This is a genomic window from Micromonospora foliorum (assembly GCF_022229015.1).
In the GTDB taxonomy this organism is placed as follows: Bacteria; Actinomycetota; Actinomycetes; order Mycobacteriales; family Micromonosporaceae; genus Micromonospora; species Micromonospora foliorum.
In genome coordinates this window covers 1-57,139 of record NZ_JAKKFF010000243.1, presented here as the reverse complement: position 1 = coordinate 57,139, position 57,139 = coordinate 1, and the positions used below count along the sequence as shown (strand labels likewise).

Sequence of the window (57,139 nt, the reverse complement as noted above, 5' to 3'; positions counted from 1 at the left end):
CGGCCACACCAGCACCACTGGCCCAATAGTGGACTTGGCAGACCATTTGTCGGCACCGGACGCGCTGCCGGCCGTCCGGCCGCGCTCGACTTCGGCGCACACGAGTTCGTCGACCTCGGCAGCGAGGCCCTGGAAGACGTCGGCGGGGTCGATCTGGTCTTCGACGTCATCGGCGGTGACATCGGGAAGCGGTCGGCAGGCCTGATTCGAGCCGGAGGAACACTGGTTTCCGTTGTGTCGGCCGTCCGAGGCGCGGCCCGCGGACGGCCTGGCGACAGATGTCGTCGTGATGCCTGATCGAACCAACTGGGTGAAATCGTCCAGCGGGTACGAGACGGGCGACTGCGGACGTCGCAGGCCTCGACCACGCCGTCGCCGCTCTCAACCCAGGCAGGCGGATCACCGGAAAGACGATCATCCGCGACCGCTCCTGGCGGTTCGGGGACAGCGACAGTCGTGGTCGGAGCCTCCACGGCACATGCTCTCCGTGGAGGCTCCGACCACTGTTAACGGATTGGTTGGCTAGGTCAGAGGCGCGGGTCCTGCTGGACCTCCAGGGCGTTGAGGATCGGGTCGCTCTCGCCCTTGTCGCGGCGGAGCTCGATCTTCAGATCGCCACCGGCGTGCTCGACGGTGACCGTGTTCAGGTCGGCGCTCAGCGCGCCCACCTTCGCCTGCACGTCGTGGTCGTAGAGCACGACCTTGCCGTCGGCCAGCACATCGAAGGCACGCTTGCCGGCCTTGACCTTCTCGATCTCGGCGAAGTCGAGGCCGATCCGGTACGTCCCGGCGGGGGCGTTCCTGAACACGTAGCTGAACGTCTCGCCGGTCCGCTGGGTGCGGAACAGCGCGTCGTCCTCGGTGCCGGCGATGTCGGCCCTGGTGGCACGCGCGTTGCCGCCGACGTAACCCCACGGCCGCGAGCCGAGCCCCTGGTCGGGTGACCAGAAGAAACCGTTGGCACCGACGTACCCGGAGCCGCCGACGTCGACGCCCTTCCAGTAGGCCGAGGTCGCCAGACGGACCGGCTTGAGCTGGGCTTCGCCCTTGCCGGCGTTCGACGCCACCAGCACGTCCCCGACGAGCACGCCGGGCTCGACGCCGGCGTTGTCGGCCGTCGCCGTGACCGTGGTGGACTCGCCGGCCGCGAGCGTGACCGTGCCGGTTGCGGCGGCGCCCGTGAGGGTCAGCCACGCGAGGTCGGCGGCCTCGTGCCCGCCGTCGCTGGTGCGCTTCTGCTCGCCGATCCGCACCTCGAGCGGGGCGGAGCCGGTGTTGGTCACGGTCACGTCGGCCGTCGCCTTCTGGTCCTTGTCGAGGAGCCAGTCGAGGTCACCTCCGGTGACGGTGGCGACGCCCGTGGTCAACGCCGTGTCGACCACCTCGGCCTGATCCTTCCTGGCGATGGTCACCGGCTGGCTGGCGGTGACGTAGTTCGGCGCCTCGACCTGCACGGTGTTCTCGCCGACCAGCGCCTGGGCCTTCCACCGGCCCTTCGCGTCGGTCGTGATGACCCGCTCACCGGCCGGCCCCTTGAGCGTGACGATCGCGCCCTCGATCGGCTTGCGGTCGTTCGCGTCGGTGACCGTGCCCTCGATCGTGCCCGAGGCCGGGAGGGTGTACTCCAGCCCCAGACCGGCCTTCAGGATGGGCTGGTTGAAGGAGTACTGACTCGCCGGGTTGCCCGTCAGGCTCTCCACGCCGACCGTCGCCGACGACCCGCGGGTGAGCGGGTTGTCGCCGCCGACGCCGTCGCCGTACCCGATCTGGATCCGTCCGTCCGCGATCAGGGTGACCGAAAAGCTCACCCGCGCCGTCTGGTCACTGTAGAAGGCGACGTTGCGCCACTCGACGACCTGCGCCGCCAGCCCGTCCACCTCGGTTGTGCCGAAGTAGATGCCCGCCTCGTCGTCGACGATGAGGTCGTCCCAGAGCGGATAGATCGCGTCGATCGGGTACGGCGACGGCAGTGCCGTGTTGTTCCCCAGCGTGCTGGCCCGGTCGAAGGTCAGCGTGCCGTTCGTCGTCACGCACACGCCGTCCCAGGCCGTGTCGTAGAACGGGGCCAGGAAGCTGGAGTCGAACCACAGCGGGCCGCAGAGGTCGTCGCCGTGCCACCCGGACTCCTGCGTGCCCTGGCGGTAGAGCCCGTCGGTCACCTTCATCGAGTACGAGCGACCGGCGGGGGCCACCGGCACGGGACCGGGCTCCGGCTGCTCGGGCTGGGGCTCCGGCTCCACCACGTCCGCGCGCGGGTCGAGCGTCACCCGCAGCGCGGCGATGGTCGGGGCCTTCAAGCCCTTCGAGCCCCGCAGCTCCACGGTCAGCGGACCACCCTCGTGCTTCACGACGGCGGTGCGCCAGTCGGCGGCGTTCGGCCCCACGGCCCCAGCCGGGTCGTAGGCGTAGTCGGTCAGCGTCCCGTCCACGAGGACGTCGAACACCCGCTTGCCCGTGGCCACCTTCTCGATCTCGGCGAACCCGAGGTCGATCGCGTAGGTGCCCTTGGGCGCGTCCGGAAAGCGGTAGAACAACTGCTTGTCCGCCGTGGTGCGCTGCGACTGGAACAGGGCGTCGTCCGTCGTGCCGGCGATCCCGGCGTTCGTGGCGGCGACCTTCGTCTTGCCCTCGTAGCCCCACGCCTTCTTGCCGGCGGGCTGGTCGGCCGACCAGGCGTAGCCGGAGCCGTCGGTGAACTTCGAGCCGCCGGCGTTGACGCCGACCTGGTACTTCGTGGTCGTGAGCGTCACCGGGACGTAGGTCTTGGACTGGCGTCCGGAGTCGGACCGCACCACGATGTTCGCGCCGAGGACTCCGGGCTTGGTGTCCTTCCCGGAGATCGAGACCGTGACGGTCGTCGACTGACCGGGGGCGAGGGTGCCGCCGGTCGAGGAGAGCGACAGCCACGGCAGGTCGGTGAGCAGGTCGTCCTCGACGTCGACCAGCACGACGTCGTCGGCGACCTGGTCCGCCGCCCACAGCGCACCGGTCGAGTCGGTTTCGAGGCCGCCGCCCTGGCCCGCCTTCTGGCCGGGGAACCACCACGCGTTCACCAGCGAGCAGTCGTCGGGGTCGACCTGCAGCAGGCGGGTGGGCCGGTTCGAGGTGAGGTCGGTGTACCAGATGGTGTCGGACGCCTGGTTGTAGGCCAGGCCCATCACCTCGGGCAGCGGCGGGGCGCAGAAGGACAGCAGCGCACCCGGGTTGTCGTGCGACGTCCCGGCGACGGTGCCGATCATGCCGTTCCTCCGGCCGCCGACGTAGAACACGTCCTCGGTCGGGTTGTAGGCGAGTCCGGTCAGCTGCAGCGTGGACCAGTCACCCTTGATCTGCCGGGTCTCCTTCCCGGTCTGCCGGTCGAAGCAGTGGATGTAGCTGGCCGGGCTGTCCTCCATCTGGCACATGTCACCGGTCTTGGTGTCGAGCGCCATGTCGAACGCCCGGTACGCCGGGTTCCACGCCGCGTCGAAGACCTTCCCGGTCGGCTTGCCCGTCACCGTCCAGGCGGTGTTGGTCCGCGCGTTGTAGTCGTGGACCCAGACGTCGCCGTCGTACCCGACGCCGGAGGGCTCCTTCTCCGCGATCGTGCCCGGAATGGCGATCCGGGTGATGACGTCACCACCGGAGGTCGCGCCGACCTTGCCGGCCGCCTGCGCTTCCGCGGCGGGTGCCGTGGCGGCCTTGCCGTCGACGTTCGACGGCTTCATGCCGCTCGCACCGGTCTTCCAGGCGGCGAGGTCGATGGTGCTGGCCGTACCCGTGCCGGTGCGCCCGGTGGTACCGGCGGCGTCGAGGTCGGGGTGGCGCGCGGCCTCACCCAGGTTGTACGTGAGTGGGGCGGAACCGTTGTTGGTCAGCGTCAGCGAGCCCACGCCGTTCTGGTCGGTCCCCAACAGCGCGTCGAGGCCGTCGGTCTTCAGGCCGGCGGCACCCGTGGTCAGACGCGCGTCGATCGTGGCATTCGCGTAGAGCTTGTCGAGGGAGAAGGGGTACGCCGCGGTCGTGTAGTTCGGCGCGTCGACAGTCATGGTGTAGTCGCCGACCGGGAGCTGGCGGTGCACGATGCCCGTCCCGTTGGTCGTGACGGCCTCGACGAGCCCAGACCTGTTGGTGAAGGAGACTTTGGCCCCGGCCACCGGCAGCCCGTCGTTCTGGTCGACGACTGTCGCGTCCAGGTACCCGAAGTCAGGCATGTCGTAGGTGACGATCATCCCGTCGCGCAGCACCGGGGCGCTGTCGGAGAACCGGATGCCGTCGACGCCGGCCCAGCCCTGGATGCCGGTGACGGCGTGCGCGCCGGCGGTCACCGGGTCGTCGCTCCCGATGCCGTCGCCGTACCCGAAGATCACCGTGCCCGAGCGGGTGAGCGTGGCCGAGTAGTTGACCGGCTCCGTGTACTCCGACCGGTCCGGATAGGCCCAGAGCTTGGCGTTGCGGAATTCGACGACGAACGCGTCCTCGCCGTTGACCTTGGTGGCTGCCGTGAAGACTCCTCCGCCGGGGGCGAACTCGACGGGGGTCTGGACCGAGAACGGGAAGATGCCCGCACCGCCGCTGCCGGGTCCGGTGCTGGTGTCCGGGGAGATCACGCCGCGCAGGCCGATGCCGAGGCTGTCGTGGCTGCCGTTGTAGAGCGCGATCGGGAACGGCAGCTTCACCGTCGCCCACACGCCATTGGTGAACGCGACCGGGTCGGTGCCGCGCAGGTACTCGCCGTCGGAGACGGCGCAGCTGTAGCCGCCCTCGTCGACGACGAGCCCGACGGTGTACTCACGCGACTCGTTCTGCGCGCCGACGGTCAGCGGGACGGTGGTGGGGGAGAAGCAGGCGTTGGGCTTGACTCCCAGTGTGTACCCGCCCTCGGGGACAGCGGTGATCGTGAACGCGCCGTTGGCGTCCGTGCGTACCGGCTTCAGCGGCGTGTCCCTGACGGAGACGTCGGCGTTCGGGACGGGCCGCTTCTTGTCGTCGACGACCCTGCCGCTGATGTCGTGCCGCACGGCGGCCGTGAGCGGCAGCTTGACCGAGGTGTCCTGGCCGAGGGTGACCGTGACGTTGGCGGTCGCGGTCAGGTAGCCGAAGACCTTGGTGCTGAGCTGGTAGTCGCCGACCGGGAGGTTCGTCGTGAACCGGCCGTCCTTGTCGGTTCCGATCGACCGGCTGAACGGCCCGCTGATCGTCACCTCGGCAGCGGGGACCGGGGCGCCGTTGGCGGTGACGACACCGGTGAGGGTGCCGCCCTGTCGGGGTGCGAGCTCGAGCAGGCGGACGAGGTCGAGCCGGCCCTCGCCGTACTTGTTGTTGACCTCGGCGGTGCCGCCGCACTCGGTGTCGTCGACGTCGACGGCCGACTCGGCGAGCAGGCGGCGGGTTGCCTCGACCTGCCCGATGAGGGTCGGGTCGTAGCTCCACAGGTCGGCGACGGCGCCGGCGACGTGGGGTGCCGCCATCGAGGTGCCGGCCATCTCGGTGTAGCTGTCGTTCGGGTAGGACGAACGGACGGCGACGCCCGGAGCGGAGATCTCGGGCTTGATCCGGCCGCCCTCACCCTCGCCCTTGCGGGAGAACAACGCGAGCGTGCCGTCCGAGTCGTACGCGCCGACGGAGTAGGCGCTCTCGGCGGAGCCGGGCGAGGAGACGGTGTCGCAGGCCGCGTACGGCGTGGTGTTGCCCGACGACCAGACGCTGAAGATACCCGCGGCGCTCCAGGCCTCGTCGATGGCCTGGAAGAAGTCGTCGAAGCTGTGCTCGACGGTCTGGCCCCACGAGTTGTTGATGACGTGGGGGCGCTTGGACGGGTCGGGGTTGTTTCCCTGGACGTCGGTCGGGGCGAGCAGCCACCAGCCGGACCGCAGCAGCGACTCGACGCCGGTGCTGTCGCAGCAGCCGTTCGTCGCGATCCACTGTGCGTCGGGGGCGACGCCGACGTGGTTGGTGCCGTCGTCGCCGACCATGGTGCCCATGGTGTGCGTGCCGTGGCCGTTGTCGTCGCACGGTGTGCCCGTGCAGGTGCCCCGGGTGGCCATCCAGTTGTAGTTGTGGTCGACGGTGCCGTCGGGCTTCGTGCCCCGGTACTGGTGCGCCAGGGCAGGGTGGTCGAACTGGACGCCGGAGTCGAGGTTGGACACGGTGATGCCCGCACCGGTGGCGCCCATGGCCCACGCCTGCGGGGCGTGGATGGCGTCCAGACCCCACGAGACGGTGCCTGCCTCGGCGGCGGCCTTCGGGGCGGTGGGGCGGGCAGCCTGGTCAGTGGGGATCTTCTCGTCCACGGGCTCGACCAGTGCGACCTGCGGTGTCGCGTGGATCTCGGCGACCTGCCTCTTCGAGGCCACGTTGAGGGCGAGCTTCTCGGTGCCTCCCTTGACGAGCACGGCGTTGGCGATCGGGTAGGAGGTGTACGTGACCCCTGCCCGGTCGAGGTCGGTGGAGACGGACGCCAGGGAGTCCTTCGTCGCCGCGGTCAGCGCGTCGTAGACGAACCGACCACGAGCGGTCCAATCGGTGAGCTTCTTCGCCGGCCCGAGGTCGGCTTTGGTCTCGAACGTGATCCAGAAGTCGGAAGCCGGAGACGTGCGGAAGCGGTCCTTCAGGTTCGAGGTGATCTTGTTGGCGGCGGCGCCGGGATCCGGCTCGGCGGCGGACGCCGGTGGTGCCTGGATCATGCTCAGGCCGACCGCTACGGCCAGCGAAGCCGCGAGGGCTGTGAGTTTCATGAGAGTCCTTCGACCTACAGGGGTTGGTAGGGGTCGTGGTTCTTGTGGTCGTCGGCACCGTCGCCGTCAACGTCACGGGCGTCGGGGGCGCTGACGCGCGGCTCCCGGGGCAGCTCGGGTGGTGGCAGGCGCTCGATGGCGGAGTCGTCACCCGCGACAGGTCGCTCAGGCATGCATTGCCCAACGGCTATGAATCATCCAGTCATGCTCGGCGGGACGAGTGGCCGTCGCTATCCAGCGGATACGTCAATTTTCACGACGCGTCGTCGAGGGAGTCCTCTTCTGCGAACACTCCGGCCTCCACTGCCTTGACCGCGAGCGCGGTCCGGGAGCTCACCTTCAACTTGCGCATCGCCGCACGCAGCTGCTGATCCACGGTGGCCGGTGACTTGGCGAGGATCCGGCTGATCTCCCGGTTCGTCTTGCCGGCAACGACCAGTTGGACCACGTCGAGCTCGCGTGGTGAGAGCTGGTCGCCGTACCCGCGCCGGCCGCCGCGCCACAGTCGCGGGACCTCGGCGCCGTGTTCGCGAAGCCGCTGTGCGACCCGGTCGGCATCGCCGCGGGCTCCGAGCCTGAACAGCTGCTCGTACTGTGCCGCCAGCAGCTCTCGGCCCTGCTCGATCTGGCCGTACGCGATGAGCGCCTCGGCTTGACGCTCCCGGGCGAGCATGGCGTCGTAGGGCCGCGGCAACGCGCTCCAGGCGCGCGCCGCGCGACCGTATGCCGCCGCCGCCCGGGCGTGGTCTCCGGCGGCGGCGAGCAGCAGGGCACGGCATACGGTGAGCGCGGCGCGCGGCGCAGGCGCCGTACGGCCACGCAGCCCTCTGGCGAACTGGCCGCCCAGACGTGTCGCGGCCTTCAGATCCCCTGCGGCGAGGTGCGCCTCGATCCGGGCGGGGACGAGGTCCGTCGCCCAGACCCAGATGCCCTTCCTCTGGACGGTGTCCATCGGCTCGTTCGTGATCTGCAACGCCCGGCTGCTGTTGCCGTCCGTGAGCCACAGTCTGGCCAGCGCGGCGGCAGCCTCCATCGTGTCGTCGGCCGCGCCGAGACGGGCGGACTCCTCGAGGACCAGCCGGAACTGCTCCTCCGCCGCGCGCCGCCGGCCGGCTGCGGCGGCCAGCCGGGCAGCGAGGCGAATGCTGCCGAGGTAGTGCGCCGGCCGGTCCCGGTCGGCGTCAGCGAGTGCCGCGCTCCGCTCCGCGAGACCCTCCCACCGACCGGTGAGCCACGCCAGGTTGGCCTGTTCGAGTCCGACGTTGTGGTGCAACCGGGACGCCTGCTCGGCCTCGGCGAGGCGCATGGCCACGACGAGGTGTTCCTCCGCGTCGGCGTACCGGCCCCAGAGCAGTGCGCCGGTCCCGACATTCGCGTGGATGCGCGCCACGTCGAGACGCTCTGCCGCGGTCGCGCCGTCGACGGGCAGGCCCGCGACGACGTCCCAGGCTTCCTCTTCGCCGAGCATGAGCAACGCCGCGGCTCGGTTGCCGGCCAGGTTCAGCCGCTCCGCCGGAAAATCGAACTCGGCGGTGAGTTCAGCGGCGCGATCCAGCCAACGCCGATGGGTCGACGCCGGCCACGGTCCCGCGTAGGCCCAGCCAAGGTAGGTCATTGCCCGAGCCGCCTCGACCGGGTCATGGTCGAGGTTGGCCACCGCCTGCTCCAGCTCGGTGAGTGCCGCCTGCGCCTCACCCCCGGTGATCAGGAGCCGACCCAGGGGGTTGCGGATCTCGGCCTGCTGGCGGGCGGAGAGACCGGGGGTCTCCAGCACCGAGCGCAGGGTACGGATCACGCGGTGGTAGACCTCGTCGACAGGTTCACGACGGCCCAGCGCGGCAACTCCGGCGACGCGCGCGACCCGTGCCCGATCCACCGGCGCCAGCACGGCCCACGTCAACAGATCGACCAGCAGGTCGACCGCCTTGGTGTGGTCACCCGAGGCCATGGCCAGCTCGGCGCTCTGCTCGGCGTACCGCGCCCAGGACTGCGTTTCGCCCGCCTCACGGAAGTGGTGGGCGAGGCGTGCCACCGGCGGCGGATGGATGTGCTCCAGGGCCCGTCCGGCCAGCAGGTGGAGGTGCCTGCGGTCGGTCAACGGGATCGCCTCGTAGACAGCCGTGGCGGCCAGCACATGCCGGAAGCGCCACCGGCCGCGGTCGTCTCCGTCCAGGACACCGGCGCCGGCCGCCTCCGTGACAGCGCCTCGGCACGCAGCTGGTGACAGACCGGCGGTCATCGCGATCGTGGCCACCGACGACCGCTCAGCCAACGTCGCCGCGGCTCGCAACACCTGCTGCGCCGTCGGCGACAGGCGGCCCACCCGCTCCCGGGTGGAGTCGCGCACCGTTGGCGGCACCTGTAGCTCGCGCAGCTTCAGCCGGACCCACTGTCCGTCGCGGAAGACGAGGTCGGCCCGGTCGCACATGAGGCGAACCGACTCCTCCACGGCCAGCGGAACGCCACCGGTCCGCTCGTGCATGAACGTCGTGAACTCCTGTGATATCGGATTGCCGTCCAGCATCGAGGACACCAGCGCCGCCGTGCCGTCGGGTCGCATGGGCGCCAGGGCGATCCTCAGCTGGGTCACGCCAGCAGGCAACCGGGACGTCAGCCGCAGCAGCAGCGAGCCGTCGTCCACCTCCTCCGGCCGATAGGAGATCACGAGGCTTGGCCCGTGCGACTGCTGTCGGGAGGTGACGAACAGCAGGAACTCCAACGTCACCTCGTCGGCCCAGTGCGCGTCCTCGAGCACGAGAACGTCGACACGCAGAGCCCGCAACAACTCGTCCAGGGCGCGGAACAGGCGATGCCGTGCCGCCTTCGCATCGTCCAGGGGCTGCAACGCGGGCGGCAGGTCCGCAGACCATTCCGGGAACAGGGGCCGTAACGCACCCGCGAGCTCGGTGAGCCGCAGTCGCGACACCGGGCCGCCGATCCCCCGGAACGCGTCGACGATCGGCCCCAACGTCAGCGACTCGCGAAGCGGTGGGCACACCGACACCAAGGCCGTGCGCTGGTCCGGCGCGGCCAGCCACTCTCGCAGCAGCCGGCTCTTCCCGATCCCCGCCTCGCCCTCCACCAGCACGATCGCCGGTGGCCGGGCCACGGCGCCCCGAAGCGCCGCCATCTCCCGATCACGACCCACGAAATGCGGCGTAGAAACGGTCGGTGCGGCGCCGTCCTCGGGCGAGGGGTCGAGCATGCGTGATGATCTCGCTTTTCCCGGCTCGGACACAAGTGCCATCGCGGCGACTCGGCGTTGCGGAATCCTCACCGCGAACGATCTTCTCAGCCGACGGACACCACTAACCCGGTTGCCGGTAGAGGCGGGACTGCCTAGCTTCCTCATCGTGGAGAACAAGGGTCGCAGCGCAGACAGGTGCGCCGGGTGAGCGGTCGTCTTCGCGAGATTGCCCGCCAGACGGTCGCGATCGCTGATTCGGGTCGCTATCGCAATGGCGCCGGTGACGAGGTCGACATCGGCGAGGCGGTACGTGCCGCAGTCGCCGGCACTCGTCTCCACCTGCCGCACGAGGTGCCCGCGGCCGGGAACGCGGAGCCCGGCGGAGGCAGAGCGGAGGTGACGAACGAGTCGACGTTGCAGGCGGCCCGTCGGCTGGCGCCCGGAGCGGCCTGTCTGGTGTTCGCCTCGGCGAAGAACCCGGGTGGTGGGTTCCTGGGCGGAGCGAAGGCGCAGGAGGAGAGCATCGCCCGATCCTCGGCGCTGTACCCGTGTCTCCTTGCCGCCCCGGAGTTCTACGCGTTCCACCGCGAACAGCGGGACCTGCGGTACAGCGACCGCGTCATCTTCTCCCCGGACGTGCCGGTGTTCCGGGACGACAAGGGCAATCTGCTCGACCAGCCGTACACGACGTCGTTCCTGACCGCTGCGGCGCCGAACCTGGGCGCGATCCTCCGCAACCAGCCCGAACACGCTGCGGACGTACCGGCGGTGCTGGCCCGGCGTGCTCGCCGGGTGCTGGAGGTCGCTGCCGCGCACGGACATCGGACGTTGGTGTTGGGCGGGTGGGGATGCGGGGTGTTCCGCAACGATCCCGCTACCGTCGCCGACGCTTTCGTCTCCGCGCTGCGGGAGGTCGATCGCTTCGACCACGTGGTGTTCGCCATCCTCGACAACCTGCCGGGAACACCGGTGTACCGCACGTTCGCGGAACGCTTTACGGGAAGGCCGCGATGAAGGCGACCGAGACCCGCGTTTACCCGGTAACACGTTGCGACGGCAGAGACGGATCGATCGACAGGACGTAGCGGGCGTTAAGGCAGGATGAGATCCATGCCCTCGTCGCGAGATGAAGCTGTGCGGGAGCAGCCGTTGACCACTGACGTGACGCTCGTCCGCATCAACGAAGGTGTCCAACTGCATCATGGTCAGGGCCGGCGTGAGGCTGCCCGTGACGTGTTCACGCAGATCTGGGACGAGATCGGCGGAGAACGAGGCGACCCTCTGCACGTTTGCGTTCTCGCGCACTCGATGGCTGACGTGCAGGACGACGTCGAGCAGGAGTTGATCTGGGATCAACGCGCGCTGGCGGCGGCCGACCTGCTCACCGATGCCCGGTTGGCGCAGGCCGGCCTGCCGATGTCAGTGGCAGCCCTGTATCCGTCGTTGCACCTCAGTCTGGCCGAGTGCTACCGCAAGCTCGGCGAACTCGACCATGCCCGCGAATACCTCCAGCGTGCACAGGCGGGGATCGGCGCGCTCGGCGATGACCAGTACGGGCAGCTGATCAAGGGCGGCCTGGATCGGCTGACCCAGCAACTGACCTCCGGATAGACGTGCGCCGCCGTTGGTCGGCCGGCGGCGTGTTCGCCGGCCGGCCTGCCACGCGACGGCGGAGACCAGTGGGGGCACCTGCTGGGCGGTGACCGAAGCGGGCGGCGCGGGCGAGGATGGGACGGTGGGGTGACATCCGGGATCTGTGGGGAGCGGTCGGCCAACGGTACGCGGACAATGGCGGGATGAAGCGAGAGGTACGCATGATGCGGTTGACCGGGACGCGCGCCAACGGCGCGGTGGCGACGGGCGCGGCGGCTACAGGCGCGCGGGCTGCGGGGGCGGCCTCGCTCGGCGCTCTCGCCGTGGGGGCGGTGGCCGTTGGGGCGGTGGCCGTCGGGGCGCTGGTCATCGGGCGGCTGGCGATCCGCCGGGCGGTCGTGCGGGAGCTGCGCGTCGGCCGGTTGGAGATCGACGAGCTGGTGGTGCACAGCCGGCCCACCACTGCGGGATAACGCACTCCGGCGGCGTCGAGTACGGCGGCCGGCTGGGTCACGGCTTCCGCAACTACGCCGGCATGCCGCCCTGCTTCGTCTACACCTAACGGATGGACATCGGGGAAGAGCCGGCCAAGTTCGTGGCCTCTGGACGAGTCTGCCGACGCGTGGCCTTCTGTCCTGCGCCAATGGCAATGCTGGGTTCGCATGGGTGACGTGTGGAACATCGGCACACCTGGACGGCGATACCCCCCGGGGGTATGTTGAGGGCGAGGAGGCGATGAGCATGTCGCAGGAGGACGAGCACCATCGGTTGCAGCCCCCGGGTGAGACGGTGGACCGACACGGCCATCACGGTGATCACGGAAGCCGCCGAGGGGACCCGGGCGGACAGCCCGTGCAGGCCGGCGCCCACGACGGCCACGCCGGGCATGACAAGCACGCCGGGCACGACCCGGAGATGTTCCGCCGCAAGTTCTGGCTGAGCCTGGCCTTGACGGTGCCGATCGTGCTGACCAGTCACATGGTGATGGGCTGGTTCGGCTATCGGCTGGAGTTTCCGGGTGTCGACTGGGTGGGCCCGGCGCTGGGCACGGTGGTGTTCGTCTACGGCGGGTGGCCGTTCCTGCAGGGCGCGGTGCGGGAGGTCCATGACCGGGCGCCGGGGATGATGCTGCTGATCGCGATGGCCATCACGGTCGCGTACGTGGCCTCGGCGGCGACCGCGTTGGGCGTGTTCGACCTGGACTTCTGGTGGGAGCTGGCGGCTCTGGTCACGATCATGCTGCTCGGGCACTGGCAGGAGATGAAGGCCATCGGTCAGGCCCAGGGCGCCCTGTCGGCCCTGGCCGCGCTGCTGCCCGACGACGCCGAACGCCTCGGCGGTGACGGACAGCCCGAACGGGTGCGGGTCAGCGACCTGCGCGTCGGCGACGTGGTCCTGGTGCGCCCAGGCGGGCGGGTGCCGGCCGACGGGCGTATCACCGACGGCCGCGCGGAGTTGGACGAGTCGATGATCACCGGGGAGTCCCGGCCGGTCGGCCGCGAACGCGGCGACCGGGTGGTGGCGGGCACGGTGGCCACCGACGCGGCCATCCGGGTGCGCGTCGAGGCCGTCGGCGAGGACACCGCCCTGGCCGGCATCCAACGCCTGGTCGCGCAGGCCCAGCAGTCCAGCGGCAGGGCGCAGGTCCTCGCTGACCGGTTCGCGGCCTGGTTGTTCTACATCGCCACCGTCACCGCCGCCGCGACGTTGCTGATCTGGACACTGATCGGCAACCTCGACGAGGCCGTCGTACGCACCGTCACGGTTCTGGTGATCGCCTGCCCGCACGCGCTGGGCCTGGCCATCCCGCTGGTGATCGCCCTGTCCACCGCCGTGGCCGCGAAGGGCGGCATCCTGGTCAAGGACCGCCTCGCCCTGGAGCGGATGCGCACCATCGACACGGTGCTGTTCGACAAGACCGGCACCCTGACCCGCGGCGAGCACGTCGTCGCCGCTGTCGCCGCCACCGACGGCGTCAGCGAGACCGACGTGCTGGCCGTCGCGGCGGCGGTGGAGGCGGACAGCGAACACCCCCTCGCCCGGGCCATCGTCACCGCCGCCGCCGAGCAGGGCGCCCGACGGGCCGCGACCGGTTTCCAGTCGCTGACCGGTCGCGGGGTGCGCGCCGATGTCGACGGCATCAGTTACGCGGTCGGCGGACCCGCTCTGTTGCGCGAACTCGACGCCACGGCACCCAGCGACCTCGACGAGCACCGGGCCGAGTGGTCCCGGCGAGGGGCGGCGGTACTGCACCTGCTGCGCTTCGGCGGCGAGCAGGCAAGCGTCATCGGCGCCCTCGCCCTGGAAGACCAGATCCGCCCCGAGGCGCGCCAAGCCATCGCCGACCTACGCCAACAGGGCATCCGCAAGATCGTGATGATTACCGGGGACGCGCGGCCGGTGGCCGAGGCGGTCGCCGCCGACCTGGGCTTCCGGCCCGGCGAGGACGAGGTGTTCGCCGAGGTGCTGCCCGCCGACAAGGACGAGGCGGTCGGTGAGCTGCAACGCCGAGGCCTGCGGGTGGCCATGGTCGGTGACGGCGTGAACGATGCTCCCGCGCTGGCCCGCGCCGACGTCGGCATCGCCATCGGCGCCGGCACCGACGTCGCGATCGAATCCGCGGGCGTCGTGCTCGCCTCCTCCGACCCGCGCGGGGTCACCGGAGTCATCCGGCTCTCGCGCGCCTCCTACCGCAAGATGATCCAGAATTTGGCCTGGGCCGCCGGCTACAACGTCGTGGCCCTGCCCTTGGCCGCTGGTGCTCTGGCCTGGGCCGGAGTGAGCCTGAGTCCCGCGGTCGCCGCGGTGCTGATGTCCGCCTCCACCATCGTGGTCGCGCTCAACGCCCAACTGCTGCGTCGCGTGCAGCTACGCAACCCGGATCTCAGATCTGGATCGCGGGTTCGCCCCGACGGGTCCGGCGCCGGCACTCCGGCGTGAAGCGCGTGGCACCGCTGCGGCGCAACGTGCCGAGGAGGAGCATCATGATCATGGGTGCGGTGGCGGCGAGGATCAGGCTGCCGGTCGCCACGGGCCTGCGGGCCAGCGGCCGTACGTCTATCAGTGGGCCGGCGGGTTGGGACGTGCGGGCCGCCATGCGGCGTTGCGGAGTAGGCGCAGGCCGTTGAGTCCGACGATGACGGTGGAGCCTTCGTGGCCGGCGACGCCGAGCGGCAGTGGGAGATGACTGAGAAGGTCCCAGCCGGCGAGGACGACGATGAACGTGGCAGCGATGATCAGGTTGGCGGTGACCAGGCGGCGGGCGCGCCGGGAGAGGTCGATCACCGCTGGGATGGCGGTCAGGTCGTCACGGACGATAACGGCGTCGGCGGTGGCGACGGTCAGGTCGGCGCCGGAGCGGCCCATGGCGATGCCGGTGTGGGCGGCGGCGAGCGCGGGCGCGTCGTTGACGCCGTCGCCGATCAGCAGCAGCCGGTGCCCGGCGGTGGTCTGCGCGCGGACGTGATCGACCTTCTGCTCCGGCAGCAGTCCGGCGTGGACTTCGCTGATGCCGGTGTCGGTGGCGATGCGGGCGGCTGCGGTGGCGTTGTCGCCAGTCAGCAGCATCGGTGGGGCTGTCGTGGAGGCGGTCAGCGCAGCGACGGTGGACCGCGCCTGCGGGCGCAGCCGGTCGGTGAGGCCGAGAACTCCGAGGGGTCTGTTATCGGTGAGAACCAGTACCACGGTTTCGCCGTCGTGCTCGAGCGCGGCAACGGCGTCGCGTGCGCGCTGCCAGGCCTGCCGGTCCGCGTTTGGCGGTTCGGTGTCGAGCAGACGGTGTGGGTTGCCGATCTGGACGGTTCGGCCGTCGATGTCGGCGGTGATGCCGAAGCCGGGCGCGGACGTGAACAAGAGGGCGGGTCGCAGTGTCAGGTGGCGGTCGCGTGCGGCGGCGACGATGGCGCGCGCGAGGGGGTGTTCGGACGGGTCTTCGGCAGAGGCCGCCAGAGCGAGGAGCTCCCGTTCGCCGATGCCTGTGTCGGGCAGGGGCCGGATGGTGCTCAGATGGGGCCGGCCTTCGGTGAGGGTGCCGGTCTTGTCGAAGGCGACGCGGGTGGTGGCACCGAGTTGCTCCATCACGACGGCCGACTTGACCAGCACTCCGTGGCGGCCGGCGTTGGCGATCGCCGACAGCAGCGGTGGCATGGTCGCCAGGACCACGGCGCAGGGTGACGCCACGATCATGAAGGTCATGGCGCGCAGCAGGGTCGCCTGCAACTCCGCACCGAACAGCAGCGGGATGACGAACAGCGCGATCGTCGCGGTGACCATGGCGATCGAGTAGCGCTGTTCGATCTTCTCGATGAACAGTTGGGTGCGGGCTTTCGTGGCGCTGGCGTGCTCGACCAGCGTGACGATGCGGGCGACGACGCTGTCGGCGGCGGGTCGGGCGACCCGGACGCGCAGGGCGCCGGTGCCGTTGACGGTGCCGGCGAACACCTCGTCGCCCGGTTGTTTGTCCGCCGGCAGCGGCTCGCCGGTGATGCTGGCCTGGTCGACCTCGCTGACGCCGTCCTGGACGTGGCCGTCGGCGCCGATCCGTTCACCGGGCCGGACCAGGATCACGTCCCCGACGTCCAGATCGGCGGTCGCGACGGTCTGCTCGCCGTCGGCGGTGAGCCGACTGGCGTGCTCGGGGGCGAGGTCGAGAAGCCGGCGCACGGAGTCCTCGGTGCGACGGGTCGCGACCGCCTCCAGTGCGCCAGAGGTGGCGAAGATGACGATCAGAAGCGCCCCGTCGAGGACCTGACCGATCGAGGCTGCCCCGACCGCCGCCACGACCATCAGCAGATCAACATCCAGGCGGCGCTCGCGCAGCGCTTGCAGCCCGGCCCAGCCGGGCTCCCAGCCGCCGCTGGCATAACAGGCGAGATAGAGCACCCACCACACCCAGGCCGGTGCGCCGAGCAGCTGCGCGAGCAGGCCAAGTGCGAACAGCCCTGTCGCTGCGCCAGCCCAGCGGACCTCCGGAACCGACCACCACCAGCCGGCTCGCGTTCGTGTCTGCAGCACCGACCGCGTTGCCGCCGCCCGAGTGCGTTCGTCGATCGTCACGGCCGAAAGCATACCTGCGCATTAACGAAGGTACGCAAGTACGTATTCAGTCGGGTGGTCAGATAGGGTGACAGCCATGCATGAGCAGTTGCCTGACTTCGACATGCCCGACGACGAGCAGGTGGACCTCGCGGCCGAAACGTTCCGGCTGCTCGCCGACCCGACACGGATCAAGATCCTGTGGGCGCTGCTGCAGGGTGAGTCGTCCGTTGCCTGCCTGGCTGACCTCGCCGGAACCTCTCCGACGGCGGTGAGTCAGCATCTGGCGAAGCTACGCATGTCACGGCTCGTGACGGCCCGCCGGCAGGGCACGTTCATGTACTACTCGGCCGCCAACGACCACGTCCGCAAGCTCCTCGCGCAGGCACTGCGTCACGTCGACCACATCGACCCGCAACGCTCCGACGCCGATGGCCAACCGGTCGTGGCTCAGACCGGGCGCCCGGCGTAGGGCGGGCCCGGGCCGCGAGGGGAGCCGGCCGCTCGGCTTGGGGACCGCGAGGCCACGATAGGGCCGGCCATGGGTGATGTCGCCCCGGCAGCATAATCTCCGGCATGTCTGCTGGAGCGAATCGTGTCGACGACGCCGCCGACGCGGGGCACGTGGCCCCCACCACCGGTCGAACCCCGGTGGCGGCGAACACTGGTCAGGCGTGGCGGGTGGTCGTCGGGTTCGGTGTGGTGAGCCTGGCCGCGGACATGGTGTACGAGGGCGCCCGCTCGATCTACGGGCCGCTGCTGGCCTCGTTGGGCGCGTCGGCTGTCGTCGTCGGCCTGATCACGGGCGCCGGGGAGGCCGCGGCGTTGCTGCTGCGTCTGGTGTCCGGCCCACTGGCGGACCGGACCCGCCGGTACTGGACCCTGACGATCGTGGGGTACGGGCTGACCGCGGTCTGCGTACCGCTTCTTGCGGTGACCCCGATTCTGGGCGGCGCCGGCCTGGCGGTGGCCGCGGTGCTGATCCTCGCCGAACGGCTCGGTAAGGCCATCCGCAGCCCGGCCAAGTCGGCACTGCTTGCTGATGCCGCGAGCCGGGTCGGGATGGGCCGCGGGCTGGGCGTGCACAAAGCCCTCGACCAGATCGGCGCGTTCGCCGGTCCGCTGCTGGTCGCCGCGGCCGTCGCGGCGACCGCCGGCGCGCTGTGGCCTGGGCTGGCGGCGCTGACCGTGCCGGCCGTGGTGGCGATGCTCCTGCTGGTCACACTTCGGGCGCGGGCCCGTACCTCTCCGGCAGAACCCGACACCAGCACAAGACCAGGAGCCGCGGCGAAGACTGGTCGGGAATCGCTGCCGGGCAGATTCCACTGGTTCGCAGCGGCGATGGCGGTGTGCACCGCGGGTCTGGTGACCTTCGGGCTGATCGGTTTCCATCTGGTGCGCGCGGGCGTGGTCGCGACCGCGGCGGTGCCGCTGATGTACGCAGCGGCGATGGCCGCCGGTGCGCTCGCCGCACTGCTGACCGGGGTGCTCTACGACAGGGTCGGCCCGTGGGTTCTGGTGGTGCTGCCCGCCATGATTGCCGTTGTGCCGCCGCTGGCGTTCGGCAGTGGCCTGCCGGCGGCGGTGTTCGGAGTCGTGGTCTGGGGCGCTGCTGTCGGGCTGCAGGACTCCACCGTCAAAGCCATGGTCGCCGATCTCGTGCCACGGGAGCGGCGGGCCACCGCGTACGGCATCTTCGCCGCTGTGCAGGGCGCCGGAGCCCTGGCCGGCGGTGCCGCGGCGGGGCTGCTCTACGACCGCTCGGTGCCAAGCCTGATCGTCGCCGTGGTGCTTGCCCAGGCCGTTGCCCTGATCATGCTTGTCGGCGTGCTGGCACGAACCCGCCAGCACCGACGCGACCCCACCTAAATCCCGGCTGCTGCTTCAGGTGCCGCTGGCGGAGGTGTGGGTCATGCGGGGGATGTCGATGTGTTTGGCCCTCTGGTAGTCCTCGTCGGTGACGGGTTCGAGCCAGGTGGTGGGGTCTCTGCCGTCCGGCTTGGCCTCGAGCATGGCCAGGTGGCTCACGAAGGTGTTGGCGGCAGCGCCGGTCGCTACCACCTGGTGACCGGCGGCGAGCGCGGCTTTGGCGATGTCGACACCCATACCGCGCACGGCGCCGGTGACGAACCATACGGCTCTCGTACTCATGTCTTCGGTGTCCTGTCCGCTTCTCGTGACGACGGGGGGTGATCCCGTCTCCGATGCTCTCCAGATCGCTACGATCCATCGAACCCGTGCCGGCGCCGCCGAGACAGTGACTGGCGAATCAGGTAATGACAGGACCTCGCGTCCGCAGGTTCCGCTCAGCGGTTGTCGGTGGTGCAGCACCCGTCGTCGCACCCGTTCGCGTCGGCGTCTGCGACGGGGGAGCGCAGGGCGGCGCCGGGGGCGCAGCAGGTGTCGCCGCGCCAGGCTTCGCGGCCTTCCTTCACCGCGACCGCGGCGATGATCAACGCGGCGGCGGGGTCGGCCCACCACCAGCCGAACAGCGAGTTGACCGCGAGCCCGACCAACAGCACCGCCGAGAGGTACGTGCACAGCAGGGTCTGCTTGGAGTCCGCGACGGCCGAGGCCGACCCGAGTTCGCGCCCGGCACGACGTTGCGCGGCCGACAGGACCGGCATCACCGCCAGGGACACCGCGGCCAGGATCAGACCGATCGTGGAGTGCTCCGCGCGGTCCGCGCCGACGAGCGCGCGCACCGACTCGACGGACACGTACGCGGCCAGAGCGAAGAACGACAGCGCGATGACCCGCAGCGCGGCACGCTCGCGGCGTTCGTGGTCCGGTCCGGAGAACTGCCAGGCCACGGCGGCGGCCGAGGCCACCTCGATGACGGAGTCGAGCCCGAACCCGATCAGCGCGGTCGAGGAGGCCATCCTCCCGGCGCTGATGGCGATGACCGCCTCGATCACGTTGTAGGTGATTGTCGCGGCGACGAACAGGCGCACCCGCCGGATCAGGATCGACCGGCGGGCCGGTGACGGGCCAACCGACACCAGCGGAAGTGGCGCGTTCATCAGCAGCACCCCTCGGATTCAGCGGCGGGGCAGGCGGCTGGATCGACGGCCAGGACCAGGCCGAGGAGGTCTCCGAGGGCGTGCGCGAGGCGGGCGTCAGCCAGTTCGTAGCGGCTACGCCGGCCCTCTGGCACGGCGACGACGAGCCCGCAGCCCCGCAGGCACGCCAGGTGGTTGGACAGGTTCTGCCGGCTCGTGCCCAGCAGGTCGGCGAGGTCCGCCGGGTATCCGGGCCCCTCGCGCAGCGCGAGCAGGAGCCGGGCGCGGACCGGGTCGGACAGGGCGTGACCGAAGCGGGCCAGGACCTGTCCGTGCGTCAGAGTCCCCACCACCTGACAGTACATCATCGGGTGAATAAACTGGATGCTGAACTATCGGTCATGAGCGTTGACGTGGCGCGAACCAATCGTCTTGGTATGCGCGAGCGAGCACGATTTCCGGTCTGATCGGCCAGCACGACGGTGCCGACGCGGCGAACACGGCGAGGGAGACCCCACTGATGAGCCACGACCATGGCCACAGCAACCAGGTGACGGCGACCGGGCAGCACCGCCGAGGCTTGGACCGCCAGAACATCTTGGCCGATTCAGGCTGGTTCTCGGCCAGGCTGCTACCGGGACCGGCGGCGTCGGTAGGCGATGATCACGAGAGTGGCCGCCGTGCTGGTGGCGGCGAGGACCGGTACGGGTTTCGCGCGGACGGAGCTGCCGATTCTGGTGGTCGCGGCGCGAGCGGAGGTGATGAGGGTCGACTCGGCTTTGCCAGTGGTTTGTGCGCCGGCTTGCGCTGAGTCGTGTATCGCGGTGGTGGCCCGTTGGGCTTGCTGCGTGACCGGCTTGGCGCGCTGGGAGGCTTTCTGGCTCATCGTGTGGGCCAGCTGGGTCGCTCTGGTTTTCGCCGACTGGCCGGCTTGGGTGACCCGTTGTCGGAGTCCGCCGGCGGCGGCGGTGGCTTTGGTGCGCGCACGGGTTTTGACGTCGGTCTTGGCAGCCAATGCGGCTACGGTTTCGCCGAGTTCGGCGCGGGTCTGCTGGATGTCACGTCGGGATCGGTCCGGGTCGCTGCTTGCGGGTGGTGTGCTCATGGCTGCCTCCGGCTTGCTGCCCCACGTATCGTCTCGGCGTCGGCTCGTAGGCTGTCTCTGGTAGCTGTGGGTGTGGCGGGCAGGGCCTCACTGACCTTGTTTTTTCCGCGTTGGGCTGCGATGGCGGCGGCGATGGCGAGGATCACCGTGACGATCAGGGTGGCCACGGCGTCGGGCATGATCGCGGCCAGGGTCAGCACGATCGTGGCGACGGCGGTCGCGCCGGCGAAGAGGCCGAGCATGGCGCCGCCGCCGAGCAGCCCGGCGCCGGTGCCTGCGCGTTTGCCCTTGGCGGTCATCTCCGCCCGTGCCATCGTGAGCTCGTCGCGCACCAGCCGGGTGATCTGGTCGGTGGCGCGCTGCACCAACTCGGCGACCGGCGTGTCAGCAGACGCGGCGCCGGGGCTGCCGCTAGGTCGTTCTGGCATCAGTCTCACATCTCTCTCGCCGGACGTGGTCCGAGACGCGCGCGGGGTCAGTTGCGCGGCGGCGCGGGCAGGCTGACGGGAGGTCCCTGCGGCGACGCGTCGATACGTCCGCCGAGCGGCGGAGTGAGGTCAGCGTCGAGCTGGCCAACGACATCTGTCGGGAAGGCGCCATCCTGACTGCGACGGCGGAGCGTGAGTGTGCCCGCCGCTCCGGTCAGCGCTCCGGCCGCGAAGGCAAGGATGAGCGCTCGCCGCGCGGTTGACTTCCTCTTTCGTGCCATGACTACCCCCTGAACCCATCGTGCCTGCATAGTCCTGATTGTCAGGCTCGGCTGACGAAGCCATGGGCCTAATCGGCGGACATGCATGGGCGGAGTCACTCACCCCGGGGTCGTGAGCTGGTTTCCCGGGTGGAGAAGGCGGCTCTGAGGAAGACTGCAGATCAGCGGCGGCGCGCTTGCTCGAGCTCCGCGGGACCACGCGTGAGTTTCGTACCCCGGTCATGGCTGACGGCGGAGTCAGGGAGCTGGTTGCCGTGGCTTACAAGGAGTGGCGACGGTGAGTGATACAGATCTTGACTCCCGCAGTGACCGTGGCAGTGCTTACGCCGACCTGTCCCGTCTGGTCCGCGGCGCGGGTCTCCTCGACCGGCAGCCCCGCCGTTACGCGGCGCGGGGGATGGTGTTGTTGGGTTGTCTCGCGCTGATGGGCGTGGTGTTCGTCCGGCTCGGATCGTCGTGGTGGCAGACGGCTACCGCAGCGGGCGTCGCAGTGCTGTTCGCGCAGCTCGCGTTTCTCGGTCATGACGCCGGGCATCGGCAGATTTTCCGGTCCCGCCGGGCGAACGACGTGGTCGGCTTGGTTTGCGGGAACCTGGTGACCGGGATCAGCTATGGGTGGTGGGTTGACAAGCACAACCGCCACCACGCCCACCCGAACACCGAGGGCCGCGACCCCGACCTCGCGGTGGCCCCGCTGTCCTTCACCCCGGGACAGGCCGCGACGCGGGGCGGCTTACGGGCGCTGTTCGTCCGGCACCAGGCGGCGCTGTTCTTTCCCCTGCTGATGATGGAGGGTCTGCATCTGCATGCCGCCAGCGTCCGGGCGGTCGTTTGCCGCGCCGGACTCAGGCGCCGACGGGCAGAGGCCGGACTGCTCGTCCTGCACTTCGCCGGCTACCTCGCGGCGGTGTTCCTGGTCCTGAGTGTTCCCCAGGCGATCGTGTTCATCCTGGTCAATCAGGCTCTCTTCGGGCTCTACCTGGGCAGCTCCTTCGCCCCGAACCACAAAGGGATGCCCATCCTGACCGAGGCCGACAACCTCGACTACCTACGCCGGCAGGTCCTCACCTCCCGCAATGTGCGCGGGGGCCCGTTCCTCGACGCACTACTCGGTGGCCTCAACTACCAGATCGAACATCACCTCTTTCCCAGCATGCCCCGGGCGAACCTGCGCCACGCCCGGCCACTGGTCCGCCAGTTCTGCATCGACCATGGCATCGCTTACCACGAAACCACCCTGATCCAGTCCTGGGCCCAAGGGCTGGCACACCTGCGGACAATCGGGGCCGGATCGGCCCGACCGGGCACCGATTGAGTCCGTGTCCGCGCGCGGTGCCTCTCCCGGCGGTGGTGCCTCTGGCGCGACTCGACGGCGACCCTCGCCGGGCCGTCGATCGCTCGGTCGGCCCGCAATGTGCCCACTCAGTGTGCGCGTCGTCCGCTCACTGACGGCTCTCCCTTATCTTCGGCACTAACGTGCCGTCCTCGCACCGCGCCCTGATCTCGCTCCTGTTGCCTGCGGACAGCAGCACCACCTGGATCTCCCTGACGGGCCCCGGGTCGTAGTCCCTGAGGCGGTAGCCGGGGGCAGGCTCGACGCTGACAACGCGAGCCTGATCGCCGGTGCAGAGCACAGTCACCACACCACCGAGTGCCCGAAGGGGTGTGCCGGGCTTCGGGGAGGTCGGCGCCGGTGCGGCACTGGACGGCCTCGGCGGTTCCCCGGCACTGGGTGACGTTGTGGGGCCAGGGCTGGTCGAGGGACCGGCTCCGGCGGTAGGCCCAGCCGCAGCGGCCAGCGTGCGGCTTGGTTGTGAGGATGGTGCGGGCTCCGCGGAAGTCTGCCGGGGAGCAGGTGGCTCAGTGGCAGAGGCATCGAAGGCGGCGCCGGGTGGGGTGGCACCGTCACGAGTGGCGACCCCTCCCGATCTGCCATCGGTAGCTGTGAACTGGGGGAGCAGGAGCGAAATGGTCCCTGCCGTCGCCAGCAGTACGGGGATCAACACGGCGTTTCGGCGACGCCGACTGGCAGAGGAAACGGCGGTAGCCGGGGCCGACTCGGGTACCGGCTGCGCTGCCTGCTCCGCCCGCCGCTCGGCGTCATCGGTCAGAGCGCGCAGGGCGGTCGCCACCTCCGCGGCGTCCGGCCGGTCCGCGGGATCCGTGGCGAGGCAACGGTCGAGGAGGCGGTGAACCTCCGGTGACACTCCCTCAATGTCGGGCAGCGGTGCCGGATCGACGTAGACGTGAGCAGTCAACATCTGCGTGGGGGTCTCTGCCGACCAGGGCAGCTCGTTGGTCAGCGTTCGGTACAGCAACAGTCCGAGCGCGTAGACGTCCGAGGCAGGCAGGACGGTGCCACCGGCGAGCCGTTCGGGCGCGAGGTAGGCCGCGGTGCCCAACAGTCGTCCGTCCGCCTCCAACTCCGGACGACCGACAGTGGTGGCGATACCGAAATCGACCACCTTCACACCGGCCGGCGTCAGCATCACGTTGGACGGCTTGATGTCCCGGTGCACCAGATTGCGTTCGTGCGCGGCGGCCAGCGCCTCGGCGACCTGCGCGCACGTCCGCATCGCGGCGGCCGGCGGCAGCGGACCGGTGGCAAGTCGCTGAGACAGGGTCTGGCCGGGCAGCAGTTCCATCACCACGTACGACACGTGACGGCCAGCATCGTCCGTGTGCTCGCCGTAGTCGTACACACTCGTGACGTGCGGATGCCAGAGGCCCGCTGCGGCCCTGGCCTCTGCCCGGATGCGTTGTCGTGCGCCTCGGGCGGAGGCTTGCGTGCCGGCCAGGACCTTGACGGCCACCGCGCGTTCGAGCACGCGGTCCCACGCCCGCCAGACCACCGACATGCCGCCAGCGCCGAGACGGCTCTCGACCTGATACCTGCCGTCCAAGAGATCACCGGCCATCACTGGGACAGCTTGCCAGAGTGGGCCCGCCGCGGCATGGCGACCCGATCCGACGCTGGTCAGAAGCCGTGACGATCAGAGGGCTCGCCGGACGCCCACGGAAGTGGAGGGAGTCGCGGGACGGCCGGCGGTGACAGCGCCGGTGCACTACCGCTGACCAGGTGTCGGCTCACGGCTGCGCGGTCGATGCGGCGCGGGCGACGAGGGCCGCGGCGACGTCTCGCAGTTTGCGGTTGGATTCCTGGGAAGTCTTCGCGAGGATGGCGAACGCCTCGTCGGCCGTGCAGCGCCGCTCACCCATGATGATGCCCTTGGCCTGTTCGATCACCGCGCGGCTTCTCATCGCGGCCTGCATGTGCTGTGCCAGAGTCACCTGGGTGTCGTACAGGTGGGCGTTGGTCATGGCCACGGCCGCGTACTCGGCAAAGGTCTCGGCGAGGGTCACCGCCTTGTCGTCGAAGGCATCGGGCCGGTTGGCGTAGATGTTGAGCGCTCCCGACACGTACTCGTGCATGGGCAGGCCGATCGACAGGGAACAACCCACGCCGGCGGTCAGGGCCTGACGGGCCCAGGTCGGCCAGCGGCTCTCCGCCGCCATGTCGGGCACGTGCACGGTGCTGGTGGCCGCCGCGGCCAGGAGGCAGGGCCCGTCGCCCTGCGTGTACTGCGCTTCGTCGACGGTGAGGGCGAGGGCGCCGGTGAACGCCGCGGTGTGCGCGCCGCCGGCTCCGACCAGCGTGACGGAGACCTCGTCAGCACCCGGAACGGTCCGGGCGGCCACACCGGTCACCCGGGACAGGACACCACTGAAGTCCGTCTCGTTGAACTTGATCCGGCCCAGCTCCGCGAATGCGACGACAGGCAGCATGGGGATCGCGTCGGTCATGGCTGGTGTCCCTCACGAGGGCATGTCACAGACGCTCCAGAGGGCGCCCGGGCACGCGGATCACTGCCGGGCCCAGACCCGTGAACCGCGCCGATTCTTGACGCCGGACCGCCGACACCATGGAGACGTCAGCCGCAGGCGAGGAGCATATCGCCACATCAGGCCCGCGGCTCTCCGAGGACCCTGCCGTACTGGTTCCCGGCGTGGCCGCGACTCGTCGGGCTCGGGCCGCCGACCGTCCAGGGCTGGGAGCGAGCGGCCGGCATGGTCGGTCCGGGCCGGGGTAGGTGACACGCACCCGAGACGAGGTGAGGTGGGGACCATGGCGGGATCGTGGTTGCTGGGGCCGGACGCCGGCGCCCAGGCGGAGCGCCCGACGGCGGTGCTGGTGGCGGTACGCGGCGACGACGGCGCGGCCGACAGCGGACCGGGCTCGCAGACCTCGCTGACCGAGCTGCGCCGGCTCGCCGCCACCGACGGCTTGACCGTCGCCGACGAGGTGGTGCAGAGCCGGCCGCACCCCGACCCGGCGACGTACGTCGGCTCGGGCAAGGTCGACGAACTGGCCGCGCTGGCCGAACGCGCCCACGCCGACCTGGTGATCGCCGACGGCGAACTTTCCCCCGGTCAGGTACGCAACCTGGAGGAACGCGTCGGCGTACGGGTGGTCGACCGCACCGCCCTGATCCTCGACATCTTCGCCGAGCACGCCCGGACCAGCGAGGGCCGCGTGCAGGTGGAGCTGGCGCAGATCGCGTACCAGTTGCCCCGTTTGCGTGGTGGCGGCCGGACCATGTCGCGTGTCGGCGGCGGCCGGACGGCCGGCGGCGCCGGCATGGGTGTCCGGGGCCCCGGTGAGATGCGGCTGGAAACCCAGCGCCGCACGCTGCGCCAGCGAGCCACCCGTCTGCGCCGCAACGCCTCCGAACTCGCCCGGCGCCGCGAGCGCACCCGCAGCCGGCGCGCCCGCAACCAGGTGCCCTCGGTGTCGATCACCGGCTACACCAACGCCGGTAAATCAGCCCTGCTCAACCGCCTGACCGGCGCCGACGCTCAGGTCGAGGACGTGCTGTTCGCCACCCTGGACCCGACCGTCCGCCGGATCAGCACCGGCGACCTGACCTACACCGTCACCGACACCGTGGGTTTCGTACGCCACCTTCCTCACCAACTCGTCGACGCGTTCCGCTCGACGCTGGAGGAGGTCACCCGCAGCGACCTCGCGCTGCACGTGGTCGACGCCTCCGCCCCTGACGCGTTGGACCAGATCACCACCGTGCACGGTGTGCTGCATGAAATCGGCGCGCGCGACGTTCCCGAACTCCTGGTCCTCAACAAGATCGACGTAGCGCCGTCGGAGTGGGTGGACGCGCTCTGCCGGGTCCACCCGGACGCCGTCGCGGTCTCCGCGCGCACCGGAGCCGGCATCGACCACCTCCGGGCCGAGATCGCCCGGCGGGTACGGCACCACTGACCCGACCGCCCCGGTTCCGGGTCGGACCACGGCGGCGGGACCGGGTCGTCCACTCCGACGGCCGGCTCTGCCGCCGGTGCGCCGCGAGGTCGCGCTTCGCCGCCGAGACCACCGCCGGCCGGGGCCTCGGCGTCGGGCGGCTCAGCAGTCGAAGTAGAGCGCGAACTCGTGCGGGGTGGGGCGCAGCGTCATGGGCTGGACCTCGTTGGTGCGCTTCCAGTCGACCCAGGTGGAGATGAGGTCGGGGGTGAAGACGCCGCCGTCGAGCAGGTAGTCGTGGTCGGCCTCGAGGGAGTCGAGCACGGCCGGCAGGGAGCCGGGGACCTGCTTGACGTCGCCCCACTCCTCGGGCGGGAGGTCGTAGAGGTCCTTGTCGATCGGCGTCGGTGGTTCGATCTTGCTCTTGATGCCGTCGAGGCCGGCCATCATCATGGCGGAGAAGGCCAGGTAGACGTTGGCCGACGGGTCGGGGACGCGGAACTCGACGCGCTTGGCCTTGGGGTTCGCGCCGGTGACGGGGATGCGGGTGCAGGCGGATCGGTTGCGCTGGGAGTAGACCAGGTTGACCGGTGCTTCGAAGCCAGGTACGAGGCGGCGGTAGGAGTTGATCGTGGGGTTGGTGAAGGCCAGCAGCGACGGGGCGTGGTGCAGCAGGCCGCCGATGTACCAGCGGGCCATGTCGGACAGGCCGGCGTAGCCGGTCTCGTCGTAGAACAGCGGTTCGCCGTTGAGCCAGAGGCTCTGGTGGGTGTGCATGCCGGAGCCGTTGTCGCCGAACAGGGGCTTGGGCATGAACGTGGCGGTCTTGCCGTTGGCCCAGGCCTCGTTCTTCACGATGTACTTGAACAGTTGGAGTTGGTCGCCGGCGTGCAGCAGGGTGGAGAACCGGTAGTTGATCTCGGACTGGCCGGCGGTGCCCACCTCGTGGTGTGAGCGTTCGACGTTGAAGCCGGTGTCGACGAGGCGGCGCACGATCGAGTCACGCAGGTCGGCGTAGTGGTCGACCGGGGGGACGGGGAAGTAGCCGCCCTTGTAGGCGGTTTTGTAGCCGCGGTTGCCGCCGGGCTCTTCGCGGCCGGTGTTCCAGGCGCCCTCGATCGAGTCGATGTAGTAGAACGACTGGTGCGCCGAGGTTTCGTGGCGGATCGAGTCGAAGATGTAGAACTCCGCCTCGGCGCCGAAGTAGGCGGTGTCGGCGATGCCGCTCGCCGCGAGGTACGCCTCGGCCTTCTTCGCCACGTTACGTGGGTCGCGGCTGTAGGCCTCGCGGGTGAACGGGTCGTGGATGAAGAAGTTGAGCGCGAGAGTCTTCTGCGCGCGGAACGGGTCGATGAACGCGGTGGCGACATCCGGGAGCAGGAGCATGTCCGACTCGTGGACCGTCTGGAAACCGCGGATCGACGAGCCGTCGAACGCGAGGCCGTCGGTGAAGAGGTCGTCGTTGACGGACTCGACCGGCAGGTTGAAGTGCTGCATCACGCCGGGCAGGTCACAGAAACGAACGTCGACGAACTTCACGTCCTCGTCCTTGAGGTACCGCAGAAGTTCCTCGGAGTTGGCAAACACGGGTCCCCCCGACGGCGTGGTTCGATCACAGGCCGGACCGACGGCCGGTCCGGTCGGCGCACCCATGCTTCGACGGTACGACGGCTCGCCCGGCGGCGTCGCCGTTCCGTCCGGCTTCGCCGTTACGTGGGCGGACGCGACCCGCACCCGACCTCGACCAGCCTCACCCGGTTAGGCCCACTTATCGCCGCCGGCGGCCGGCGACTCGGCGGAGGGCCAGATAGACAGCACCTCCGGCCAGCACCCAGGGCGCGGCGACGAGGACCGGGTCGAGTAGGTGGTGTCCTCGGTCGACCCGCTTGCCGCGCAGCCGTGACGGCAGCCCGTGGTGAGTGAATTCGCTCAGGACGCCGGTTTCGGTGATCGGGTTGTCGGGATGGCGGGTCAGGAACGAGGCGAGGGTGCTCTCGACCGCGTCCACCCGGTCGGCGGCGAGCAGGAGCAGCCAGTGGGCGGCGCGGCCCTCGCTGTAGGCGCGGTAGGAGTACCGGCGGATCATTCCGGAGAGCCCCTTGGGTGGGCACGAGGTGCCGAAGACCGGGGTGAGGAACTTGTGCTCGATCGATCTCTCCCTCGGCCACTTCTCTGGCTGCCGCTCGGGGAACTCCCAGCGGGCGCCGTTGAGGGTCGGGTCGAACCGTTCCTTCGGCACCGAGGGTCGGTCCTTCGGGTCGAGGTCGGCGCCCCACCCGGGGATTCGGGTACGCAACTCGTCGCTGGATTCGGCCAGTTTCGGCTTGTCTGCTGTGTAGGCCATGGTCGGGCTCCCGGTCGGGTCAGGCGGGGTTCGGAACGATCAGCGGCTTGATGCAGCCGTCGAGCTTGGCGGAGAAGATGTGGTACGCCTCGGCGATGTGCTCCAGCGGAATCCGGTGGGTCACGATGTCGCTGGGCTTGAGGTAGCCGTTGCGGATGTGCTCGAACAGGCGCGGCCACTGCCGCTTCACCGGGCACTGGTTCATCCGCAGGGTCAGGCCCTTGTTCAGCGCGTCACCGAACTTGACCGCGCTGAACATCGGCCCGTACGCGCCCATCACCGAGATCGTGCCGCCCTTGCGTACCGAGTCGATCGCCCAGTTGAGGGCAACCGGGGAGCCACCCTGCAGCTTCAGCTTCGCGGCAGTGACGTGTTGCAGAATGTTGCCGTCGGCCTCCGCGCCGACGGCGTCGATAACCACGTCGGCGCCCAGGTGGTCGGTGATTTTCTTCAGGTGTACGACGATGTCGTCGTACTCCCCGAAGTTGTAGGTCTCGGCGTGGGCGAACGACGACGCCTTCTCCAACCGGTAGTCGAGGTGGTCGATGACGATGACCCGACCGGCGCCCATCAGCCAGGCCGACTTCGCGGCGTACAGGCCCACCGGTCCGGCACCGAAGACCACGACCACGTCACCCTCGACGATGTCGCCGAGCTGCGCGCCGAAGTAACCGGTGGCGAGCGCGTCGGTGAGCAGGACCGCGTCGTCGTCGTCCATCCACTCCGGGATCAGACTCGGGCCGATGTCGGCGAACGGCACCCGGACGTACTCGGCCTGACCGCCGTCGTAGCCGCCGCAGGTGTGCGAGTAGCCGTAGATGCCGCCGACGGCGGTGGCGTTGGGGTTGACGTTGTGGCAGTTGCTGAACAGCCCTCGGGCGCAGAAGAAGCACGAACCGCAGTAGACGTTGAAGGGCACCATGACCCGGTCACCTGGCTGGACGTTCCGCACCGACGGACCGATCTCGTCGACCACGCCGACGAACTCGTGACCGAAGGTCATCCCGACCCGGGTGTCGGGCATCATTCCGTGGTAGAGGTGCAGGTCGGACCCGCAGATCGCCGCACGGGTCACCTTGATGATCGCGTCGTTGGGATGCTCGATGGCGGGACGGTCCTTCTCTTCCACCCGCAGGCGGTACGGACCGCGGTAGACCATTGCTCGCATTGACTGCCTCCTGGACCGAAGGGCCGGCGGATGTGTTGCCCCGGGTCCCGTCCGAAGCACCGCGAAAATCGGTACCCCTGTCTCTTGCCGACAAACCGGCGCCGCGATGAGCGGTGACTCAGCCAACCGGCCGGCCGTACCGGAGCGGTAACGGGCGCACCGGTGGCAGAACCGCGCCGGCCGTTCTAGGCTCTTCTCTGGGTCAAGCCACGTGCCCGACACGATCCCGAGTCTCGGGGAGTCCGCACGTGACCGACGATCCAGTAACCGCAGCGGCCGTGAAGGCCCACCTGATGTCGATCGACACAGGTTTGCGGACGGCTGGCGGCCCGCCCGGTCTGGGCACGGCGCGGCATCCCCACACGGGAGTCCCGACGACACCCACATCGGACAGCAGAGGGAGCCCATGACCATCACCTCGACGGGTCGGCTCGAGCCGACGAACAGCCCGGCTGACCGGTGCACCACGCCTGAGTCGGCGGCCAGCCACCTCCTCGCCCTGATGGTCGCGCTGCCGCCTGGTCATCCGTCCAGGCCCGCTGCCCGGGCCCGGGCCATCGAGGCATGGCTCCCGCTGGCCCATCACCTCGCTCGGCGCTACAGCGGCCGCGGCGAGCCGAACGAGGACCTGACCCAGACGGCGGCAGTGGGGCTGATCAACGCGATCGACAGGTTCGACGCGTCGCGTGGGATCGAATTCGTCAGCTACGCGGTCCCCACGATCGTGGGGGAGATCAAGCGCCATTTTCGTGACCGCACCTGGGACGTCCGTGTTCCGCGGCGGCTGCAGGAGCGGCGCATGGCCATCGGCGAGGCCAACAACAGCCTCACCCAGTTGCTGGGTCGCTCGCCGACCGTCGCCGACATCGCCCGACATCTGGACCTCACGGAGGAGGAGGTCCTCGAAGGGCTGGAAGGCGCCCGCGCCTACAACGCGGTCTCACTGTCCACCCCGTTCGGCGATGGCACCACGTCCAGGGAGTTGGGCGACACGCTCGGCGGCGACGACAACGAACTCGCCCTCGCCGAGCTGAAGGTGGCTCTCGCATCGACGCTCGCGCGCCTTGACGACCGGGAGCAGAGGGTCATCGCACTGCGCTTTTACGGCAACCTGACGCAGCAGGAGATCGCCAAGCAGGTCGGAGTGTCACAGATGCACGTCTCCCGGCTGCTGACCCGCGCGCTGGCCAAGCTGAGGGTGCAGTTGGCTGCCACCCCCTGAGGGGCGAGCCGGTGTCCTGCGGCGGTCGGTGGATCCGGCCGCCGCAGGCCGACGGCGCCCTCGCCGTGCCGGAACGGCAGGGTGGCGCCGATGAGGGTGTGACCTCGGCAGCTGGTCCAGTGCCCTAGGTTCCGGGTATGGGCCGGTCGTCCTGGTGTCTGGTGAGGGCTGCGGCCTCGATGAGCGATCTGCCGGTTTCGGCCGCCTTGACCCGCAGGATCAGGTAGGCGTCCTCGGCCGTGCTGCGTCGCTGGTGCATGATCATGCCGAGGGCCTGCTGGATGACGGCACGCACGGCGAAGGCTTCGGTGAGTCCGCTGATGAGCTCCTCGGTGCCCGGGTCCGACGACTGTGGATCCGTGGCTCGGGTGGGGGTGCGCTCCGGGTCGTACACCGTCCAGACTCGGGTGATCAACGGTGCCATCGCGTCCGGATCATGGCCATAGAGGTTGAGCGCGGCGACGGGCACCCCGGCACCGGCGAACAGCGGGATGGACAGCGATGCTCGCAGACCCAGGCCCAGCGCCGCCTCGCGGAACCCGGGCCAGGCCATGGTCGCCGCGATGTCCGGTACGGCGACGGGCACACCGGAGTCGAGCGTTTCCAGGCACGGCCCGGTCTGGTCGGCGTACTGGGCGCGGTCGACAGCGAGTGCGACCTCGCTGCTCATGGCGACCGTTGTCGGCGCGTCGCCGCGCGTCCGGGTGACCGACGCATAGCTCACCGGAGCCACGAGGTCAGCGGTCAGCCGCACGATCCGCTGCAGCAGATCATCGATCAACGACGCGTCGCTCGGGGTTTCGGCGAGACGGACCAGCGCACCCGCGAGCGAGCCACGTACCTCCCGTCGGTTTCCCGCCGGTGAGGACGGTGGCTTCGCCATCAAAAATCTCCCTCGGTAGTTGCTGGTCCAGTGCCCAGCTGGGAGTCAACTTACGCATCACCCGAGCAGCCAGCTGAGCCCAGTGATCTGCAGGACCCGCCGGACCATCCCGTTCGCGCCCCGCACCGACAGCCGGCACCCACGGGCATCGGCCCGGTTGCGCGCCTGCACGAGCACGTTGGCCCCGGCCGCGCTGAGGAACGTCACCTCGCTGAGGTCGCAGCATACCCGCGCGTGGCTGTCCACCGCCCCCAGGAGGGCGCCGCGCAGCAGGTCCACGGTGTCGAGGTCGACGACACCGGCGGCACGGATGAGGACGTCGCCCGCCTCGGCCGGCCCAGGCACCACGGGCTGGGCGCGCCAGGACACAGTCAGCAGTGTCGCCCCGTCGGGCCCGGCCACCGTCGCCGAGAGGTCGAGAGTTCGGTCGGCTGACGCGTTCGAAGAGGGCAGCGGCCTCGGCGGTTCGCGTGCGGGGGGCGTGAACTGCCTGGACTGGGAACGTGGGGGCCACGACGGTTTCTCGGTCGGCACGATGCTCCCATCAGAAGAACTGACGGGCACGCGGCTTGACCCGCGACAAGTCTATAGGCCCTCATGACTGCCGGTCGACCAGACCAGACCCATCCGACGAGGACGAAGTGCGGGGTGGCCGACCCGCCACGCCCCAGTCCTCCGGTGCACACATCCGGCAGGGTCGCCTCATCGTCGGTCGAGGCGTGTCGCCCCGCCGCTGCCACCGAAACCGCCCGGCCCGGTCTCCTGCCCGCGGAGACCGGGCCCGGGCCCGTACGACCCGGTCAGTCGAGGGCGTCCTTCACCTTCTTGACCACGTTGCTCATTCCTTGGGCGTGTGCTCCGGCGGCGTCGCCGGTCATGCCGGGGCCGCGTGAGCCGTCATAGGTGGCGTACAGCTTGGGGTCGGGCGGCGGGGGCAGGGCCGTGTCGTCGGTAAGCGGCACCGGCTGCGCAAGGTAGGTGAGGTCGGGGCCGCCGATCAGACTCGGCCCTTGTGCCCAGCGGCCCTCGCCGGCCTGGCTGTCGGTGCCGAAGCTCCAGAACGTGTGGTTGTGGTCCTTGTTCTCCTCGTCGAAGTTCGAGTTCTCGATGCCGTGGTCGGCGTAGCCGTCGGCGATGAGTTGCTCGATGCCGAGCAGCCACTGCTGCTGGTGATAGGTGTCGCGGGCGAGGTTGAACCGCAGCATCTCCTTCACACCCGGGTCGTCGGTCATGTTCATCACCCGGCTGGTCTGCAGCCGGCTCTGCGCTTCCGCGGCCACGTTGGAGCGGAAGTCCGCCAGGAGGTTGCCGCTGGCGACGATGTAGCCGGCGTTCCATGGGACGCCCTGGCTGTCTCGAGGCAGTGGGCCGCCCCCGCCGACGATGGCGTGCTGCGGGTTCATACCACCGATGACCGCGGCCAGCACCGGGTTGGCGGCGACGGCCTTCTCCGTCGTCTCCGCCGGAGCACCCTCCAGGAGCCGGGCGAGCATGGTCGTGAGCATCTCGACGTGGCCGATCTCCTCGGTTCCGATGTCCATGATCATGTCTTTGTACTTGCCGGGGACCCGGCAGGTCCAGCCCTGCCAGAGGTACTGCATCATCACGGTCATCTCGCCGAACTGCCCGCCCAGGATCTCCTGTAGCTTCGCCGCGAACAGGGCGTCGGGCTTCTCGGGCTTGGCCTGGAATTGCAGATGTCGGTCGTGGCTGAACATGGCGGCCTCCTGTTGACGAACGAGCGCGCCGCCCGTCGGCGACGTGCTCGCCGCATCCCCACCCCGTCGGCCCGTCGGTGCCACACCGCGGCCTCCGGGGGCCACCACGTCATTACCAGGACGTTCAGACCTCGCCGCCTGGCTCCTGTCCCGAGACCGTGGTCAGATCCGTCCCGGCCAGCCGGGACCAGAACCGGGCCAGGGTGGCCGCGCCGGCCAGCAACACGTCCACGGCGACGCTCTCGTCGCTGTCGTGCCAGCGGTCCTCGGGCAGGCCGGTGCCGAAGAACAGCACCGGTGCGTCGAGCTTGCGGGCCAGCAGCTCTGCGGGCCCGCCACCGGCGTTGGCCATCCGCCCGACGACGGGTCGGCCGAAGCCGTCGCGCATCGCCTCGGCGAGCACCCCGACGGCAGGATGATCCGCTGGAGTCCGATACGGCTCCTGCGCGGTCTCCTCGGAGATGGTCAGCTCGTACTCGACGCGGTCGCTGATGGTGTCCGCGACCCACCGACGCAGTTGTGCCGCCACGTCGGCGATCCGCTGGTCCGGCACGGTACGGATGCTCAGGCTGGCCGTGGCGACCGCGGGCACCGCCGCGCGGGAGACGCCGGTGATGTCACCGGCGGCGACGGTGAGCACCTCGGCCGCGGGGCGGGTCCAGAGCCGTTCGAGGACGCTGTAGCCGTCCTCCCCGCCGATGCTGCGGGTCTCCGAACGGGCCAGCCAGTCCTCGTCGCGGTACGGCAGCGCGGCGAGTTCCTCGCGGAAGCGCTCCGGCGGATCGACCACGTCGTCGTAGAAGCCGGGCAGGGTGACGCGGCCCTTGTCGTCGTGCAGTGCGGCGAGCAGCTTGCTCAGCTCGATCGCCGGGTTCGGGGCCGGCCCGGAGACCGCGCCGCTGTGCACATCGCGTAACGGCCCGTACACCTCGATCTCGGCGCTGATCATGCCGCGCAGGCCCATGCATACGGCTGGGTGCTCGCGGTGCCACAGCAGCGTGTCGGAGAACAACACCAGGTCGGCGGTGGGTCGATGCTCGTCGAGTAGGTCCGACAGCTGCGTCGAGCCGGTCTCCTCCTCGCCCTCGATGAGCAGCTTGATGTTGACCGAGGGCGCGCTGCGCCCGCTGGCCGCCAGGTGGGCCCGCAGACCCCACAGGTGCGCGAGGACCTGACCCTTGGCGTCGGACGTGCCCCGGCCGTAGATGCGCCCGCCGCGTTCCGCCGGTTCGAACGGCGGGGCCTCCTCCCACTGCTCGTCCTTGGCCGCCCGGACGTCGTGGTGGCTGTAGACCAGCACGGTGGGCGCGCCCGGGACGGCGCACCACTCGGCGTACACGGCGGGTGCGCCGTCCCGGTTCCACACCTGCACCACCGGGAACCCGAGGTCGCGCAGGGTGCCAGCCAGCCAGTTCGCCGACCGGAGCACCTCGATCTCGCGCTCCGGCAGCCCGGCGACCGATCGGATCCGCACCCACCCGGTGAGTTCCTCGACCAGGTCCTGGCGGTGCGCGTCGAGGTAGGCGTGGATGTCAGACGTCACGGATGCCTCCAATGGGTGGGGGAACGGTCATGGGTCTCGCCGCGGACTCAGGTGTCCGGCATGTCCTGCCGAACCGGAAGCTCCGCAGGGCGCCGGTCGTGGCGAGGATGTAGGTGACGCACGGCGCGGGGTCACGCAGGAGGACGGCGGCCCTGGCGTCGGTGGCGATGTCCTGGGCCTGAAGCAACGCGCTCACGGCGTGTGCGCCGAAGAACCTCACCCTGGACAGGTCCAACGCGATCACCGGCGCAGGCTGGCGGCACACGAACTCCACCAGCTCGGTGAGCAGGTGTGCGTTGCTCATGTCGATCTCACCCGAGACGGTGATCAGTTTGGCCAAGCCCTCGTCGGTCAAGGTCAATGACATGATCGGCTCACGGAGCCTGTCGCGGTCCGGTGCGGCGGCAGGCCGAGGGCTTCGGCCGGTGCGAGGTATGCCGTCGGTCAACATGGCGCCTCCCCTTTCCGTGGGGCTGCCCGCCGTCGGGTGCGAATCTGCGGAACGGCGGGCGTTGGAGGGCGCATGTCTCGACCCGGGGTGCTCCCTACCCTCGCGAATCGGCGGTACACGTCCCCAGCTGCCGCAAGTTGCGATGTTCAAGCCCATCACCGAGGGTCTCGCCGCAGGAGTGCTGACTGTCGGTTGCCCGTGGCGGGGCCAGGGGAGGAGTGGCCGGTCTGGGCCAGGCCGCCAACGGGCAATAACCGATCGGGTGATTTCGACGCAGCCGTGCCGGGCCTCGTCTGCGTCGGTTTGGTTTCCCATGGTCCGGGGCACGTTCGTCGACGTTGACCTGTAGAGATGGGGTTTGTCATGGTTGCAGGAGGCAGGACCGCCGGGACACGTTCGTCGGATGGCACAACTGGGCAGAGCGGTCGGCGCTTCGTTCGGCGTGGCCCTGAGGGGCCACCGTTTCGCAAGCCGCGATGGCCGAAGGCGTACGCCTTCGCGCTGGTCACCGGCGCGTTGTTCCTCCTGTCCTGGGTTGGCCAGTTCCTCTTTCAGATGACCGTGGAAAGCAACGAGGCCACCCAGCACGGGCAGGCGTTTTCGTGGGGTGAGTTCCTTCCCCAGTTCTTCTCGTCGACTCTGGAAAATTGGCAGTCCGAGTTTCTCCAGCTGATCTGGCAGGCGGCCGGTCTGGCGCTCTTCTACTACTGGGGCTCGTCGCAGTCGCGGGAGTCGGACGAGCGGATCGAGGCGAAGCTCGACGCTCTGCTCCGCGAGCGGAACCTGGACCCGGAGAACCCGTGACGGCCCGGGTGGCCTTTGGCGGGTCGTCTTTTCGCCTTTGATCGCGGCAACAAGGTGTGGGTGACCAGCCAGCGTTGGCTATCGCCAGCGCGTGGGCGGCTCTGCGACGGTGAGCTTGACGTCATAGCCTGGGCCAAGCTGTGGCGCGGTTCGCGACAAGCGCCCCGGTCAGGCCCCGGCCGGTAAGAAAACCCCGTCCGGGGCCGCCCGCCTAGTCCGCGGACGGCGTCACCCAGGAAGGACGGCGCCATCACCGGATGGGATCGTCAACACGCCCTGAACTGCCGCCCGCCGGGCGGTTACCGCTGGTGATGCAGGCAGAGGTGTAATGATCCGTCCGTGACACCAGCACTTGGCGCGGACGGCGGTACCGTCGCCGTCCGCAGCGCGGTGAGGCGGTGACGCCCCGATGACCTCCTCGCAGGAACCGGCGAGTATCGAGCCGTTCCGGGTGCAGGCGACTGCGACGGAGCTGGAGGACCTACGCGCGCGGCTGCGCGCGACGCGCTGGCCGGACGCCCCGGAGGATGCCGGGTGGTCGCTGGGCACGGACATCACCTATCTGCGCGAACTCGTCCACTACTGGGCGGAGGAGTTCGACTGGCCGGCGCAGGAGACCGCTCTCGCGCGCCTGCCACGCTTCCGCACGCGGGTCCGGGACCTGGGCATCTCGTTCATCCATGCGCGTGCCGTCGCGCCGGTGGGGCCGGTGCTGCCGTTGGTCCTCTGTCACGGTTGGCCGGACTCGTCGTGGCGCTACGAGAAGGTGGTGCCCCTGCTCACCGACCCCGGCACGCACGGCGCGGACCCGGCCGACGCCTTCGACGTGGTCGTGCCGGACATGCCGGGGTTCGGGCACTCGGACCGACCTGCGGGAGGACCCCTCGACTCGATCGGGGTCGCCGGGCTGTGGGCCGAGCTGATGACCGCGCTGGGGTACGCGACGTTCGGTGCCGTAGGAGGCGACATCGGCAGCTCGGTGAGCCGCTACCTCGCCCTGGATCATCCCGATCGGGTCGTCGCTGTGCACCGGATGGAGGCCAGTCTCCCGGTTGTCGCCGCCGTTGATCTCGCACCCGAGGAGCGGGCCTGGCTCGACGTCGCCGCCGCGTGGCAGGCCAGCGAGGGCGCGTACGCCGCGATGCACCGCACCAAGCCGCAGACCGCCGCCGTGGGACTGACCGACTCACCCGCCGGACTGGCCGCGTGGATCGTCGAGAAGCTGCGGTCGTGGAGCGACTGTCACGGTGATGTCGAGCAGAGCTTCACCAAGGACGAGATCCTCACGCTGCTCACGCGCTACTGGTTGACCGGAACGATCGGCTCGTCGATGCGCATGTACGTCGCCAACGCCGCGATCCCACCGGAACAACACGCCCGCAGGGTCGAAGTACCGTCCGGCTTCGCGCTCTTCCCCGGCGACACGCTCCACCCGCCGCGCGCATGGCTCGAGCGCACGGCCAACGTCGTGCGCATGACCGCGCTCGACAGGGGCGGCCACTTCGCGCCCTTCGAGGAGCCCGAGCTGTACGCGCAAGAGCTGCGCGAATTCTTCCGTCCCTACCGCTCGGCCGGGCGAACCTGACCAGGCCCGCGTGGGCTAGCACCGAGGACGGAGCACGGGGCAAGGCCGCAGACGGCCTCCGGCTCAACGATCGGCCGCCGGCTTTCTCGTGCCCGTCCGGCTACGGGGCGGCGTTTAGCAGGTCCACCGCGATGTGCTGGCGGGCCGCGTCCGTGACGTCGACCGGTCCGGCCCAACGCAGGCCATAGGTGTCCAGCGCGGTGCGGTTGTTGGCGAATGCCGTGTCGGCCTGCAGCCGCAGATAGCCGGTGTACGGATGGTCACCGAGCGCGGCGTTGAGCTGGCCGAGCCCACGGACGTGTGGGCCCTTGAATGATGCGCCGTCGGCCCCGCAGTTGTTGTTCGGCTCGCACGGATCGCGCAGGATGCCTCCGGAGTTGAGCTGGCTGCTGGTGGTAGCGGCGTTCGCGATCTGCCGGGCCCGGGTCAGCAGCGCCGCGTCGCCGGTGGCGCGGTGCAGCTCGGTCAACCCGGCCAACAGCACACCCTGGTTGTACGACCACACGGTGCTGCCGTTGTTGCGGCAGGTGGACAGGCTGATCCCGTCGTTCACCAGGTTCGAACTGTTGATCATGCCGGTTCCCTGGAACCAGGCCCACTCCTGCCGCGCCCGTTGGAGATAGGCGGTGTCGCCCGGGATGCGGTTGTGCAGCGCTGCGGTCACCTGCAGGTAGAGGCTGTTGGCGATGGCTGCCTTGTAGGCCCGGGCGGTGCTCCACCAGATGCCGCCCCCGCACCGGGTGTCCCAGTAGGCGCTCATGTGATCGGCGGCGGCGCGGGCGGTGGCCAGGTAGCGCGCCTCGCCAGTGAGGTCGTAGGCGGCGATCCAGGCCATGGCCCACCAGCCGGTGTCGTCGAGGTACTCGTTGCGGAACTGGCCGAGCCACTTGTTGACGTTGCGGTCGTAGGTGTTGGCGATCGCGTACCGGTAGCTGCCCATCCCGCTCACCCGGATGTTCTCGATCACGGCGGTGAGCGCATTAGCGGAGTTCCACCAGCCGGTCGTGTCGAACAGGCCGGTGTCGAGGTTGTAGCTCATCATCAGCCCGGTGGCGGCGGCGGTCCGGCGGTTGCTGGCGTTCCAGGTCGACCGGGCCCACGCGGTACAGGTCGTCTCGGGCCGGTCACCGGCCTTGCCGCAGGCGCGCAGCGCCCCGACGCGGTAGGTGGTCCAGTTGTCCACGTTGTACATGGCGGTGCGGCCGGTCCCGACGCCGGTCGGGATCGGAGTCAGGCCGAGCCGGCCGTCGGCGGCGAAGGTACGGCCGCCGTCGAAGGACCGCTCAAGCCACGTCTGGTCACCGGAGTTGCCGTTGCCGATGACGGACCAGGCCATGGCGTCGGTGTCGTTGAAGTGCAGCGAGATCTGCCGGCCGTAGATCGTCGCGGTGACCGGGACCCGGTCGGACGGCGCCAACGCGGCGTCACGACCGTCGCAGTGCCGGTTGCAGATCACGGCCAGGGCGGCGGGAGCGGCAGTCGCCGGGGCGGGCGTCGCCGTGACGCCTAACCCGGCGAGCACGCCGGCGGCCAACAGGGCGGTGAGCCGGGAGAGCGCCAGCATGCTTCCTCCGGGAGTCAGCGGGGGGACGTAGCGTCGTCGGCCCTGCACTCCGCATTCAGCGACGTGCCGGGACCGTAGGTGAACATTCGAGAACGTCCGCCTGTTCGGCCTGCACGCCGCTGCTGGCAAAGCAGATACTAATAGTAATGGACATCAATGTCTAGATGGTCCGCCTCGGCCAGTTCGCGCCGGCCGCCCACGACGTCACACCAATCCGCGACGGCCTCACCGCGGCGGCCGGGCCGGGGTGCTGCCGAGAGTGACGGCGATCGTGGGGAGGCGTGAGCCGTGAAGCTCAGACCGAACCGGCCTCGTTCGCCGGCAGGTGCAGGTGTTGTAGGTCCTCCGGGATCGGTAGGTCCGGGCGGTAGACCAGCAGCGGGGGCTGGTTGTCGGTGTCGGCGCGGGCGGCGGGAGCGTCGGCCAGCGAGAACTGGTCCCGGAGTTGGCCGAAGAAGTCGTCAACGTCCGCGACGATGAGCTTCGCGCGGCGTCGGGCAGGGTAGACGGCGACCCAGTCGCCGGGGTCGAGGATTCCGTGTACGCGGCCATCGACGACGACGGCGACCTGACCCGATCGTGGAAGCACTTGGACACCCACGGGTTCGTCCGGCGCGGTGACCATGCTGCGGTTGAACGCCATGTGCGGGGCGACCGGGGTGAATACGAGGGCATTGAGGCGCGGCGACAGGACCGGTCCGCCTGCCGCGAACGAGTACGCGGTGGAGCCCGTCGGCGAGGCGACCATGACGCCGTCGGCGGAGTAGGTGGCGAACAGCCGCCCGGACAGGTACACCGCCACGCTGGTCTGCCGGTCCCGGCCGAGTTTTTCGAACACGACGTCGTTGAGGGCGCTGAGGCCCAACGGCACACCCCAACCCACCTGGTCGGGCGTGCTCGGGCGGGGGATGGGCGGGGCGGGTGCGGGACCGCGGCCGTAGCGCAGCAGGGTCCGCAGCTCCGGTGGGACCTGCAGCGGGCGCGACGCCCGCAGGGTGAGCAGCATGCGTTGCTGGATGGGTGCGCGGCCGGTCAGGGCGGCGCCGAGCGCCCTCGGCAGGGCGCTGCGGCTGGCTGCCACTCTCACGACGCTGCTCGGCCTGACAAGATGATCCGAGTACAGAGACCCTACTGACCCGGGCGTGTGGCCTGGTGGGCCGTGAGTTCGAGCAGAAGTTCGACGGCACGGTGTGTTCCGCCTTCGGAGCGCACCAGATGTCCAATGTCGGCGGCCCTCCGGGACTTCGTGGTGTCGGATCTCGTCGCTTCGACTGCTTCGATGAGGCGTTCGGCGGTGATCTGCCGCTGCGGGATGGGATCCGGGGCAACGCCGATGGATCGCATTCGCTCGGACCAGAACGGCTGGTCACCGGTGAAGGGGCAGATCACCTGTGGGCGTCCGGCGAGCAGTGCGGCGGCTGTCGTTCCTGCTCCGCCGTGGTGGACGATCGCCGCGGTGCGGGGGAGCAGCCAGTCGTGCGGAGCGTCGTCGACGACGTGGACCGAGTCGGTGTTCGAGCCTGCCATTGCGATTCCGCCGGCGCCGGTTGCGACAACGGCTCGCAGTCCGGTTGTCTGGACCATCTGGTGGACCATCTCGCCGATCGCCTCGGGGTTCTGGCCTCGCATGCTGCCGAAGCCGACGTAGATCGGCGGTGCTCCGCTGTCGAGGAACCTGGCCAGGGCGGGCGACGGTCCCTGGCCCTCGCTGGCGAGGGTCCAGTATCCCGTGACGGGCGCGTGACCGGGCCAGTCGGCCGGCCGCGGCAGGACGTGGCGACTGAACGCCTGCAGTACGAAGGCGGGGCCTCCGTCGGGGCGGCGGAACGGGTCACCGGATCCACGCCGAGACCTCAGTCCGAGTCGTGCACGCCAGTGCTTCCCAACCGGTCCGAGGAGCATCTGAGGTGCGAGCGCGGCCGGTCGGTAGCTCAGCCGGTTGAAGGATCTGGGCAGCCACGTCGGGGCCCACATCGGGCACGGAAAGGAACTGGTCGGAACCCAGTTCGGCTGTAGCGCCACCGGGACTGAGGGGACGCCGAGGGCCTCGGCGAGGTGCTGGCCGGGGAGCATCGTGTGGTGCACAACGACGTCGGTTTGGGCGGGAACGGCCGCGGTGATGTCGTCGAGCACCGCGGCGATGTACTGCCGGGTCCGGCGCACCACCTCGACGGCTGTCCGTTTCGCCGTCAGCCCGCGGTAGTTCGTCGCAAGTGCATCTTGGATGTGGGGCTCGTCGGTGAGCCGGTTCCAGCGGTCGTCGACGGGTGCGAACGGAACGCCGTGGGCGGCGGCGAGCGGCTCGTAACACGCCGGCCCGGCCACCAGTACCTCGTGGCCGGCGTCGGACAGCGCGCGCCCCAGGGCGACGAACGGCTGTACGTCGCCGCGCGTCCCGAACGCGAGCACGAATGCCCTCATGCTGAGACCCCCTCTGTTCGCCCCGTCCCGAGGCCCTCTGAGACCGGGTTCCGTCCTCCGACCTGCCTGAAATTTCAGTTCCGAGCATGCCTGTGGTGGCCGGGCGTGGTCAAGTCCGGTCGCGGAGAGCGCGCGATGTCGCCTGGGGTCGGGGTCGTGGGGCGGGCTAGGGTTTTCTCTTGTGACCGACCAGGGCGCGACGGGGGAGGCTTCGCTGACGCAGCAGGCCTACGCTGCTCTGCGCACCCGCATCGTGACCTGTGAGCTTCCGCCGGGGACGTCGCTCACTGAGCGGGGACTGGCCCGCTCGATTCCGTACGGGCTGACTCCGATTCGTCGGGCGCTCGCTCGTCTGGACCGCGACGGGTTGATCATCACGCTGCCCCGGGCCGGTTACGTCGTGAGCCCTCTCGACGCTCAGGACGTGTCGGAGTTGGTCGAGGCGTGGGATCTCATCGGCCCCGAGCTTGTCCGTCTGGGTTTGGAGCGCCTTTCCGGCGTCGAGGCGCACGAGCTTGCCGGGCTGCTGAGCGAGTGGTCCCCGCCCGATACCGGCGGTGAGTATCAGGTGGAAGCGGTCCTACGCTTCTCCGAGCTGTCGAGGCGTGTCTTCCAGCTCCTGGCCATCGCCAGCGCGAACCGCTGGTTGCGCTCAACCTTCGATCAGCTCTCGGACCAGATGTCGCGCCTGTGGGTCACCCTGCTCAAGGGCCGCGAAGTCCCCGAACAGCTACAGCAGCTCATCGACCGCTGGAACCGACACGTCGCGGGCCGGCAGCCCGAAGAGATCGCCGAGTACCTACCGCAGTTGATCAGAGACAGTGGCCGAGCGGCACGTGACCTGTTCGACCACCGCGCGACGACACCTGCCGATCCATCAGGCCCGACCACCGGTCACCCGACTGGCCCTGTCAACAACGTGACGAGTCAACACACCAAGCCCCAACCCGCCGGGCCCCCAACGGACGACGGCTCAGCGTCGAACCTCAGCCAATCTCCGGAACGACGGCTGCCTCAGTAGGGCGGCGGCCGGCAACCCGGAGTTCCTCTGCGGGCTGGTGCTGCGGGGGCCGGCTGGGGTGCCAGCGTCGGCACCCGACAAGGCACAGGGCCGGCGGTTCACGATTCGTCAGCGGTCGGCGACTGACCGCGCACCTGGCCTTGCCGGTAGCCTCGATCTCATGGCTACCGTGATGCGGAGGATGTCGCCCACGGCGGTCGTTGCCGTTGGTGTGCTCGCTGTCCTGACGTCATGTTCGGCGGATTCTCCGGCTGGGTCCGGCACCGAGTCGTCGGCACCCGACGGCGCATCGACTCCAACCCAGGCGGCCACACCGTCACCGTCACCGAGCGGGCCGTGCGCTGACGGGACGTGCCAGATCGAGGTCGCCGTGGGCGACGTCGTGGCCGTGCCGGAGAGGTATGGCCTCGGGCCGATCGAGGTAACAGGGATCACCGCCGCCGCGGTCGAGATGGTCGCGCCTCTGACCGGGTCCGGTTACAGCGTTTCGGGCTGTTCCGGTGGCGGCGGCGTGTCGTCGCAAGGCGGCGGCGGTGTCGAAATGAGCTGCCAGGCGGGGACCGTCGCGACCATAAACGACGCCATGCGCTTTGAGGTGGTCAAGATCAGCGGCACTGGCGCCGTCCTGCGTATCCAACCGGCCGGGTGACGTCTGGCGCCTCAGCTGGCAGGGGAGCGGGGCCAGAGCCGTTCGTCGGCGTGCACCCGGAAACCGATCGGCGCCAGGCCCGACCCTCAGAGCACCATCCGCATGAAGACGTCGGCGCGAGCGTACGGCGGTAGCGGGATCTGTTCCGGGCTGACGTGCGTGAAGCCGGCGGATTCGTAGAGGTGCACCGCGTTGGGGAGCTTGGTGCTGCTGCCCAGGAACAGGGTGGACGCGTTGAGCGTGCGGGCCCGGTCGATCGCCGCCTGGATCAGCTGCCGGCCGATGCCCTTGCCGCGTACCGCCGGGGTCACGGCCATCTTCGACAGCTCGAAGACGTCATCCGAGCTGCGGACCAGAGCGACACAGCCGACGATCTTCCCGTCGTCGCGGACGATCAGCACGTCGCCACCCGGGTCGACGATGGCGGCGAAAGGGTCGTCGAGGGTTCTGCGGTCCGACTCCTCGATGACGAAGAAGCGGGAGATCCATTCCTCGTTCAACGTCCGGAAGGCGTCGGCCTCTGCGGCGGTCGTCATGGACGTGATGGTCAGCGTGCTCGAGGTCATGCACCAATCGTCACATCGCTGCTATCCAAACGTCCAATATCTCGTTCTGAGGGATCCGTATTGTTGAAGTATGGAACCCGAGTTGCGCCACCTGCGCTACTTCGTCGCGGTCGCCGAGGAGCTGCACTTCAGTCGGGCCGCGGTGCGGCTGCGAATGGCCCAACCGCCGCTCTCGCAGCAGATCCGTCAGCTCGAGGCAATGATCGGTACGCCGCTGTTCGTTCGCACCTCCCGGTCGGTGGCGCTGACGCCCGCGGGGGAGGCGTACCTGGAACGGTGCCGGCGGGTGCTGGCCACCGTGGTCGATGACGTGCACGAGGCGGGCCGGATCGGGCGCGGGGAGCAGGGGCGCTTCGACATCGGTTTCGTCAGCTCGGCGATCCAGCTCGGGCTGGCTGCGCCGATCCGTCGTTTCCGCGAGCGTCATCCGGCCGTCCACCTGCGCCTGCACGAGGCGTACACGGCGCACATCATCGACCGGTTGCTGACCGGCGAGGTCGATCTCGGCGTGGTCCGGGACGCGGAAGACCACGACGAACTGGTCGCCACCGCGTTCGCCGTCGAGTCCTTCGTCGCCGTCCTGCCGGCCGAGCATCCGCACGCGGGCGATCCGGCGATCGATGCCGCAGCGCTGCGGCACGACCCGTTCGTCTTCTTTCCGAGGCTGGCCGGCGAGCGGGCCTACCAGCGCAATCTCCGGCCGTGCCTGGAGGCCGGCTACACCCCGCGCATCGTCCAGGACGCCAGCAGCTGGGCCACGGTGGCTCACCTGGTCGCGTCTGGTCTCGGGGTGACGATCGCCCCGGCGAGCGTGTCCGCCGTGGTGCCTTCTTCGGTACGCGTGCTGCCGCTGACCGGCACCGGGGCCACCACCGAGGTGCAAATCCTGCGTCGTCGGGGTGACGACCGGGTCACCTCGACGGGCTTCGGTACCGAGGGTGGGCCGGCCTGATCTCGCGTCAGCTTGTGGCGCTCTCAGCCCTGCCGCCGGGGCCTCGTACCCGCCGCCGGCTAGCTTAGGTATACCAACCGATTTCCTTAAGAGGGTGAGTGAGTCATGCAGGCCTCCATCAACGGGACTGTCGTCGCCGACGCGCCCGAATCGGACCTGATCAGCATCGAGGGCAACTACTACTTCCCGCCCTCGGCACTCAAGTCCGAGTTCTTCAGCGACAGCGCGACGCCCTACAACTGCCCCTGGAAGGGCGACGCCCAGTACCACGACGTGACAGTGGGCGACGCGACCCATCACGACGCCGCATGGAGCTACCCCCACCCGTACCCCGCCTCGTTCGAGCGGGTCGGGCGCGACTACAGCGGCTACGTGGCCTTCGACAAGTCGATGGTGACGGTCGGCTGAGCGACCACCGCGGACGACGGGCCTCCCTCGAACGGAATGCGCAGCGGGAAGGTCTTGATCTCGGCGACGGCCCACCTTGGCTCCCAGTGGCGGTGGGCCCTGCACGATCCGTGCCTACGGAGTGAGGACGATTCTTCCGAAGACCTCGCCGGCGTCCATCTTCTGGTGCGCCACCACCGCCTGCTCCAGCGGCAGGATCTCGTGCACCACGGTCTGGAGCTCCCCACGATCGGCGGCGGCGAACTGCTCCACTCGTACGGCTTGTCGAGCGGCCTCCGTCACCGTCGCCGCGCTGAAGGTGGCGAACGACATCGATTTCTGGAACGCGGCCATCAACCTCGTCCCGAAGTCCGCGGGTGGCTGGCCGCCGACCGCGCCGACGGCCACGAGCCGGCCGTTGGGGTTGAGTCGGTCGAAGAACGCGGGCATGCCCGGACCCGCGACGACGTCGATGATGACGTCGTAGCCGGTGGGATCGTCCGCACCTCCTGCCCCGGAGCGGTCCAGCAGGTGGGTCGCACCAAGGCTACGGAGTCGACGGCCGCGCTCAGGCGACGAGGTCGTGACCGCGACGGCACCGGCACCACCGCCGACCGCGAGCTGCACCGTCATGATCCCGATACTGCCGGCCGCGCCACGTACCAGGACCGTCTCGCCTGGCGAGAAGTGCGCGTGAGCGAGGCCGAAGTGAGCCACGACCCCGGAGCTGCCGAGCGTCACGGCGTCGACCGCGGAGAGGCCCGCCGGCAGGGGCAGAACCTCCCCGACCGGGGCGACCGCCTGCTCGGCATATCCGCCGCCCGTACCGGTGAAGGCCCAGACGCGTTGCCCGACCCACGCGGGGTCGACGCCGTCGCCCACGGCCGTGACCGTGCCGGCAACCTCGCCGCCCGGGATGTGACCCTCGCGGAAGCCGTACGCGGCGAGAGCACCGCTTCGAATCAGGACGTCGGCGCCAGCTACGCCGACCGCCTCGGTGGTGATCAACACCCTCCCGGGAGCGGGCACCGGGGCAGGAAGGTCGACCACCGCCAGCCCGCGCGGATCGCCGAACTCCCTGATCGCCACTGCCTTCACTGTTCGTCACCCTTCCCAAGCCAGCCCTGCGGACGCCCGAACGGTAGTGGACGCATGCGTCCGTTTAGCTAGAGTGAGAGAGTGAGCGGCCATTTGACTCAAAACCTGCGGTCGGACGCGCTGGACAACCGTGAGCGGATCCTCGACGCCGCCCGGGCGGTCTTCGCCGCCGAAGGCATGGACGTGCCGATGCGCGAGATTGCCCGGCGCGCGGGAGTCGGCCCCGCCACCCTCTACCGCCGGTTCCCCACCAAGCAGGCGTTGGCCACGGAGGCGTTCGCGGACCAGATGAACGCGTGCGTCGCCGTCGTCGACGAAGGGCTCACCGACCCGGATCCCTGGCACGGCCTCTGTCTGGTGATCGAGCAACTCTGTGAGCTGCAAGCCCGGAGCCGAGGTTTCACCGCGGCGTTCACCTCGGCATTTCCCCACGCCGTGGATCTCGCCGCGAAGCGCGAAGCCGCCCTCGCCTCGCTCGCCGACCTGATGCGCCGGGCCAAGGGCACCGGCCACCTGCGGCCTGACGTGGCCCTGGACGACCTCGTCCTCATGCTGATGGCCAACGGTGGCCTGCACGCCACCTCGACGAACGCCCGGGTCGCCGCCTCTCGACGCTTCGCCGCACTCACGATCGAGGCGTTTCGCGCCTGATCGGCACCCGGGAGCCTGCCGCTGAGGCTCACCCGCTGCTGCCCAAGTGCTGCCCGGCGTCGGTCCGCCCCGGCTCGCCAGGCCGGTGTCTCCCTGCTGTTGCCCGAGTCGGCTTCCAGGGGCGCCGGGATGCGTCGTAGCAGCCCGCTCAGCAGGCGCTGTTCGTCGGCCCACAGCGAGGCGACCGCGGTCCGTTCCGCGTCGGTTCTCAGGCTCATCGCCTGCCGCCAGCGGTCGCGACCTTCGGCGGTGATCTCCACCTCGCCGCTTCGTCGATCATGCTCCTTGCGCACCCCTGTCCGCCGTGGTCAGAAGCCGGGCCAGGCGACGGGCGTCCTCCGAGCCGGCGGTGGGGTGGTAGATCACCAGGCCCTGTTCGGGTATTCCGGCGACGGCCAGACGCTCCAGGTGCAGCCGCAGGGGCCCCGCGACGGGGTGTTGCAGCAGCGCGAAGTCGGTGTCGCGCGCGACGACATCGTGCCGGTCCCACAACTGACGGAAGCTCTCGCTGCGTTCCGACAGCTCGGTGACCAGCGCCAGGAAGTCGGGGCGGGCCGCGCCCCGGCCGACGGAGTCCCGCACGACCGCGACGAAACGTCGCGCCGTCGTCTGCCAGTCCCGGTAGAGGTTCCGCTCCGAGTCGACGACGAAGAACGACCACAGCCGGTTCTTCCCGGCCACCAGCTCCGGGGAGATCCGGAAAGCGTTGTCGTTGGCGGTGAGGACGTCGAAGTTGCGGCCGGTAACGAAGGCGGGCAGGGGCAGGAGCCGGACGAGGTTCTCGACGCTGGCCGGCACCTGTTCGCCGGTCGGCGACCCAGGGTCGGCGTTGGTCGTCGCCGGTGTCGCCAGGCTCGTCAGGTAGGCGGTGGCCGCGTCGTCGAGGCGCAGTGCCCGTGCCAGCGCCCCGACGACCTGGAGTGAGGGTGTCCCGCCGCGCCCCTGCTCCAGCCGCAGGTAGTAGTCAGCGCTGATGCCCGCCAGCAGGGCCACTTCCTCGCGTCGCAGACCCGTCACGCGTCGTCGACCAGTCCCCTCGGGCAACCCGACGTCACCCGGACGCAGCTGCCCCCGGCGTGCCCGTAAGTATCCCGCGAGCAGGTCTTCGGCCATATCGTCGATGCTAGTCACGCACCAGGGAGCGGGCGGACAGCACCGCCCGGTCGCCGATGCCTGGTAATGCCGATACCAGGAAGAACGCGGCACTGCCTACCTCGTCGCCGACGGGTGATTCTGCTGGGTGCGGCGTCCACCCCACCGGCGACGTCGCGTGCCGGACGACGGCCGGAACGTCCACGTGGCGCATGAGCCCCGAGCGGGTTCGCCGGTCCGCATCCGGGCCCGCCGACAACAGGCCGCCGGCCGTGGGCACCACCAACTGGAAGGGAGATCCGTCATGAGCAAGTTGGCACTCGTCACCGGCGCCACGTCGGGCATCGGCAGGGCATTCGCGGAACGGCTGGCCGGGTTGGGCTACGACCTCATCATCGTGGGGCGCCGCGAGGATCGCCTGGAGGAGTTTGCCGCCACCCACCCGGAGGTCGCTGTCCGCGGTGTCGCGGCAGATCTCTCCACCGACGACGGGATCGACACCGTCGCCCAGGTCTGTGCAACCGAGGACATCACGCTGCTGGTGAACAACGCCGGCGTCGCGCACTACATGCCACTGGCGGACCTGTCCGCCGAGAAGGCCCACGAGCTGGCCCACGTCAAGATGGTGGCGCCGACGATGCTCACCCGGGCGGTCGTGGGCGGCATGCAGGCCCGCGGTGAGGGCACCATCATCAACGTCGCCGGCATGATCGCCTTCAGCGGTCCCGCGCCGAGCTCGGTGATGCCGCGTCGCGCGGTCTATGCGGGTGGGCTGGCCTTCGCCGTCGCCATGTCGCAGACGCTCTGCGCCGAACTCGAGGGCACCGGTGTCCGGGTCCAGGTTCTGTGCCCGGGCGTGGTGGCCACCGAGTTCCATGAGCGTCAGGGCATGGACCTGAGCGCCCTACCACGGATGAGCGCCGACGATGTCGTCACCGCCAGTCTGCGCGGGCTGGAGCTGGGCGAGGTCGTGGTGGCGCCGGGTGTGGAGGACGCGGGTCTGCTGAACGCGGTCTTCGCTGCGGATCTGACCGCCTTCAACGCGCAGAGCCCGGAGCTGGCGTCCCGGTACCGCAGCAACTGACGGCTCGACGCCCGGCCCATCCGCGACGTCCAAGCGGACCACGGCGTGGTGCGGCGGCAGGCCCGAGACCGGGATCGTTGAGCGGCCAACGCCGGATGACAGCGGTTCGGGACGCTTCCCGGCCCGCCGCCCGCACCGTCCGACCGGGTTCGCCGAAAGATTTTGGAGAAAGTTTCTGGTTGACGGCAACCTTCGGGCAGTGGATCGCATGTACCCGGATGTAAGTGACGACCGCCACGATCCATAGGGGTCCAGGAATGTCTGCACGTCCACTTCTGCTGCTGCCCGTTGCCGCCGTCCTGTTCGCACTTTCGGCCTGCGGCTCCACGCCGGCACCTGGTCCTAGCCCAACCGCATCCGCTCCGACGTCGGCCACTGGCGTCGTCAGTGCGTCGCCCGCGGTGGCTACCCCGGCGGCCGGGGTTGCCGACTGTCCCTCGGTGACGACCCTGCAGACCCTGGTCGAGCTGCCGAAGGGCTGGTCTCTTGCGGAGGTGAAGTGTTTCAAGGGCTGGGCGACGGCGGATCCGCAGGGCCCGACCGTCGATGACGGTGTCTACCTGTTCCACTACGTGGCCGGCACGGGCTGGAAGTACTACGACCAGGGCAGCGATTGGGACTGCAAGGATCTCGGTCTCAGCGAGCCGGCGCCGTTCTGCGTCTCGGAATCGGTGGAGACGGCGCCGAAGCCGGCGAACAGCACGGCCACGAGTGCCAAGTGCCCTTCGGCGAAGACTCTCGAGAGCCTTGTCGAGCTTCCTAAGGGCTGGACGTTCGGCAGTGTCCAGTGTGTCAAGGACTGGGCGGGAGCCGATCCGCAAGGCCCGACCGCTGGTGACGGCGTCTACCTGTTCCACTACAAGGCCCCCACGGGTTGGAAGTACTACGGCGACGGCAGCGGATACGACTGCAAGGATCTCGGCCTCACTGAGGCGCCGTTCTGCATCTACTGACCGGGGTGACCGCGGTCGCGCGCTGTGGCGCACTCCCGCTACGTTGTGCACCACAAACAACCGGCCGCATCGACGCCGCCGCTGCTCGAAGGACTTTGCGGTACGTGGAGGGGACGAGCGGGGCATGGCGGACTCCATAGACGATCTTTTCTGTGCGTTCGTTCGGACCCGCTCGCCAGCGTTGTTGCGGACGGCGTTCCTGCTGACCGGTGACCGGCACCTCGCCGAGGACCTGGTGCAGGATGCGCTGGCCCGCACTCATCGGGGCCGGCGCCGGCTGGATGATCCGGGGCACTTCGAGGCGTACACCCGCACCGCCATGTACCACCAGCATGTGAGCTGGTGGCGGCGCCGTAGGGTAGCCGAGTCCCTGCCCGGGGAACTGGCCGATGTGGTTCAGCCGGGCAGTGACCATGCTCGCCGTACCGACCTCAAGCTTGCCCTGCACCAGGCGCTCGCCCAACTCACCCAGCGGCAACGGGCCGTGCTGGTGGCGCGCTTCTTCGAGGATCGCAGCGAGGCCGAGACGGCGGCTCTGCTGCAATGCTCGGTCGGCACGATCAAGAGTCAGACCAGCAAGGCACTGGCCCGCATGCGGGAGATAGCGCCCGAGCTGCTCTCGGCCGTCATGGAGGAGGCCTGATGACCGACAACCTCGGGCCGCTGCGTCAGGCCATGTCCGATCTGAGTGAGCACGGCGGCACCGCCGACATGTACGAGCGGTCCCTGCGCAGGTCGCGGCAGTCGCAACGGCGGATAGCGCTCGCCACCGGCGCCGCGGCCACGGCGGTGGTGTTCGCCGTCGGCGGTACGGTCGCCCTGGCCGCCAGCCACCGGCCCGACCCTCCGACGCCACCCGCGTCCACCCGCACCAGTGACGGACCCCGGAGTCCCGACTGTCCGTCGACGACGACCCTCGGGACCCTTGTCGAGCTGCCGGCGGCCTGGGCCTTCGCTTCCAGGCCAGTGGAGTGCGTCGAGGCTTGGGCGGCGGCAGACGTGGAGCGTCCGGCCGCCGGCGGCGTCATCTACCTGTTCCATTACACAGCCGGCACGGGTTGGCGGTACCACGATCAGGGACCGGGATGGAACTGTGCGGACCTCGGCCTCACCGAGCCGGCGTCGTTCTGCACTTCCTGATCGCCTCACCCGGGGCAATCTCCGCAGCTGAGGACCGCCGTGAACCCGATACCTCATCCCATCTACCGATATCCATAAACTGCGGTTGAGCACGCGGTCACCACGAGAGGATCTTCGATGACGGTCTTGAAACGTTACAGGGCGGGTGCGGCGCTGGTCGGGTTCCTGCTGGTCGCCACCTCCAGCTCACCGGCCTCGGCGGCGTCGCCGACGGTGAATGCGCCGACCACGACCACGCTGACCACCCAGGGCCGGACCGCGGAGAGCTACACGGGCCTGATGAACGGCGAGTCCTTCCAGCAGGACGGCATCGTCTCGCACCGCCGATGGCAGTACGCGGCGTTCTGGGACGAGCAGGGCTACGTCAACGTCTCCCGGCGTCCGACGAACGGCACGTGGCAGACCATCCGCCTGACGGACTACCGCACCACCACCACCGATTCACACAACGTGATCAGCCTTGGGCTCTCGCACGAGGACGGAAGCATCCACCTGTCGTTCGACATGCATTCCCAGCGTTTCCGCTACCGCAAGTCGGTGGCCGGCATCGCCACCTCACCGGACACCGCCACCTGGTCACCGGCCATCTTCGGGGCCGTGCAGAGCAGCCTCGCCGGACGCGACATGGCGGTCATGACCTATCCGCAGTTCACCACCATGCCCGACGGCAGTCTGCAACTGACGATCCGTACGGGGGAGAGTGGGAACGGCAACCAGGTCCTGTTCGAATATCGGGCTGGTGTGTGGAGTTTCGTCGGCAAGATCATGAATGGCACCACGCTCGGCAACAATGCCTACCTGTTCGGGTTCCAGTACGACGGACAGGGCGTGCTGCACATGACCTGGACCGTGCGGGAGACCATGGACGCGAGCACCAACCACGACCTCTACTACGCGTACAGCACGGACCGGGGCCGAACGTGGCGCGGTGGTTCGGGTGCGCTGATCGGCACCGCCGACTCCAGCCCGATCTCGACGACCAGCGCCGCGGCACGGTTCTGGACCATCGGACAGAACCGCGGCCTGATGAATCAGGAATCGCAGACCGTCGACTCGGCGGGCAACGTACACGTCCTGGCCTCCCACCTGCCGCCGTCGGCGCCCAGTGACGCCGTCTTCACCCGCGCCCGCACCAGCGCCGTGCTCGTCCACTACTGGCGTGAGGCGGCGACCGGCCAGTGGCGCCAGCGGATCCTCGGCTACCAGGCGGGCGTCAGCCGCGGCGACATCGGCGTCGATTCCCAGGACAACCTGTTCGTGGTCAGCGCCGCCTCGAACACGGGCGTGTTGCAGGTCGCGACCGCGTCCCGAGCGTCGGTCTGGTCGGACTGGGCCGTGCGTTACCGGTCCACGGCGACCTTCACCTCCGATCCGCTGCTCGACCACCGCCTGCTGAAGTCCAACAACATCGCCAGCGTCTTCGCACCGCACCAGGGCGGCAGCCGGATCGACGTCCTGAACTTCACCAGTGCCGGGAACTGACTGACCCGGCCAGCGGTGGCCACGAGCGGGAGCGGGCCCGGGTTCCCGCTCGTGGCGTAGTCAGCGCGTGATCCGGGCGGGTGCCCCGGCCGCCGGCTCGTCGGGGATCGACGTTCCCGCGGGTCGAGCCGCGGTGCGTGACCGCCGAACCACTCACCCGGATGCTGCCGCTCGGCTAACGGGACGTGGCGGAGCCGGTGAGGAGCAACTGCGCGACGGCGTCCGGGCGATCCAGTGGCACGAGGTGGCCGCTGTGGGGAATCAGCTCACCAGTCAGGTCATCGGCGATGGGGGTGAGCTGCCGGTAGAGCAGGTCGCCGACGGTGTTGCCGCCGACGGCCAGGGTGGGCGGGCTCAGCCGGCCGGCCGCGGAGATCGCTGCCGCGTTCTGCTCGGCGGCGCGGTAGTAGCCGAAACCGCAGCTCAGCGCCTCACGGCCGGTGTACGCGCCGACGAAGGCGTCTCGGATTTCCGGGGGCACACCCCGACGTTCGAAGGTGCCGGCCGTGAGGAACCAGTCGAGGTATTCGGCCTCGTGGCCTTCGAGCACCGTCTCGGCCAGCCCAGGAGCGGAGTGGAAGCCGAACCACCACGGTGGTGCCGGGAAGCCGCCGGGCAGGCCAGGCAGTGTCGCCTCCACCAGCACCAGGCGGCGCACCCGGGCCGGGTGCAGGGTGCCGAGCAGGAAAGCGGCGGGCACGCCCGCGTCCAAGGCCACGACCTCGGCCTGCTCGACCCCCAGCGCGTCGAGCAGGCCGAGCATGTCACCGGCGCCGGTCACCGCGTCGAAGCCGTCCGCCGCGCGAGCGCTGTCGCCGAGCCCTCGCAGGTCTGGTGCGATGACGCGGCGCCGCCCGCCGAGCAACGGCAGCACCTCGCGCCAGACCTGCCAGGTGTGCGGCCAACCGTGCATCAGCAGCACCGGCGGGCCCGCGCCGTCCAGGGCGACGTTCAACTCGGTGCCGTTCGTCCGGATCCTGCGCAACTCCATGTGTCGCCCCCTGCTGGTTACCATTGGTTACCTGCTAAACATGGGAGACGCCTGATGGCTTGGCAAGACGGCACTTTCGCGCCACCTGGTGAGCCCGGGGTAACCGGGGACCTCTTCAGCCCGGCCTGCCCGACCCGGCAGCTGCTCGACCGGATCGGCGACAAATGGACGTCCATGCTGATCAAGGTGCTGGCGGAGAACCATCCGGCAGAGCTCGGGTTCGCGGACCTACGCCGCCGCGCCCCCGGGGTGTCGAACAAGATGTTGTCGCAGACGCTGCAAAGCCTCAGTCGCGACGGCCTGGTCACCCGCCGGGTCGAGGCGAGCGTGCCACCCCGCGTCTACTACACGCTCACCAGCCTGGGTCTCTCCCTGGACGCCCCGCTCGGAGCCGTCCGAGCGTGGGCCGAGCAGCACATCTCAGCCATTGAAGCCAGCCGTCGCAGACCTGCCCAGTAGCGGCGGCTCGCCACGGGGCGGGCTGGGCGGCGGTTCCGGCCGGCTCTGGTCGTCAGGATCGTGACCGATGCGGCGGTGTCGACGGCTGGTGGCCAGCCGACGAAGGGCGGCCACCAGCCGAAACAGCGGGAAAACGGAATCCGCGTCTGTTAGTTTCGCGACTCGGTGTCGGAATTGTTCGCCTCAGCGAGGGGCGAGGCCGCCCGGTCCTGAGCGTCCTCAACCCCGGACTGGGCGCCCTGAGGAGAAACTTCCCCGTCGTAGTTGTAGACCCGCAACTCGGCACCATCGACCTGCCGGTGCTGGCTCGTGTGGATGTAGCGGTGGATCAGCCCATCGATCTCCAGCTCCACCAGCCCAGCATCGTTGGCCGCGTACCGGCTTCCGTCGCGCGGACCACCAATCAGAATCGCATCATCATCTTTCGCCATGTCCGGTATCTACCCACCCCGTTGCCGATCCAATCGGGTGTGCTCCCGGCCACTGGCCTGCTGCCGCTGGGCCTGCGGGCAGCGACAACGTCCGGCCGGCCCGGGCGGCGGGGTCAGGACGTGCGGTAGTGGCCGGTGAGCCGACCGAGCTTCATGGCCAGGTGCAGGCACAGCCGTTCGTTGCCGTCCTTGAGGTCGGTCCCGGCGAGCTGTTCCACCCGTTGCAGCCGGTAGTAGAGGGTGGTCCGGTGCAGTCGAAGCTTCTCGGCGGTGGCGTGCGCGTTGCCCGCCAGGTCGAGGTAGGCCTCCAGGGTCTCCAGCAGCACCTGGTGGGCGTCGTCGCGCAGCAGCCGCTCCAGCCCGGGATGGACGCCCGCGACGTCGAGGTGCTGACTGTCCAGCTGCGACAGCACCCGGTAGATGCCCAGGCCGGCCCAGGAGACCACCCGACCCAGCGCGGGCAGTTGCGTACCGACCCGGGCGGCCTGCGCTGCCTCCTGGTAGGACTCGACCGCGCTGGCCAGCCCGGCGCGCGGCTGGCCGATCCCGGTCACGGTCCGGTCCACCGAGGCCAGGCCCCGGGTCGCGGTGCCCAGCGCCTCGTTGAGGTGCCCGGCCGAGGCTTCCGGCGAGGGGCGGCCGGCTACCCGGTCGCCGCAGACCAGCAGCACCCCGTGGTCGTGCCAGACCAGGTGCAGCGTCTCCCGTACCCCGATCCACCGGCGGGTGGTGACCAGGGCCTGTTCCAGGGCGATGCGGGCCACCTCGTCGGGTTGCCGTCCGCCGGCCGGCACCAGCTGCGCGACGAGCGCGACGGTCGACCCGTCGGCGATCACCACGCCCTCCTCCAGCAGCGCCCGCGCCGCGTGCTCGCGCGCCTGCCGGCTCTCCACCAGCAGGGTGCGGGTGGCTTCGGTCTCCCGCTGTGAGGCGAGCTCGCCGAGCAGGTTCTCCCGGTACAGCGCCAGCGACAGGTCGGTGAAGGGGCCGGTCGCGGTGGCGATGTCGGCGTCGGTCATCGAGCCGTCCGCGTCGATGAACCAGACGAACCCGAGCAGCAGCTCGTCGTGCCGGATCGGCACGCAGACCCTCGCCAGCAGGTCCAGCTCGGTGCACGCGGGGGTGCGGACCGGCGCGTGCGCCGTGAGCACGCCCCGGTCTCGGAACCAGGCGATCACCTCCGGCGTCGTCTGCCGGCGCAGGATCGACGTCCGGCGGACATCGTCCATCGGGCCGTCGTGCTCGCTGTAGGCGACCACCCGCTGTCGGCGGTCCTCGATGAGGGCGGGTCGCCCCACCCGGGCGGCGACGGCGTCGACGATTCGCTGGAGCTCACCGTGCATGTAACTCCCATGGTTGCGCTGCGTGACAGGGATCGCGCGACCGCCAGTCCTTACCCTCCGGTGCCGGTGGGTCATCGCGCAAGGTCCACTGTCGAAGTCACGACAAAAAGAGGTGCGGCACCGCGTCTGTTCCGGCATCTGTCCGAAGACCGGTGGCGGCAGACGTTCCTAGGGTTCCGGTACGAACCGCACCAGCGACGCCGCGTGCGGGTGGGGAGGGGATTGCCGAGTGGGAGTTGGTAGGCCCTGGCGGGGCGTGCTGGTCGCGGTCACCACGCCGTTTCGCGCCGACCTGTCGGTCGACTTCGACCGGCTCCAGGAACACGTCAGTTGGCTCGCCGCCGAGGGGTGCCACGGGGTCGCGCCGTGCGCGTCGATGGGGGAGTACCAGGCCCTCTCCGACGACGAGCGGGCCGCCGTGGTCAAGGCGACGGTGGAGGCCGCGCCGTCGGGCTGCGCCGTGGTGCCCGGCGTCGGCGGCTACGGCAGCAGGCAGGCCCGCCGCTGGGCGGAGCAGGCCGCCGAGGCCGGTGC

51 protein-coding genes are annotated in these 57,139 nt (G+C 69.8%); 23 read left to right on the top strand and 28 right to left on the bottom strand.

The annotated features are described in order from the left end of the window. Window positions 1-527: 527 nt before the first annotated feature. The 3 genes from PSH25_RS18415 to PSH25_RS18405 form a co-directional block, all read right to left on the bottom strand. Window positions 528-6,716, bottom strand: a complete 6,189-nt coding sequence (locus PSH25_RS18415) for a S8 family serine peptidase (RefSeq protein ID WP_238660257.1) — start codon at window positions 6,714-6,716, stop codon at window positions 528-530. A gap of 14 nt (window positions 6,717-6,730) precedes the next feature. Continuing rightward, the gene (locus PSH25_RS18410; RefSeq protein WP_238660256.1) at window positions 6,731-6,889 is read right to left on the bottom strand and encodes a hypothetical protein; all 159 of its coding nucleotides are present in this window, start codon (window positions 6,887-6,889) and stop codon (window positions 6,731-6,733) included. 80 nt (window positions 6,890-6,969) lie between these two features. After that, a complete protein-coding gene (locus tag PSH25_RS18405; protein WP_238660255.1) occupies window positions 6,970-9,864 on the bottom strand; it encodes an ATP-binding protein in 2,895 nt (964 codons plus the stop codon). A 243-nt stretch (window positions 9,865-10,107) separates the two neighbouring features. On the opposite strand from PSH25_RS18405, the gene PSH25_RS18400 reads away from it, so the two are divergent. From PSH25_RS18400 to PSH25_RS18385, 4 genes are all read left to right on the top strand, one after another. Beyond that, window positions 10,108-10,917 (top strand): TIGR02452 family protein, encoded by an 810-nt coding sequence (locus tag PSH25_RS18400; protein ID WP_238660254.1) that lies wholly within the window; start codon window positions 10,108-10,110, stop codon window positions 10,915-10,917. Window positions 10,918-11,052: 135 nt separating this feature from the next. Continuing rightward, window positions 11,053-11,514 carry a hypothetical protein gene (locus PSH25_RS18395; protein WP_238660253.1) on the top strand — a complete coding sequence of 154 codons (462 nt, stop codon included), beginning with the start codon at window positions 11,053-11,055 and terminating at the stop codon, window positions 11,512-11,514. A 185-nt stretch (window positions 11,515-11,699) separates the two neighbouring features. After that, window positions 11,700-11,969, top strand: a complete 270-nt coding sequence (locus tag PSH25_RS18390; RefSeq protein WP_238660252.1) for a hypothetical protein — start codon at window positions 11,700-11,702, stop codon at window positions 11,967-11,969. Between the two features lie 268 nt (window positions 11,970-12,237). Further along, window positions 12,238-14,436, top strand: a complete 2,199-nt coding sequence (locus PSH25_RS18385; protein WP_372492811.1) for a heavy metal translocating P-type ATPase — start codon at window positions 12,238-12,240, stop codon at window positions 14,434-14,436. Between the two features lie 120 nt (window positions 14,437-14,556). Here the strand turns inward: PSH25_RS18385 and PSH25_RS18380 are convergent, their stop codons facing one another. Next, window positions 14,557-16,551, bottom strand: a complete 1,995-nt coding sequence (locus PSH25_RS18380; RefSeq protein WP_238660250.1) for a heavy metal translocating P-type ATPase — start codon at window positions 16,549-16,551, stop codon at window positions 14,557-14,559. A 76-nt stretch (window positions 16,552-16,627) separates the two neighbouring features. Here PSH25_RS18380 and PSH25_RS18375 point away from each other — a divergent pair, with 76 nt between their 5' ends. Together PSH25_RS18375 and PSH25_RS18370 are read left to right on the top strand one after the other, a co-directional pair. After that, the gene (locus tag PSH25_RS18375) at window positions 16,628-17,002 is read left to right on the top strand and encodes an ArsR/SmtB family transcription factor (RefSeq protein WP_238660249.1); all 375 of its coding nucleotides are present in this window, start codon (window positions 16,628-16,630) and stop codon (window positions 17,000-17,002) included. A 104-nt stretch (window positions 17,003-17,106) separates the two neighbouring features. After that, window positions 17,107-18,399 (top strand): MFS transporter, encoded by a 1,293-nt coding sequence (locus tag PSH25_RS18370; RefSeq protein ID WP_238660248.1) that lies wholly within the window; start codon window positions 17,107-17,109, stop codon window positions 18,397-18,399. Between the two features lie 15 nt (window positions 18,400-18,414). Here the strand turns inward: PSH25_RS18370 and PSH25_RS18365 are convergent, their stop codons facing one another. The 5 genes from PSH25_RS18365 to PSH25_RS18345 form a co-directional block, all read right to left on the bottom strand. Further along, window positions 18,415-18,681, bottom strand: a complete 267-nt coding sequence (locus PSH25_RS18365) for a cupin domain-containing protein (protein WP_238660247.1) — start codon at window positions 18,679-18,681, stop codon at window positions 18,415-18,417. 155 nt (window positions 18,682-18,836) lie between these two features. Then, complete coding sequence (locus tag PSH25_RS18360; protein WP_238660246.1) at window positions 18,837-19,553, bottom strand: cation efflux transmembrane domain-containing protein; 717 nt, start codon at window positions 19,551-19,553, stop codon at window positions 18,837-18,839. Beyond that, on the bottom strand, window positions 19,553-19,897 hold the full coding sequence (locus tag PSH25_RS18355) for an ArsR/SmtB family transcription factor (protein WP_238660307.1): 345 nt from the start codon (window positions 19,895-19,897) through the stop codon (window positions 19,553-19,555). Before PSH25_RS18355 ends, PSH25_RS18360 begins: the two co-directional genes overlap by 1 nt. A 266-nt stretch (window positions 19,898-20,163) precedes the next feature. Next, window positions 20,164-20,637, bottom strand: a complete 474-nt coding sequence (locus PSH25_RS18350; protein WP_238660245.1) for a DUF3618 domain-containing protein — start codon at window positions 20,635-20,637, stop codon at window positions 20,164-20,166. Then, complete coding sequence (locus PSH25_RS18345; protein ID WP_238660244.1) at window positions 20,634-21,065, bottom strand: phage holin family protein; 432 nt, start codon at window positions 21,063-21,065, stop codon at window positions 20,634-20,636. Before PSH25_RS18345 ends, PSH25_RS18350 begins: the two co-directional genes overlap by 4 nt. A 558-nt stretch (window positions 21,066-21,623) precedes the next feature. On the opposite strand from PSH25_RS18345, the gene PSH25_RS18340 reads away from it, so the two are divergent. Next, entirely contained in the window at window positions 21,624-22,661 is a 1,038-nt protein-coding gene (locus PSH25_RS18340; RefSeq protein WP_238660243.1) for a fatty acid desaturase family protein, read from the top strand. Window positions 22,662-22,788: 127 nt separating this feature from the next. Here PSH25_RS18340 and PSH25_RS18335 read toward each other — a convergent pair whose 3' ends face one another. Then, window positions 22,789-24,264: a serine/threonine-protein kinase gene (locus PSH25_RS18335; RefSeq protein ID WP_238660242.1), complete on the bottom strand. Its 1,476-nt coding sequence runs from the start codon at window positions 24,262-24,264 to the stop codon at window positions 22,789-22,791. 169 nt (window positions 24,265-24,433) lie between these two features. After that, complete coding sequence (locus PSH25_RS18330; protein ID WP_238660241.1) at window positions 24,434-25,150, bottom strand: GAF and ANTAR domain-containing protein; 717 nt, start codon at window positions 25,148-25,150, stop codon at window positions 24,434-24,436. 322 nt (window positions 25,151-25,472) lie between these two features. On the opposite strand from PSH25_RS18330, the gene hflX reads away from it, so the two are divergent. Beyond that, entirely contained in the window at window positions 25,473-26,624 is a 1,152-nt protein-coding gene (hflX, locus tag PSH25_RS18325) for a GTPase HflX (RefSeq protein ID WP_238660240.1), read from the top strand. A gap of 141 nt (window positions 26,625-26,765) precedes the next feature. Here the strand turns inward: hflX and glnA are convergent, their stop codons facing one another. From glnA to PSH25_RS18310, 3 genes are all read right to left on the bottom strand, one after another. Further along, on the bottom strand, window positions 26,766-28,190 hold the full coding sequence (gene glnA, locus PSH25_RS18320; protein ID WP_238660239.1) for a type I glutamate--ammonia ligase: 1,425 nt from the start codon (window positions 28,188-28,190) through the stop codon (window positions 26,766-26,768). 181 nt (window positions 28,191-28,371) lie between these two features. Continuing rightward, a complete protein-coding gene (locus PSH25_RS18315) occupies window positions 28,372-28,947 on the bottom strand; it encodes a hypothetical protein (RefSeq protein ID WP_238660238.1) in 576 nt (191 codons plus the stop codon). A gap of 19 nt (window positions 28,948-28,966) precedes the next feature. After that, on the bottom strand, window positions 28,967-30,115 hold the full coding sequence (locus tag PSH25_RS18310; RefSeq protein WP_238660237.1) for a zinc-dependent alcohol dehydrogenase: 1,149 nt from the start codon (window positions 30,113-30,115) through the stop codon (window positions 28,967-28,969). Between the two features lie 406 nt (window positions 30,116-30,521). Between PSH25_RS18310 and PSH25_RS18305 the strand changes: the two genes are divergently transcribed. After that, a complete protein-coding gene (locus PSH25_RS18305) occupies window positions 30,522-31,337 on the top strand; it encodes a SigB/SigF/SigG family RNA polymerase sigma factor (RefSeq protein ID WP_372492810.1) in 816 nt (271 codons plus the stop codon). A 124-nt stretch (window positions 31,338-31,461) separates the two neighbouring features. On the opposite strand, the gene PSH25_RS18300 is transcribed toward PSH25_RS18305, so the two are convergent. The 5 genes from PSH25_RS18300 to PSH25_RS18280 all read right to left on the bottom strand — a co-directional run bounded on the left by PSH25_RS18300 (window position 31,462) and on the right by PSH25_RS18280 (window position 35,848). Beyond that, entirely contained in the window at window positions 31,462-32,220 is a 759-nt protein-coding gene (locus tag PSH25_RS18300) for a GAF and ANTAR domain-containing protein (RefSeq protein WP_238660236.1), read from the bottom strand. A 57-nt stretch (window positions 32,221-32,277) separates the two neighbouring features. Next, window positions 32,278-32,589 (bottom strand): STAS domain-containing protein, encoded by a 312-nt coding sequence (locus PSH25_RS18295; protein ID WP_238660235.1) that lies wholly within the window; start codon window positions 32,587-32,589, stop codon window positions 32,278-32,280. A 431-nt stretch (window positions 32,590-33,020) separates the two neighbouring features. Then, on the bottom strand, window positions 33,021-33,938 hold the full coding sequence (locus PSH25_RS18290; protein ID WP_238660234.1) for a manganese catalase: 918 nt from the start codon (window positions 33,936-33,938) through the stop codon (window positions 33,021-33,023). Between the two features lie 124 nt (window positions 33,939-34,062). Next, a complete protein-coding gene (locus PSH25_RS18285; protein WP_238660233.1) occupies window positions 34,063-35,481 on the bottom strand; it encodes a M20/M25/M40 family metallo-hydrolase in 1,419 nt (472 codons plus the stop codon). Continuing rightward, entirely contained in the window at window positions 35,471-35,848 is a 378-nt protein-coding gene (locus PSH25_RS18280; protein ID WP_238660232.1) for an STAS domain-containing protein, read from the bottom strand. Before PSH25_RS18280 ends, PSH25_RS18285 begins: the two co-directional genes overlap by 11 nt. Window positions 35,849-36,283: 435 nt before the next feature. Here PSH25_RS18280 and PSH25_RS34020 point away from each other — a divergent pair, with 435 nt between their 5' ends. After that, a complete protein-coding gene (locus tag PSH25_RS34020; RefSeq protein ID WP_308193689.1) occupies window positions 36,284-36,736 on the top strand; it encodes a DUF6766 family protein in 453 nt (150 codons plus the stop codon). A gap of 409 nt (window positions 36,737-37,145) precedes the next feature. Then, a complete protein-coding gene (locus tag PSH25_RS18270) occupies window positions 37,146-38,321 on the top strand; it encodes an epoxide hydrolase family protein (protein ID WP_238660230.1) in 1,176 nt (391 codons plus the stop codon). A 100-nt stretch (window positions 38,322-38,421) separates the two neighbouring features. Here PSH25_RS18270 and PSH25_RS18265 read toward each other — a convergent pair whose 3' ends face one another. The 3 genes from PSH25_RS18265 to PSH25_RS18255 form a co-directional block, all read right to left on the bottom strand. Then, window positions 38,422-39,885 carry a glycoside hydrolase family 76 protein gene (locus tag PSH25_RS18265; protein WP_238660229.1) on the bottom strand — a complete coding sequence of 488 codons (1,464 nt, stop codon included), beginning with the start codon at window positions 39,883-39,885 and terminating at the stop codon, window positions 38,422-38,424. Between the two features lie 295 nt (window positions 39,886-40,180). Continuing rightward, window positions 40,181-40,966, bottom strand: coding sequence for an NAD(+)/NADH kinase (locus tag PSH25_RS18260; RefSeq protein ID WP_238660228.1), 786 nt, complete (start codon window positions 40,964-40,966; stop codon window positions 40,181-40,183). A 47-nt stretch (window positions 40,967-41,013) separates the two neighbouring features. After that, window positions 41,014-42,294 carry a glycosyltransferase gene (locus tag PSH25_RS18255; protein WP_238660227.1) on the bottom strand — a complete coding sequence of 427 codons (1,281 nt, stop codon included), beginning with the start codon at window positions 42,292-42,294 and terminating at the stop codon, window positions 41,014-41,016. 193 nt (window positions 42,295-42,487) lie between these two features. Between PSH25_RS18255 and PSH25_RS18250 the strand changes: the two genes are divergently transcribed. Further along, window positions 42,488-43,327 (top strand): GntR family transcriptional regulator, encoded by an 840-nt coding sequence (locus PSH25_RS18250; RefSeq protein WP_238660226.1) that lies wholly within the window; start codon window positions 42,488-42,490, stop codon window positions 43,325-43,327. A gap of 370 nt (window positions 43,328-43,697) precedes the next feature. Further along, window positions 43,698-43,976, top strand: coding sequence for a hypothetical protein (locus PSH25_RS18245; protein ID WP_238660225.1), 279 nt, complete (start codon window positions 43,698-43,700; stop codon window positions 43,974-43,976). Between the two features lie 86 nt (window positions 43,977-44,062). Here PSH25_RS18245 and PSH25_RS18240 read toward each other — a convergent pair whose 3' ends face one another. After that, entirely contained in the window at window positions 44,063-44,542 is a 480-nt protein-coding gene (locus PSH25_RS18240; protein ID WP_238660224.1) for a GNAT family N-acetyltransferase, read from the bottom strand. Between the two features lie 70 nt (window positions 44,543-44,612). Between PSH25_RS18240 and PSH25_RS18235 the strand changes: the two genes are divergently transcribed. Both PSH25_RS18235 and PSH25_RS18230 read left to right on the top strand, forming a co-directional pair. Then, the gene (locus PSH25_RS18235; protein ID WP_238660223.1) at window positions 44,613-45,494 is read left to right on the top strand and encodes a LysR substrate-binding domain-containing protein; all 882 of its coding nucleotides are present in this window, start codon (window positions 44,613-44,615) and stop codon (window positions 45,492-45,494) included. A gap of 105 nt (window positions 45,495-45,599) precedes the next feature. After that, window positions 45,600-45,902, top strand: a complete 303-nt coding sequence (locus PSH25_RS18230; protein WP_238660222.1) for a DUF427 domain-containing protein — start codon at window positions 45,600-45,602, stop codon at window positions 45,900-45,902. 114 nt (window positions 45,903-46,016) lie between these two features. On the opposite strand, the gene PSH25_RS18225 is transcribed toward PSH25_RS18230, so the two are convergent. Next, the gene (locus PSH25_RS18225; RefSeq protein ID WP_238660221.1) at window positions 46,017-46,979 is read right to left on the bottom strand and encodes a zinc-dependent alcohol dehydrogenase family protein; all 963 of its coding nucleotides are present in this window, start codon (window positions 46,977-46,979) and stop codon (window positions 46,017-46,019) included. A gap of 81 nt (window positions 46,980-47,060) precedes the next feature. Here PSH25_RS18225 and PSH25_RS18220 point away from each other — a divergent pair, with 81 nt between their 5' ends. Next, on the top strand, window positions 47,061-47,630 hold the full coding sequence (locus PSH25_RS18220; protein WP_238660220.1) for a TetR/AcrR family transcriptional regulator: 570 nt from the start codon (window positions 47,061-47,063) through the stop codon (window positions 47,628-47,630). Between the two features lie 276 nt (window positions 47,631-47,906). On the opposite strand, the gene PSH25_RS18215 is transcribed toward PSH25_RS18220, so the two are convergent. Beyond that, window positions 47,907-48,743, bottom strand: coding sequence for a helix-turn-helix transcriptional regulator (locus PSH25_RS18215; RefSeq protein ID WP_238660219.1), 837 nt, complete (start codon window positions 48,741-48,743; stop codon window positions 47,907-47,909). A gap of 283 nt (window positions 48,744-49,026) precedes the next feature. Here PSH25_RS18215 and PSH25_RS18210 point away from each other — a divergent pair, with 283 nt between their 5' ends. The 5 genes from PSH25_RS18210 to PSH25_RS18190 all read left to right on the top strand — a co-directional run bounded on the left by PSH25_RS18210 (window position 49,027) and on the right by PSH25_RS18190 (window position 53,381). Beyond that, entirely contained in the window at window positions 49,027-49,806 is a 780-nt protein-coding gene (locus tag PSH25_RS18210) for an SDR family NAD(P)-dependent oxidoreductase (RefSeq protein ID WP_238660218.1), read from the top strand. 440 nt (window positions 49,807-50,246) lie between these two features. Further along, complete coding sequence (locus PSH25_RS18205; protein WP_238660217.1) at window positions 50,247-50,759, top strand: hypothetical protein; 513 nt, start codon at window positions 50,247-50,249, stop codon at window positions 50,757-50,759. Between the two features lie 124 nt (window positions 50,760-50,883). Further along, the gene (locus PSH25_RS18200; RefSeq protein ID WP_238660216.1) at window positions 50,884-51,402 is read left to right on the top strand and encodes a SigE family RNA polymerase sigma factor; all 519 of its coding nucleotides are present in this window, start codon (window positions 50,884-50,886) and stop codon (window positions 51,400-51,402) included. After that, a complete protein-coding gene (locus PSH25_RS18195) occupies window positions 51,402-51,899 on the top strand; it encodes a hypothetical protein (RefSeq protein ID WP_238660215.1) in 498 nt (165 codons plus the stop codon). Before PSH25_RS18200 ends, PSH25_RS18195 begins: the two co-directional genes overlap by 1 nt. A 117-nt stretch (window positions 51,900-52,016) precedes the next feature. Beyond that, a complete protein-coding gene (locus PSH25_RS18190) occupies window positions 52,017-53,381 on the top strand; it encodes a BNR repeat-containing protein (RefSeq protein WP_238660214.1) in 1,365 nt (454 codons plus the stop codon). A 175-nt stretch (window positions 53,382-53,556) separates the two neighbouring features. Here the strand turns inward: PSH25_RS18190 and PSH25_RS18185 are convergent, their stop codons facing one another. After that, window positions 53,557-54,372 (bottom strand): alpha/beta fold hydrolase, encoded by an 816-nt coding sequence (locus PSH25_RS18185; protein ID WP_238660213.1) that lies wholly within the window; start codon window positions 54,370-54,372, stop codon window positions 53,557-53,559. A gap of 54 nt (window positions 54,373-54,426) precedes the next feature. Here PSH25_RS18185 and PSH25_RS18180 point away from each other — a divergent pair, with 54 nt between their 5' ends. Next, on the top strand, window positions 54,427-54,831 hold the full coding sequence (locus PSH25_RS18180) for a winged helix-turn-helix transcriptional regulator (RefSeq protein WP_238660212.1): 405 nt from the start codon (window positions 54,427-54,429) through the stop codon (window positions 54,829-54,831). Between the two features lie 149 nt (window positions 54,832-54,980). On the opposite strand, the gene PSH25_RS18175 is transcribed toward PSH25_RS18180, so the two are convergent. Beyond that, window positions 54,981-55,262, bottom strand: coding sequence for a hypothetical protein (locus PSH25_RS18175; protein ID WP_238660211.1), 282 nt, complete (start codon window positions 55,260-55,262; stop codon window positions 54,981-54,983). Window positions 55,263-55,375: 113 nt separating this feature from the next. Then, the gene (locus PSH25_RS18170; protein WP_238660210.1) at window positions 55,376-56,605 is read right to left on the bottom strand and encodes a PucR family transcriptional regulator; all 1,230 of its coding nucleotides are present in this window, start codon (window positions 56,603-56,605) and stop codon (window positions 55,376-55,378) included. A 229-nt stretch (window positions 56,606-56,834) separates the two neighbouring features. Between PSH25_RS18170 and PSH25_RS18165 the strand changes: the two genes are divergently transcribed. Continuing rightward, window positions 56,835-57,139, top strand: a 305-nt coding sequence (locus tag PSH25_RS18165; RefSeq protein ID WP_238660209.1) for a dihydrodipicolinate synthase family protein, incomplete at its 3' end; no start/stop codon positions are given.

Coding starts and splice junctions, on each gene's coding strand:
- PSH25_RS18240 (WP_238660224.1), bottom strand. CDS start 44,542: ATGACCTCGAGCACGCTGACCATCACGTCCATGACGACCGCCGCAGAG.
- PSH25_RS18360 (WP_238660246.1), bottom strand. CDS start 19,553: ATGAACGCGCCACTTCCGCTGGTGTCGGTTGGCCCGTCACCGGCCCGC.
- PSH25_RS18410 (WP_238660256.1), bottom strand. CDS start 6,889: ATGCCTGAGCGACCTGTCGCGGGTGACGACTCCGCCATCGAGCGCCTG.
- PSH25_RS18335 (WP_238660242.1), bottom strand. CDS start 24,264: ATGGCCGGTGATCTCTTGGACGGCAGGTATCAGGTCGAGAGCCGTCTC.
- PSH25_RS18280 (WP_238660232.1), bottom strand. CDS start 35,848: ATGTCATTGACCTTGACCGACGAGGGCTTGGCCAAACTGATCACCGTC.
- hflX (WP_238660240.1), top strand. CDS start 25,473: ATGGCGGGATCGTGGTTGCTGGGGCCGGACGCCGGCGCCCAGGCGGAG.
- PSH25_RS18385 (WP_372492811.1), top strand. CDS start 12,238: ATGTCGCAGGAGGACGAGCACCATCGGTTGCAGCCCCCGGGTGAGACG.
- PSH25_RS18415 (WP_238660257.1), bottom strand. CDS start 6,716: ATGAAACTCACAGCCCTCGCGGCTTCGCTGGCCGTAGCGGTCGGCCTG.
- PSH25_RS18235 (WP_238660223.1), top strand. CDS start 44,613: ATGGAACCCGAGTTGCGCCACCTGCGCTACTTCGTCGCGGTCGCCGAG.
- PSH25_RS18270 (WP_238660230.1), top strand. CDS start 37,146: ATGACCTCCTCGCAGGAACCGGCGAGTATCGAGCCGTTCCGGGTGCAG.
- PSH25_RS18330 (WP_238660241.1), bottom strand. CDS start 25,150: ATGACCGACGCGATCCCCATGCTGCCTGTCGTCGCATTCGCGGAGCTG.
- PSH25_RS18215 (WP_238660219.1), bottom strand. CDS start 48,743: ATGGCCGAAGACCTGCTCGCGGGATACTTACGGGCACGCCGGGGGCAG.
- PSH25_RS34020 (WP_308193689.1), top strand. CDS start 36,284: ATGGGGTTTGTCATGGTTGCAGGAGGCAGGACCGCCGGGACACGTTCG.
- PSH25_RS18210 (WP_238660218.1), top strand. CDS start 49,027: ATGAGCAAGTTGGCACTCGTCACCGGCGCCACGTCGGGCATCGGCAGG.
- PSH25_RS18345 (WP_238660244.1), bottom strand. CDS start 21,065: ATGCCAGAACGACCTAGCGGCAGCCCCGGCGCCGCGTCTGCTGACACG.
- PSH25_RS18370 (WP_238660248.1), top strand. CDS start 17,107: ATGTCTGCTGGAGCGAATCGTGTCGACGACGCCGCCGACGCGGGGCAC.
- PSH25_RS18375 (WP_238660249.1), top strand. CDS start 16,628: ATGCATGAGCAGTTGCCTGACTTCGACATGCCCGACGACGAGCAGGTG.
- PSH25_RS18185 (WP_238660213.1), bottom strand. CDS start 54,372: ATGGAGTTGCGCAGGATCCGGACGAACGGCACCGAGTTGAACGTCGCC.
- PSH25_RS18195 (WP_238660215.1), top strand. CDS start 51,402: ATGACCGACAACCTCGGGCCGCTGCGTCAGGCCATGTCCGATCTGAGT.
- PSH25_RS18290 (WP_238660234.1), bottom strand. CDS start 33,938: ATGTTCAGCCACGACCGACATCTGCAATTCCAGGCCAAGCCCGAGAAG.
- PSH25_RS18390 (WP_238660252.1), top strand. CDS start 11,700: ATGAAGCGAGAGGTACGCATGATGCGGTTGACCGGGACGCGCGCCAAC.
- PSH25_RS18365 (WP_238660247.1), bottom strand. CDS start 18,681: ATGAGTACGAGAGCCGTATGGTTCGTCACCGGCGCCGTGCGCGGTATG.
- PSH25_RS18230 (WP_238660222.1), top strand. CDS start 45,600: ATGCAGGCCTCCATCAACGGGACTGTCGTCGCCGACGCGCCCGAATCG.
- PSH25_RS18180 (WP_238660212.1), top strand. CDS start 54,427: ATGGCTTGGCAAGACGGCACTTTCGCGCCACCTGGTGAGCCCGGGGTA.
- PSH25_RS18190 (WP_238660214.1), top strand. CDS start 52,017: ATGACGGTCTTGAAACGTTACAGGGCGGGTGCGGCGCTGGTCGGGTTC.
- PSH25_RS18175 (WP_238660211.1), bottom strand. CDS start 55,262: ATGGCGAAAGATGATGATGCGATTCTGATTGGTGGTCCGCGCGACGGA.
- PSH25_RS18265 (WP_238660229.1), bottom strand. CDS start 39,885: ATGCTGGCGCTCTCCCGGCTCACCGCCCTGTTGGCCGCCGGCGTGCTC.
- PSH25_RS18310 (WP_238660237.1), bottom strand. CDS start 30,115: ATGCGAGCAATGGTCTACCGCGGTCCGTACCGCCTGCGGGTGGAAGAG.
- PSH25_RS18200 (WP_238660216.1), top strand. CDS start 50,884: ATGGCGGACTCCATAGACGATCTTTTCTGTGCGTTCGTTCGGACCCGC.
- PSH25_RS18300 (WP_238660236.1), bottom strand. CDS start 32,220: ATGGCGAAGCCACCGTCCTCACCGGCGGGAAACCGACGGGAGGTACGT.
- PSH25_RS18315 (WP_238660238.1), bottom strand. CDS start 28,947: ATGGCCTACACAGCAGACAAGCCGAAACTGGCCGAATCCAGCGACGAG.
- PSH25_RS18355 (WP_238660307.1), bottom strand. CDS start 19,897: ATGTACTGTCAGGTGGTGGGGACTCTGACGCACGGACAGGTCCTGGCC.
- PSH25_RS18170 (WP_238660210.1), bottom strand. CDS start 56,605: ATGCACGGTGAGCTCCAGCGAATCGTCGACGCCGTCGCCGCCCGGGTG.
- PSH25_RS18350 (WP_238660245.1), bottom strand. CDS start 20,637: ATGAGCACACCACCCGCAAGCAGCGACCCGGACCGATCCCGACGTGAC.
- PSH25_RS18305 (WP_372492810.1), top strand. CDS start 30,522: ATGACCATCACCTCGACGGGTCGGCTCGAGCCGACGAACAGCCCGGCT.